This window comes from Chromobacterium violaceum ATCC 12472, assembly GCF_000007705.1.
GTDB classification, from domain to species: domain Bacteria; phylum Pseudomonadota; class Gammaproteobacteria; order Burkholderiales; family Chromobacteriaceae; genus Chromobacterium; species Chromobacterium violaceum.
In genome coordinates this window covers 728624-782737 of record NC_005085.1, presented here as the reverse complement: position 1 = coordinate 782737, position 54114 = coordinate 728624, and the positions used below count along the sequence as shown (strand labels likewise).

The 54114-nt window shown below is 65.7% G+C and carries 64 protein-coding genes and 1 tRNA gene (2 of these 65 only partly in view); 45 read left to right on the top strand and 20 right to left on the bottom strand.

The genetic code is table 11. The features are described from left to right. A protein-coding gene (locus CV_RS03720; RefSeq protein WP_011134317.1) for a carbon starvation CstA family protein crosses the window boundary here: on the bottom strand, nt 1-1051 show its 5' portion. It extends 1016 nt beyond the left edge of the window; only the first 1051 of its 2067 coding nucleotides appear in the window; it begins with the start codon at nt 1049-1051; its stop codon lies off the left edge, out of view. 177 nt (nt 1052-1228) lie between these two features. Here CV_RS03720 and CV_RS03715 point away from each other — a divergent pair, with 177 nt between their 5' ends. The 5 genes from CV_RS03715 to hemF all read left to right on the top strand — a co-directional run bounded on the left by CV_RS03715 (nt 1229) and on the right by hemF (nt 6103). Beyond that, entirely contained in the window at nt 1229-1942 is a 714-nt protein-coding gene (locus tag CV_RS03715; protein WP_011134316.1) for a winged helix-turn-helix domain-containing protein, read from the top strand. A 3-nt stretch (nt 1943-1945) separates the two neighbouring features. Beyond that, nucleotides 1946-3298 carry an ATP-binding protein gene (locus CV_RS03710; RefSeq protein ID WP_011134315.1) on the top strand — a complete coding sequence of 451 codons (1353 nt, stop codon included), beginning with the start codon at nt 1946-1948 and terminating at the stop codon, nt 3296-3298. 95 nt (nt 3299-3393) lie between these two features. Beyond that, a complete protein-coding gene (locus CV_RS03705) occupies nt 3394-4212 on the top strand; it encodes an alpha/beta hydrolase (protein ID WP_011134314.1) in 819 nt (272 codons plus the stop codon). Between the two features lie 218 nt (nt 4213-4430). Then, nucleotides 4431-5081 carry an outer membrane protein gene (locus CV_RS03700; RefSeq protein WP_011134313.1) on the top strand — a complete coding sequence of 217 codons (651 nt, stop codon included), beginning with the start codon at nt 4431-4433 and terminating at the stop codon, nt 5079-5081. Between the two features lie 113 nt (nt 5082-5194). Beyond that, nucleotides 5195-6103: an oxygen-dependent coproporphyrinogen oxidase gene (gene hemF, locus CV_RS03695; RefSeq protein ID WP_011134312.1), complete on the top strand. Its 909-nt coding sequence runs from the start codon at nt 5195-5197 to the stop codon at nt 6101-6103. On the opposite strand, the gene CV_RS03690 is transcribed toward hemF, so the two are convergent. The 4 genes from CV_RS03690 to CV_RS03675 all read right to left on the bottom strand — a co-directional run bounded on the left by CV_RS03690 (nt 6104) and on the right by CV_RS03675 (nt 8892). Next, nucleotides 6104-6439 (bottom strand): hypothetical protein, encoded by a 336-nt coding sequence (locus tag CV_RS03690; protein ID WP_011134311.1) that lies wholly within the window; start codon nt 6437-6439, stop codon nt 6104-6106. Between the two features lie 200 nt (nt 6440-6639). Further along, nucleotides 6640-7491 (bottom strand): hypothetical protein, encoded by an 852-nt coding sequence (locus tag CV_RS03685; RefSeq protein WP_011134310.1) that lies wholly within the window; start codon nt 7489-7491, stop codon nt 6640-6642. A gap of 26 nt (nt 7492-7517) precedes the next feature. After that, nucleotides 7518-8513, bottom strand: coding sequence for a hypothetical protein (locus tag CV_RS03680; RefSeq protein WP_043595424.1), 996 nt, complete (start codon nt 8511-8513; stop codon nt 7518-7520). A 148-nt stretch (nt 8514-8661) separates the two neighbouring features. Beyond that, nucleotides 8662-8892: a hypothetical protein gene (locus CV_RS03675; RefSeq protein ID WP_011134308.1), complete on the bottom strand. Its 231-nt coding sequence runs from the start codon at nt 8890-8892 to the stop codon at nt 8662-8664. 289 nt (nt 8893-9181) lie between these two features. On the opposite strand from CV_RS03675, the gene CV_RS03670 reads away from it, so the two are divergent. From CV_RS03670 to CV_RS03645, 6 genes are all read left to right on the top strand, one after another. Then, nucleotides 9182-10888 (top strand): glycosyltransferase family 39 protein, encoded by a 1707-nt coding sequence (locus CV_RS03670; RefSeq protein ID WP_147296167.1) that lies wholly within the window; start codon nt 9182-9184, stop codon nt 10886-10888. A 50-nt stretch (nt 10889-10938) separates the two neighbouring features. After that, a complete protein-coding gene (locus tag CV_RS03665) occupies nt 10939-11310 on the top strand; it encodes an SMR family transporter (protein WP_011134306.1) in 372 nt (123 codons plus the stop codon). Nucleotides 11311-11442: 132 nt separating this feature from the next. Then, nucleotides 11443-12567 carry a DegT/DnrJ/EryC1/StrS family aminotransferase gene (locus CV_RS03660; protein WP_011134305.1) on the top strand — a complete coding sequence of 375 codons (1125 nt, stop codon included), beginning with the start codon at nt 11443-11445 and terminating at the stop codon, nt 12565-12567. Nucleotides 12568-12572: 5 nt separating this feature from the next. Further along, complete coding sequence (locus tag CV_RS03655; protein ID WP_011134304.1) at nt 12573-13523, top strand: glycosyltransferase; 951 nt, start codon at nt 12573-12575, stop codon at nt 13521-13523. Next, nucleotides 13520-14437 (top strand): formyltransferase, encoded by a 918-nt coding sequence (locus CV_RS03650; protein WP_011134303.1) that lies wholly within the window; start codon nt 13520-13522, stop codon nt 14435-14437. Before CV_RS03655 ends, CV_RS03650 begins: the two co-directional genes overlap by 4 nt. A 49-nt stretch (nt 14438-14486) precedes the next feature. Then, nucleotides 14487-15530, top strand: coding sequence for a bifunctional UDP-4-keto-pentose/UDP-xylose synthase (locus CV_RS03645; protein ID WP_011134302.1), 1044 nt, complete (start codon nt 14487-14489; stop codon nt 15528-15530). 152 nt (nt 15531-15682) lie between these two features. Here CV_RS03645 and CV_RS03640 read toward each other — a convergent pair whose 3' ends face one another. Further along, nucleotides 15683-16225, bottom strand: coding sequence for an NYN domain-containing protein (locus CV_RS03640; RefSeq protein WP_011134301.1), 543 nt, complete (start codon nt 16223-16225; stop codon nt 15683-15685). Nucleotides 16226-16479: 254 nt separating this feature from the next. Between CV_RS03640 and CV_RS03635 the strand changes: the two genes are divergently transcribed. Together CV_RS03635 and CV_RS03630 are read left to right on the top strand one after the other, a co-directional pair. After that, nucleotides 16480-16917 carry a GrpB family protein gene (locus tag CV_RS03635; protein ID WP_227590069.1) on the top strand — a complete coding sequence of 146 codons (438 nt, stop codon included), beginning with the start codon at nt 16480-16482 and terminating at the stop codon, nt 16915-16917. Nucleotides 16918-16956: 39 nt separating this feature from the next. Then, nucleotides 16957-17856: a 4-deoxy-4-formamido-L-arabinose-phosphoundecaprenol deformylase gene (locus CV_RS03630; RefSeq protein WP_011134300.1), complete on the top strand. Its 900-nt coding sequence runs from the start codon at nt 16957-16959 to the stop codon at nt 17854-17856. Nucleotides 17857-17928: 72 nt separating this feature from the next. Here the strand turns inward: CV_RS03630 and CV_RS03625 are convergent, their stop codons facing one another. Beyond that, entirely contained in the window at nt 17929-18285 is a 357-nt protein-coding gene (locus CV_RS03625; RefSeq protein WP_043595420.1) for a DUF805 domain-containing protein, read from the bottom strand. Between the two features lie 154 nt (nt 18286-18439). Here CV_RS03625 and CV_RS03620 point away from each other — a divergent pair, with 154 nt between their 5' ends. Next, the gene (locus tag CV_RS03620) at nt 18440-18685 is read left to right on the top strand and encodes a DUF6868 family protein (RefSeq protein WP_043595418.1); all 246 of its coding nucleotides are present in this window, start codon (nt 18440-18442) and stop codon (nt 18683-18685) included. 54 nt (nt 18686-18739) lie between these two features. On the opposite strand, the gene CV_RS03615 is transcribed toward CV_RS03620, so the two are convergent. Further along, nucleotides 18740-19753 carry a nucleoid-associated protein gene (locus tag CV_RS03615; protein WP_011134297.1) on the bottom strand — a complete coding sequence of 338 codons (1014 nt, stop codon included), beginning with the start codon at nt 19751-19753 and terminating at the stop codon, nt 18740-18742. Between the two features lie 28 nt (nt 19754-19781). Then, nucleotides 19782-20684: a LysR substrate-binding domain-containing protein gene (locus CV_RS03610; RefSeq protein WP_011134296.1), complete on the bottom strand. Its 903-nt coding sequence runs from the start codon at nt 20682-20684 to the stop codon at nt 19782-19784. 124 nt (nt 20685-20808) lie between these two features. On the opposite strand from CV_RS03610, the gene CV_RS03605 reads away from it, so the two are divergent. After that, nucleotides 20809-21936 carry an S-(hydroxymethyl)glutathione dehydrogenase/class III alcohol dehydrogenase gene (locus CV_RS03605; RefSeq protein WP_370448041.1) on the top strand — a complete coding sequence of 376 codons (1128 nt, stop codon included), beginning with the start codon at nt 20809-20811 and terminating at the stop codon, nt 21934-21936. A 5-nt stretch (nt 21937-21941) separates the two neighbouring features. Continuing rightward, the gene (fghA, locus tag CV_RS03600; RefSeq protein ID WP_043597298.1) at nt 21942-22772 is read left to right on the top strand and encodes an S-formylglutathione hydrolase; all 831 of its coding nucleotides are present in this window, start codon (nt 21942-21944) and stop codon (nt 22770-22772) included. Nucleotides 22773-22829: 57 nt separating this feature from the next. Here the strand turns inward: fghA and CV_RS03595 are convergent. Next, nucleotides 22830-22914 (bottom strand) — tRNA-Tyr (locus CV_RS03595). A gap of 152 nt (nt 22915-23066) precedes the next feature. On the opposite strand from CV_RS03595, the gene CV_RS03590 reads away from it, so the two are divergent. From CV_RS03590 to CV_RS03500, 19 genes are all read left to right on the top strand, one after another. Beyond that, a complete protein-coding gene (locus CV_RS03590) occupies nt 23067-23798 on the top strand; it encodes a Crp/Fnr family transcriptional regulator (RefSeq protein WP_045050144.1) in 732 nt (243 codons plus the stop codon). A gap of 111 nt (nt 23799-23909) precedes the next feature. After that, a complete protein-coding gene (locus CV_RS03585; protein ID WP_011134292.1) occupies nt 23910-24536 on the top strand; it encodes an RNA polymerase sigma factor in 627 nt (208 codons plus the stop codon). Next, the gene (locus CV_RS03580; RefSeq protein ID WP_139794093.1) at nt 24533-24742 is read left to right on the top strand and encodes a hypothetical protein; all 210 of its coding nucleotides are present in this window, start codon (nt 24533-24535) and stop codon (nt 24740-24742) included. Before CV_RS03585 ends, CV_RS03580 begins: the two co-directional genes overlap by 4 nt. Continuing rightward, nucleotides 24739-25245, top strand: a complete 507-nt coding sequence (locus CV_RS03575) for a DUF2589 domain-containing protein (protein ID WP_011134291.1) — start codon at nt 24739-24741, stop codon at nt 25243-25245. Before CV_RS03580 ends, CV_RS03575 begins: the two co-directional genes overlap by 4 nt. Before the next feature lie 40 nt (nt 25246-25285). Beyond that, complete coding sequence (locus CV_RS03570; protein ID WP_011134290.1) at nt 25286-25960, top strand: DUF2589 domain-containing protein; 675 nt, start codon at nt 25286-25288, stop codon at nt 25958-25960. Nucleotides 25961-26027: 67 nt separating this feature from the next. Then, on the top strand, nt 26028-26822 hold the full coding sequence (locus CV_RS03565; protein ID WP_011134289.1) for a DUF4239 domain-containing protein: 795 nt from the start codon (nt 26028-26030) through the stop codon (nt 26820-26822). Between the two features lie 105 nt (nt 26823-26927). Beyond that, nucleotides 26928-27167: a RebB family R body protein gene (locus CV_RS03560; RefSeq protein ID WP_011134288.1), complete on the top strand. Its 240-nt coding sequence runs from the start codon at nt 26928-26930 to the stop codon at nt 27165-27167. 28 nt (nt 27168-27195) lie between these two features. Then, nucleotides 27196-27810: a hypothetical protein gene (locus CV_RS03555; protein WP_011134287.1), complete on the top strand. Its 615-nt coding sequence runs from the start codon at nt 27196-27198 to the stop codon at nt 27808-27810. A 74-nt stretch (nt 27811-27884) separates the two neighbouring features. Continuing rightward, the gene (locus CV_RS22680; protein WP_011134286.1) at nt 27885-29318 is read left to right on the top strand and encodes a patatin-like phospholipase family protein; all 1434 of its coding nucleotides are present in this window, start codon (nt 27885-27887) and stop codon (nt 29316-29318) included. 256 nt (nt 29319-29574) lie between these two features. Beyond that, a complete protein-coding gene (locus tag CV_RS03545) occupies nt 29575-29982 on the top strand; it encodes a hypothetical protein (protein ID WP_043595411.1) in 408 nt (135 codons plus the stop codon). Between the two features lie 28 nt (nt 29983-30010). Continuing rightward, nucleotides 30011-31066, top strand: a complete 1056-nt coding sequence (locus tag CV_RS03540) for an extracellular catalytic domain type 2 short-chain-length polyhydroxyalkanoate depolymerase (RefSeq protein ID WP_011134284.1) — start codon at nt 30011-30013, stop codon at nt 31064-31066. 10 nt (nt 31067-31076) lie between these two features. Continuing rightward, nucleotides 31077-31586: a hypothetical protein gene (locus CV_RS03535; protein ID WP_011134283.1), complete on the top strand. Its 510-nt coding sequence runs from the start codon at nt 31077-31079 to the stop codon at nt 31584-31586. A gap of 54 nt (nt 31587-31640) precedes the next feature. Then, a complete protein-coding gene (locus tag CV_RS03530) occupies nt 31641-32081 on the top strand; it encodes a lysozyme (RefSeq protein WP_011134282.1) in 441 nt (146 codons plus the stop codon). An 89-nt stretch (nt 32082-32170) separates the two neighbouring features. After that, on the top strand, nt 32171-32371 hold the full coding sequence (locus CV_RS03525; protein ID WP_011134281.1) for a hypothetical protein: 201 nt from the start codon (nt 32171-32173) through the stop codon (nt 32369-32371). Further along, complete coding sequence (locus tag CV_RS03520; RefSeq protein WP_011134280.1) at nt 32364-32939, top strand: hypothetical protein; 576 nt, start codon at nt 32364-32366, stop codon at nt 32937-32939. The genes CV_RS03525 and CV_RS03520 overlap by 8 nt, the downstream gene beginning before the upstream one ends. Before the next feature lie 78 nt (nt 32940-33017). Further along, nucleotides 33018-33338: a RebB family R body protein gene (locus tag CV_RS03515; protein ID WP_011134279.1), complete on the top strand. Its 321-nt coding sequence runs from the start codon at nt 33018-33020 to the stop codon at nt 33336-33338. Nucleotides 33339-33369: 31 nt separating this feature from the next. Further along, nucleotides 33370-33693: a RebB family R body protein gene (locus CV_RS03510; protein WP_011134278.1), complete on the top strand. Its 324-nt coding sequence runs from the start codon at nt 33370-33372 to the stop codon at nt 33691-33693. Between the two features lie 25 nt (nt 33694-33718). Next, on the top strand, nt 33719-34042 hold the full coding sequence (locus CV_RS03505; RefSeq protein ID WP_011134277.1) for a RebB family R body protein: 324 nt from the start codon (nt 33719-33721) through the stop codon (nt 34040-34042). A gap of 32 nt (nt 34043-34074) precedes the next feature. After that, on the top strand, nt 34075-34401 hold the full coding sequence (locus tag CV_RS03500) for a RebB family R body protein (RefSeq protein ID WP_011134276.1): 327 nt from the start codon (nt 34075-34077) through the stop codon (nt 34399-34401). Between the two features lie 64 nt (nt 34402-34465). On the opposite strand, the gene CV_RS03495 is transcribed toward CV_RS03500, so the two are convergent. After that, on the bottom strand, nt 34466-35332 hold the full coding sequence (locus tag CV_RS03495) for a LysR family transcriptional regulator (protein ID WP_011134275.1): 867 nt from the start codon (nt 35330-35332) through the stop codon (nt 34466-34468). Between the two features lie 116 nt (nt 35333-35448). Here CV_RS03495 and CV_RS03490 point away from each other — a divergent pair, with 116 nt between their 5' ends. The 4 genes from CV_RS03490 to CV_RS03475 all read left to right on the top strand — a co-directional run bounded on the left by CV_RS03490 (nt 35449) and on the right by CV_RS03475 (nt 39918). Beyond that, nucleotides 35449-36834 carry an MFS transporter gene (locus CV_RS03490; protein ID WP_011134274.1) on the top strand — a complete coding sequence of 462 codons (1386 nt, stop codon included), beginning with the start codon at nt 35449-35451 and terminating at the stop codon, nt 36832-36834. Nucleotides 36835-37025: 191 nt separating this feature from the next. Next, complete coding sequence (locus tag CV_RS03485; protein WP_043595407.1) at nt 37026-38111, top strand: extracellular catalytic domain type 2 short-chain-length polyhydroxyalkanoate depolymerase; 1086 nt, start codon at nt 37026-37028, stop codon at nt 38109-38111. Nucleotides 38112-38125: 14 nt separating this feature from the next. Next, nucleotides 38126-38653 carry a hypothetical protein gene (locus CV_RS03480; protein WP_011134272.1) on the top strand — a complete coding sequence of 176 codons (528 nt, stop codon included), beginning with the start codon at nt 38126-38128 and terminating at the stop codon, nt 38651-38653. A 314-nt stretch (nt 38654-38967) separates the two neighbouring features. Beyond that, nucleotides 38968-39918, top strand: coding sequence for a LysR family transcriptional regulator (locus tag CV_RS03475; RefSeq protein WP_043595405.1), 951 nt, complete (start codon nt 38968-38970; stop codon nt 39916-39918). Here the strand turns inward: CV_RS03475 and CV_RS03470 are convergent. Next, on the bottom strand, nt 39888-40796 hold the full coding sequence (locus CV_RS03470) for a LysR family transcriptional regulator (RefSeq protein ID WP_043595404.1): 909 nt from the start codon (nt 40794-40796) through the stop codon (nt 39888-39890). The genes CV_RS03475 and CV_RS03470 overlap by 31 nt on opposite strands. 133 nt (nt 40797-40929) lie before the next feature. Here CV_RS03470 and CV_RS03465 point away from each other — a divergent pair, with 133 nt between their 5' ends. Further along, nucleotides 40930-41568 carry an NAD(P)-dependent oxidoreductase gene (locus tag CV_RS03465; protein WP_011134269.1) on the top strand — a complete coding sequence of 213 codons (639 nt, stop codon included), beginning with the start codon at nt 40930-40932 and terminating at the stop codon, nt 41566-41568. Between the two features lie 63 nt (nt 41569-41631). On the opposite strand, the gene CV_RS03460 is transcribed toward CV_RS03465, so the two are convergent. Further along, nucleotides 41632-43566 carry a methyl-accepting chemotaxis protein gene (locus CV_RS03460; protein ID WP_043595402.1) on the bottom strand — a complete coding sequence of 645 codons (1935 nt, stop codon included), beginning with the start codon at nt 43564-43566 and terminating at the stop codon, nt 41632-41634. 30 nt (nt 43567-43596) lie between these two features. Here CV_RS03460 and CV_RS24205 point away from each other — a divergent pair, with 30 nt between their 5' ends. Continuing rightward, nucleotides 43597-43722 carry a hypothetical protein gene (locus CV_RS24205; protein ID WP_254894269.1) on the top strand — a complete coding sequence of 42 codons (126 nt, stop codon included), beginning with the start codon at nt 43597-43599 and terminating at the stop codon, nt 43720-43722. A gap of 70 nt (nt 43723-43792) precedes the next feature. On the opposite strand, the gene CV_RS03455 is transcribed toward CV_RS24205, so the two are convergent. Both CV_RS03455 and CV_RS03450 read right to left on the bottom strand, forming a co-directional pair. Next, nucleotides 43793-44350, bottom strand: a complete 558-nt coding sequence (locus tag CV_RS03455) for a DinB family protein (RefSeq protein WP_011134267.1) — start codon at nt 44348-44350, stop codon at nt 43793-43795. A gap of 24 nt (nt 44351-44374) precedes the next feature. Continuing rightward, entirely contained in the window at nt 44375-44977 is a 603-nt protein-coding gene (locus CV_RS03450) for a TetR/AcrR family transcriptional regulator (protein ID WP_011134266.1), read from the bottom strand. A 114-nt stretch (nt 44978-45091) separates the two neighbouring features. On the opposite strand from CV_RS03450, the gene CV_RS03445 reads away from it, so the two are divergent. The 4 genes from CV_RS03445 to CV_RS03430 all read left to right on the top strand — a co-directional run bounded on the left by CV_RS03445 (nt 45092) and on the right by CV_RS03430 (nt 51113). Then, nucleotides 45092-46531: an efflux transporter outer membrane subunit gene (locus CV_RS03445; protein ID WP_011134265.1), complete on the top strand. Its 1440-nt coding sequence runs from the start codon at nt 45092-45094 to the stop codon at nt 46529-46531. Between the two features lie 34 nt (nt 46532-46565). Then, complete coding sequence (locus CV_RS03440; RefSeq protein ID WP_011134264.1) at nt 46566-47708, top strand: HlyD family secretion protein; 1143 nt, start codon at nt 46566-46568, stop codon at nt 47706-47708. Between the two features lie 7 nt (nt 47709-47715). Further along, nucleotides 47716-49260 carry a DHA2 family efflux MFS transporter permease subunit gene (locus tag CV_RS03435; RefSeq protein ID WP_011134263.1) on the top strand — a complete coding sequence of 515 codons (1545 nt, stop codon included), beginning with the start codon at nt 47716-47718 and terminating at the stop codon, nt 49258-49260. Between the two features lie 218 nt (nt 49261-49478). Further along, nucleotides 49479-51113, top strand: coding sequence for a hypothetical protein (locus tag CV_RS03430; protein ID WP_011134262.1), 1635 nt, complete (start codon nt 49479-49481; stop codon nt 51111-51113). Nucleotides 51114-51174: 61 nt separating this feature from the next. Here CV_RS03430 and CV_RS03425 read toward each other — a convergent pair whose 3' ends face one another. The 5 genes from CV_RS03425 to CV_RS03405 all read right to left on the bottom strand — a co-directional run. Further along, nucleotides 51175-51807, bottom strand: coding sequence for a hypothetical protein (locus CV_RS03425; RefSeq protein WP_011134261.1), 633 nt, complete (start codon nt 51805-51807; stop codon nt 51175-51177). Continuing rightward, nucleotides 51800-52141 carry an FKBP-type peptidyl-prolyl cis-trans isomerase gene (locus tag CV_RS03420; RefSeq protein WP_011134260.1) on the bottom strand — a complete coding sequence of 114 codons (342 nt, stop codon included), beginning with the start codon at nt 52139-52141 and terminating at the stop codon, nt 51800-51802. Before CV_RS03420 ends, CV_RS03425 begins: the two co-directional genes overlap by 8 nt. Before the next feature lie 57 nt (nt 52142-52198). Next, nucleotides 52199-52510, bottom strand: a complete 312-nt coding sequence (locus CV_RS03415; RefSeq protein ID WP_011134259.1) for an AzlD domain-containing protein — start codon at nt 52508-52510, stop codon at nt 52199-52201. Then, the gene (locus tag CV_RS03410) at nt 52507-53220 is read right to left on the bottom strand and encodes an AzlC family ABC transporter permease (RefSeq protein ID WP_011134258.1); all 714 of its coding nucleotides are present in this window, start codon (nt 53218-53220) and stop codon (nt 52507-52509) included. The genes CV_RS03415 and CV_RS03410 overlap by 4 nt, the downstream gene beginning before the upstream one ends. Before the next feature lie 105 nt (nt 53221-53325). Continuing rightward, a protein-coding gene (locus tag CV_RS03405) for an AraC family transcriptional regulator (protein ID WP_043595398.1) crosses the window boundary here: on the bottom strand, nt 53326-54114 show its 3' portion. Its footprint extends 48 nt past the window's final position; only the last 789 of its 837 coding nucleotides appear in the window; its start codon lies beyond the right edge, outside the window — the gene reads right to left on this strand; the stop codon is at nt 53326-53328.

Below are 54114 nucleotides of genomic sequence, written 5' to 3'. Positions count from 1 at the left end.
GCGTGGTGCCGGAAGCCACCAGCGAGTGGAAGCCGGACACCGCGCCGCAGGCGATGGTGATGAACAGGAAGGGGAACAGGTTGCCGGCGAACACCGGGCCGCTGCCGTCGATGAACTTGGTGACCGACGGCATGTGCAGCGGCGGCGCCACCACCAGGATGCCGATGGCCAGGCCGACGATGGTGCCGATCTTGAGGAAGGTGGACAGGTAGTCGCGCGGCGCCAGCAGCAGCCACACCGGCAGCACCGAGGCGACGAAGCCGTAGCCAATCAGCGTCCAGGCCAGCGTGGTGCCCTTCAGCGTGAACAGCGGCGCCAGCGTCGCGCTCTTGGCGACGTCGCCGCCATAGACGATGGCCAGGATCAAGAGGATGAAGCCCAGCACCGACACCTCGCCGATCTTGCCCGGACGGATGAAGCGGGTGTACACGCCCATGAACAGCGCGATCGGTATCGTGCAGGCGATGGTGAAGGTGCCCCACGGGCTGTCGGCCAGCGCCTTGACCACCACCAGCGCCAGCACCGCCAGCAGGATCACCATGATCATCAGCACGCCTATCGACGCGATCACGCCGGCCACGTCGCCCATCTCCTGGCGTATCATCTCGCCCAGCGACTTGCCGTCGCGACGCATCGACAGGAACAGGGTCAGGAAGTCCTGCACCGCGCCGGCCAGCATCACGCCGACCAGAATCCACAACGTGCCGGGCAGATAGCCCATCTGCGCGGCCAGGACCGGCCCCACCAGCGGACCGGCGCCGGCGATGGCGGCGAAGTGGTGGCCGAACACCACCCATTTGTTGGTGGGCACATAATCGAGCCCGTCGTTGAACTTTTCCGCCGGCGTCAGCCGGCGCGGGTCGAGCTCCAGCACCTTGTCGGCGATGAAACGGCCATAGAAGCGGTAGGCGATCGCGTACACCGACAAGGCGGCCACCACCAGCCACACCGCGTTGATCGTCTCGCCGCGGTTGAGCGCCACCATGGCGAAGGCCGTCGCCCCCGCCAGCGCCACCAGCAGCCAGACCGCGCACTGTTTGATCTGTTGCATAAGGATGTCCCTGTTCTCTCTATTTCTCCCGGCTCCTGCGGCGGCAGCCCATTCTGTCCGCCGCGGTCCGGTGGGGTACCGCTGCTTTGATTCTGTCGGCATAGCAGCCGAAATACAAGCCTGCCAGCCCGAACGGCCCGTGTTACTATTTTTGCTGGGAAATCGGAATATCTCGCAATGGCACAACACATTCTGATCGTCGAAGACGACGCCAGGCTGGCCGAGCTGATCGCCGCCTACCTGACCAAGCATGGCTACCAGGTCAGCCTGCACGGCCGCGGCGACACCGCGCCTGCCTTCATCCTGGAAACCCGCCCGGACCTGGTGGTGCTGGACGTGATGCTGCCGGGCAAGGAGGGTTTCGACGTCTGCCGCGACGTGCGCCCGCACTACGGCGGCCGCATCCTGATGATGACCGCGCGCGACGAGGACGTGGACGAGATCCTGGGCCTGGAGCTGGGCGCCGACGACTACCTGGCCAAACCGGTGGAGCCGCGCCGGCTGCTAGCCCGCATCCGCGCGCTGCTGCGCCGCAGCGGCGGCGCCCGCCAGGAAGGCGGCGGCGTCGCGGTGGAGAACGACGGTATCACCTTCGGCCAGTTCAGTATCAGCCAGGCCACCCGCGAGGCGCTGCTGGGTGACGAGCAGATCGAGCTGACCACCGCCGAGTTCGACCTGCTATGGCTGCTGGCCACCCACGCCGGCCAGGTGCTGTCCCGCGACGACATCATGAGCGAGCTGCGCGGCATCGGCTTCGACGGCCTGGACCGCTCGATCGACGCGCGCATCTCGCGGCTGCGCCGCAAACTGGGCGACAACCCCGATGCGCCGGCGCGGATCAAGACCGTGCGCGGCAAGGGCTATTTGTTCTCGCGCAGCGACTGGGAATAGCCGATGCCGTCCAAGAACCTGCGCGGCTGGCTGCGGCCGTCGCTGGGTACGCTGTTCGCCCGCTACTTCCTGATCACCATGCTGATCCAGCTGTTGATCATCATCGGTTTCGGCTTTCTGGTGACCAAGCTGTACGAAAACAGCGACCAGGCCGGCAAGACCCAGTTCATGCGCGGCACCGTGGCGCTGATCCAGGACAAGCTGAGGGGGCAGCCGCCCCAGCGCTGGGACGCCGAGCTGGCCTCCATCGCCAGCCGCTTCAGCTATCCGATCCGCCTGATCGACCAGCCGCCGGCCGAGCTGGACGGCCAGGCCCAAGCCCTGCTGCGCCGCGGCCAATCCTACCTGGACGCCGACAGCCAGGTGCTTTACGCGCCGATGCCCTCCGGGGGCAGGCTGCTGGCGCTCGGCCCGCTGGACATGCAATCCAGCGACAGCAACTGGATCAGCGAAGACATCGAAGTGCTGCTGATCTGGATGCTGCTGTCCGGCGCCACGCTGGGCACCCTGCTTTATGTCATGCTGCGACCGCTGTGGACCGACCTGCTGGAAGTGCGCCGCACCGCCGAGATGTTCGCCGAGGGCGACTTCAGCGCCCGCGCCCGCTCCGCCAGGAGCCGGCTGTTCGCGCCGCTGCCGCTGGCCTTCAACAGCATGGCCTCGCGGCTGGAGCGCCAGCTGGAAACGCGCCAGGCGTTGTCGCACGCCATCGCCCACGAGATCCGCACGCCCATCGCCCGTCTGCGCTTCGGCCTGACCATGCTGGAGGAGGAAGAGGATCCGATCGAGTGGAAGCGTTATCGCGACGGCATGGAACGTGACATGGTGGAGCTGGAGGAGCTGATCAGCACCAGCATGGAGTTCGCCAAGCTGCGCCGCAGCGAGGTGCCGCTGCACTTGGAGACGGTGGATCTGTTCGACTGGTTTGACGACCTGATCGACCTGGTCACCCCGCTGAAGCCGCCCAACCTGACGTTGACGCTGGAATGCCCGCGCGAGGACGGCGCCTTCGACCGCAAGCTGATGTACATCGCCACCCGCAACCTGCTGCTGAACGCGTTCAAATATGCGCAATCGCAAGTGAGGATGACGGTCTACCATCAGGGCGCCCAGTTGATCATCGAAGTGGATGACGACGGCTGCGGCATCCCGGAGGAAGACCGCGACAAGGTGTTCGAACCCTTTTTGCGGCTGGACCGCAGCCGCGACCGCGCCACCGGCGGCCACGGCCTGGGCCTGTCCTTCGTGCGCCTGATCGCCGAACACCACCACGGCCATGCCAGCGCCGGGGCCAGCACGCTCGGCGGCGCCCGCTTCCGCATGATCATTGCGCAACCTTCCCCTTGCGGGCAATAAGTCACTCATTGTCACAAAGCATCGACAGGAAGCCCACAGACCGCTTGCGCTTGATTCCGGATAATTCCGATTATCGAAAATCAGGAATATGCAGAATGGTTTCCACACGACCGGCGGCGCTGCTGGTACACGGCCTTGGCGGTACCGCTTATGATCTGGGCGCGCTGGGCCGCACGCTGGAAGACGCCGACATCGTTACCCACTCCCCGGTGCTGCCCGGTCACGGCGGCTCGCCGGAAGACCTGCTGGGCGTAGGCTGGGAAGATTGGGTGGAAAGCATTCGCAGCGAATACCGCGCACTGAAGGCCAAGCACAAGGTCGTCCACCTGGCAGGCGTCTGCCTGGGCGGCCTGGTGGCGCTGGAAGTGGCACGCCGCGAGAAGCATCAGGACAAGCTGGCGCTGTACGCGCCGCCGGTGTTCCTCGACGGCTGGAGCCTGCCCAAGCTGACCTGGCTGCGCCACGCGGTGTATCACATCCCCCGGCTGGCCAAGAAAATGCGCGTGCCGGAAGTCTCCCCGTTCGGCATCAAGAACGCGCGCATCCGCAAGGCGATCCAACAGCGCTTCGAGCGCGGCGACCGCTTCCATTACGCCTACATCCCGCTGATGTGCATCCGCGAAGTGGACCGCCTGCGCCGCCAGCTGCTGCCGCGCCTGGCCGAGATCACCTGTCCGACGCTGATCGTCCACGCCGACGAAGACGACATCACCAGCCCGCGCTCCGCCCACCACCTGATGCAGTACCTGGGCGGCCCGGTGGACTTCATGCCGCTGTCCAACAGCTACCACATGGTCATGGTCGACAACGAGCGCGCCGAGGTGCTGCAGCGCAGCTTGAAGTTCTTCAACAGCGCGCCCCAGCCCCAGTTGGTCGAACAGGCCTGCGGCTGGACCGCCTTCGCGGCCGCCTGACGGCCTCCTCGCCCTCAAATCAAAACAGCCCGCAACGACGGGCTGTTTTGCCATCCGGGCATGGTCGGATCAATGCCTCATCCAAAATAATTGATGTAAGAACCATTTTACACATCGTTACACAAAACCTTCACGCCGCCCAAACAACACGTACATACAAGTAGGCCGACTTTTTTCAGAATAGCGCCTGATCCATCAACCCATGCAGTCATGAAGTCATGAAAAAAATCATCGCCGCTTCCGTGCTGAGCTTGGCAGCTCTCTCCGCCCACGCCGCAGAACAAGGCGCTTACCTGTTCGGCAACCTGGGCTACAACTTCGCCAAACCGAAGAAATTGGACACGCAAGGCGTAGAAGGCCTCAGCGCCAGCCATTCCGCGGCCGGCGCCAGCTGGGAACTGGGCGGCGGCTACCGCTTCAACGACCATTTCGCCCTTGAAGCTTCTTATGCCGATTTCGGCAAGGCCAAAACCTCGGTGGCGGCGCGCACCGACGACATCAACGGCAACGTCGGCGTTTCGCTGGAAGCCACCGCTCTGCGCCTGGCCGCGGTCGGCATCCTGCCCGTCACCAGCGAACTGGAACTGTTCGGCAAAGTCACGCTGAACCAGATGTATTTCAACGCGTCGGCCAACGCCAGCGCCAGCATCCCGGCGCTGGGCTTTGAAACCGCAGGCTCCGGCAGCGAAAAACAAAATCGCCTGCGCCCCGGCATCGGCCTCGGCGCCGCATACAAGATCAACAAGCAGCTGTCGCTGCGCGGCGAATACGAATATGTATCGCTGCCGAACTGGACGCTGCCCAACGGCGCCAGCGTGATGCAGAACGGCATGCACATCGTCAAGGCCGGCATCAGCTACCGCTTCTAAGCCCCATCGCCCCGACAGCCCGCCCAGCGGGCTGTTTCGCATGCAGCCGGCCCGGCATCAGGCATGGCCCGCTCTGTTACAATCACAGCCTGTTTCTTCATCAGGACAACGCCATGAGCCACCCGCACAGCAACGCCGTCAAATCCTTTCTGCTGGACCTGCAGGACCGCATTTGCGCGGCGCTGGAGCAGGCTGACGGCAAGGCGCAGTTCGCCGAAGACGCCTGGAGCCGCGAGGCCGGCGGCGGCGGGCGCAGCCGGGTGCTGACCGGCGGCGAGGTGTTCGAGCAGGCCGGCGTCAACTTCTCCCATGTCCACGGCGACGCGCTGCCGCCCTCCGCCAGCGCCCACCGGCCGGAGCTGGCCGGCCGCCGCTTCGAGGCGATGGGCGTGTCGCTGGTGATCCACCCGTCCAATCCGCACGTGCCCACCAGCCACGCCAACGTGCGTTTCTTCATCGCGGAAAAGGACGGCGAGGCGCCGGTATGGTGGTTCGGCGGCGGTTTCGACCTGACGCCGTTCTACCCGCAGGAAGAGGACGCCGTGCACTGGCACACGGTGGCCCGCGACCTGTGCGCGCCGTTCGGCGGCGACGTCTATCCCCGCTACAAGAAATGGTGCGACGAATATTTCCACCTGAAGCACCGCAATGAGGCCCGCGGCATCGGCGGCCTGTTCTTCGACGACCTCAACGAATGGGGCTTCGACAAGAGCTTCGCCTTCACCCGCGCGGTCGGCGACGGCTACCTGGACGCCTATCTGCCCATCGTCGCGCGGCGCAAGGAACAAGCCTGGGGCGACCGCGAGCGCCAGTTCCAGCTGTACCGGCGCGGCCGCTACGTCGAATTCAACCTGGTCTGGGACCGTGGCACGCTGTTCGGCCTGCAGTCAGGCGGCCGCACCGAATCGATACTGATGTCGATGCCGCCGCTGGTGCGCTGGGAATACGGCTACCAGCCGGAACCGGGCAGCCCGGAAGCCAGGCTGTACACCGACTTTCTGCCGCCGCGCGACTGGGTGTGATCAGGCCGGGGGGGCCGGCTGCTTGGGAATCTGCCGCAGCCAGCGCAGCGTCCTGTCCTTCTCCTCGGCCGAGCACGCTCGGCGCGTGCTGGAAATCGTGATGACGCAGCCCTGCTCTGTCCATTGCAGCTCGCTGCGGCGTCCGTTCTCCTCAACGCTCATCGCCAGCCAGGCGCCGGCCCCGAAACGAGGCGCGGCGCCAGTGGCGTCCAGTTTGCCCTGCACCGACAAGCGAACCTGGCGGCCTTCCGCCTGGTAACGGTATTCCTGGCTCGCGGCGCGCTGCTCAGCGGGCACCGGCGGAGGCAACGGCGGGGTATTGCCGATTTCAGCCATCGATTTCTCCTAGTCTCATGGTTAAAAAACACCCAGGCGATCAAAGCCCAGGTTGAATTTGGCGAACAGCACATTGCTGCGGACCGTGCTTTCCGCTCCGCCCACGCCGTTCAGCCCCGCCCCACGCCCGCGTACAGCGAGGAGCGGGGCGCAGGATAAAAGCGACATGAGCATCAGCGCGCGCCATCGCGGGACGCACTTCACCCGCTCTCCCCGACGCCCGAAGCCGCATCCCGCTGTTTATCGCAATACTCGCCCAGCAGAGCGTCGAAGCGCGCCGCATCCCAGGTACTGGATATGAAATGGCTGAATGAGGCGAAGCACGCGCTCTCCCCGTTGATGAAATAGAGGATTTCCCCAAAACAGCCGCCGAACAGGCGCGCGATCGCCACGCTCGCCTCGCCAAGCCAGGAGGGAATGGCCACATCGCCGCCGGGATTGAACAGGACGCCATCGCCCAGCACCGCGCAGGCGACCGGAACACCCTTCGGGCGCTCGACCGAAAACGTATGCCACATGGCGTCCGGCTGGCTATTCGGCTTCCAGCCGCGCAAATCGAACGGGGACTTGTACACCACGGAGGAAAAATCGCCGACCTCGGGATACGCCCGGCCAAACGCATAGTCGTAACGGGGCGTGGCCAGAGGAAACGACAGGCCGCTCGCTCGCTTCCATTGCAGGAACAGCGGCAAATAATCGCCGCACAGCGCATACATGCCGGGACGGGAGGAGCACGCCGCCGTCAAAGACAGCGCCTGCCGGAAATAGGCCTCGATCTCGGTCTGCGCCGCCACCGCGTCGCCAGCCGCCTGTTCGAACAGCTTCTGATTCATGAAAAGCCGGTTGATCAGGAAAACGCCGTCCGGAACGACGGCCCCTGGCCTCGCGCCGCGCAGGAAAGACAATCCCCGATTGTCGACCTCGCACGACACGCCTGCCAGCATGTCCTCCGCAGCCAGCGTTTCCAGCTCCCGCGCGCCCGCCATCCGCGACAAGGATTGGACCACCTCGTCCTGCGCATGCCGCGAGAAAAGAACCGCCATTCTTTTCATACCACTTCCTCTTTCCAAGATTTCATTCAGGCATACGCGGCGCGGACATCGTCAGACATCACCCGGTACAGATCAAACAGCCAGGAGGGGGATGCGCCGCACTCCCGCAGGCAGGCGTCCAGATTCTCCAGGCGAAATCCGCGCGCGCATTTCGCCAGCAGGCTTTCCACCCGGCTCCGGTCAAACTCGGCGCCGGACGGATACAACTTGAGATAAAAATGGAACAACGCGAAGTAAATCAGGATGGCATGCGTGAACGCGTTATAGGGAATGGGATTGCCCGACCAGGGCGAAACCGGCCTCAGCCGAGCAGACTGCTGATAAGCGACGAAAGACCCGTGCTGCAGCTCATACATCGCGAAAAAGTTGTGCAGCGACTCGTGAATCAGGGTATCGACCAGGTCCACCACCGTATAGCGGTCTAGTTGCGGATTCAGGATCCGCAGCTCGCCGATGTCGTTGGGATCAGTTTCCGCCGCCAGGATATCCAGGGAGTGCTTGCGGCAAATGATCGTTCGCGTCGCATTGCGAATCAGGCGGCCGGCCAGCGGCGCCGCGGCGTCGATCATGGCGAGCGCCGTTTGCAGCTTGTCCATGACCCGCTCGCGTTCCTCGCCGCTGAACGCCTCAGCCGGCAAGGACATTGTGCTGCTGCCCGTTTCCATTCTGCGGCAGAGATCGCTATCGAAATCCACCTCGATCGACTCGCCCAGCATCCGCTGCGCGCCATCCCGCCCTTCCGCCTCGGCGATGGCCTGGATCGCCGCCCGGCAACCGCGCTCGTTCAGGCCCGAAACCGCCTCCTTGAGCTGATGGAATACCCAGGGGTTCAACAACGCCCGCTCGCCGGGTTCGACATCGCGAGCCTGCCAGGCATGATCCAGGCCGTTGCACGACGCGAACCAGAAAAGCTCCCTCGCCCATGAGCGCATCTTGTGGAGATGCGCGACCAGCACGTCGTCGACCATAGGCGGCGTGCCCGCCTCCCACTTCAACAGGTAAAACAGCTGCGTAGCGCTCAAGTTCCAACCTCTCCAGCCCAAGAGCCTGTTCACGATTTTTCTTCCGGCACCCAGGCCGCGCGGCCTTGGCCGGAAAAAGATCGTGGACAGGCTCTAAGAAAACAAATGGGCCACGTGATGGCGGCCCACTCCCTGCTGTTTCTCAGCCTTAGGCGTCAAAGCCGCCGCTGCTGACGGATTGCAGCAGCACGCCGCCATCTTCGCCAATCAGCGCCTGCTGTTGCTGCTGTTGCTGCTGCTGTTGCCGGCTCTCCTGGGCGCCGTGATGAACGGCTTGCGCCACCGACTTGACCACCGTGGTCTTCTCGGCGGCTTGCGCCGGGGCCGCGCTCATGACGGATGCGGCAGCCAGCAGGGCGGGAATCAGTGCCTTTTTCATTCATTTCTCCTAGTTGTTCGAATTGTTCACATTCCGCTCCATGACTATGAAGCGCATGAAAATACTAATTTATGACATTTGACTAAGTCAAAGCGTTTTTATCGCCAAGGACAAACGCACCGCAGACAGCTTTCGCCCCACCCTCGAACCGATCACCCCGGGCAGGACAGCACGGCTGCCGGCGGCAAGGATGACGGCCGTACAGCGATCCGCCGCCGAACGGAACAGGCGAAGCCCCGGCGCGGTCACACAGCGCACACTTACAAAGCATGGGGGATGAGGTATCCTATTGGATTGGACACCACCGCAAGCCGACGCCACTCCCTCGTTCAAGATGAGCCAGACCTCCGCTATTCATTCCGGCCCGATTGCCCGCAAGATCGAACCCGCCCTGTGGCTGCTGTTCGCGCTGATATGGTTCGGCAGCCTGGGCTACCGCGGCCTGATCCACGCCGACGAGGGCCGCTATGCGACGATTTCATTGTTCATGCTGCACAGCGGCGACTGGGTCACGCCCCGCCTCAACGGCCTGCTGTATTTCGAGAAACCCATCCTGCAGTACTGGATGGGCGCGCTCAGCTTCGCCGCCTTCGGCGTCAACGAGTTCGCCGCCCGCTTCTGGCCGGGGCTGACCGGCTTCCTCAGCGTGGCCGCGGTGTCGCTGACGGCGCGCCGGCTGTGGGGCACCGAAGCCGGCCGCCACGCCGCGCTGGCCGCCGGCGGCATGGCCTGGATCGTCGCCAACAGCCACTTCCTGTCGCTGGACATGGGCGTCAGCTTCTTCCTCACTGCGGCGCTGTGCGGCTTCCTGCTGGCGCAGCGCGCGGAAGCCAGCCGCGAGGAAACCCGCTGGGCGATGTGGCTGACCTGGGCGGCGATGGCCGGCGCCACGCTCAGCAAGGGCCTGATCGGCCTGTTGATCCCCGGCGCCACGCTGGTGCTGTACAGCCTGGTCAACTGGCAATGGTCGTTCTGGAAACGGATGCACTGGATCAGCGGCCTCGCGCTGTTTCTCGCGCTGACCGCGCCGTGGTTCGTCCTGGTGTCCGAACGCAACCCTGACTTCGCCCGCTTCTTCTTCATCCGCGAGCATTTCGAACGCTTCCTCACCACCGAGCACAAGCGGACCGGCGCGCCGTGGTATTTCGTCCCCTACCTGATCCTGGGCCTGCTGCCGTGGACCACGCTGCTGCCGCGGATCGTCCGCGACGCCTGGGCCGACCGCGCGTCCAGCCTGCGCATCGGCCGCCTGCTGCTGATCTGGTGCGTGTTCATCTTCGCCTTCTTCAGCAAGTCCAGCTCCAAGCTGCCGTCCTACATCCTGCCGATGTTCCCGGCGCTGGCGCTGATGCTGGCGCACAGCCTGCCGCGGATGGCGCCGGGCGAGCTGAAAAAACATATCGTCCTGCCCGCGCTGCTCTGGCTGGCGCTGCTCGCCGCCTGGCCGTTCGCCGGCCGCTTCGCCAATGCCGATTCGCCGCCGGAGGTGATTCTGCCCTTCGCCCGCTTCATCGCCGCCGGCGCGGCCGCATTCCTGATCGCGGCGCTCTTCGCCTGGCGCGCGCTGGGAAGGGGGAAGATGCTGGCGGCGCTGGCGGCGCTGGCCTTCGGCAGCCTGGCCGCAGTGACGCTGGCCGCCAGCGGCCACGACAGCTACGGCCGGCTCAAGGGCAGCAAGGAAATCGTCAGGCAGATCCAGCCCTATCTGGCGCCGGACAGCGAAATCTACTCGGTCCGCTACTACGATCAGACCTTCCCCTACTATGTCGGCCGGCCGGTGACGCTGGTGGACTTCGTCGACGAGTTCGAGTTCGGCGAGGGACAGGAGCCGCAGCGCTGGATGCCGCGCATCGAGCAGTTCGCCGAACGCTGGCGCGCCGCGCCCAAGGCGGTGGCGATGATGAGCGACGACACCTATTCGCTGTTGCGGCGGCAAGGGCTGTCGATGAAAGTAATCTATCAGGACCCGCGGCGCATGGTGGTGGCGAAGCCCTAGCTTCAGCTTCTTCTGAAGGCTGGATCGAGAAGATACTTGGATAAGAATGCATGAAGCTGATTGAATTCGGATTGATACTGTTCGGCGTGCTGCTCAACGCCGCGGCGCAGCTGTGTTTGAAGGCCGGCGTGCGCCAGATCGGCCACTTCGATTTTTCGATGGCCAACGCGCTGCCCATCGGCTGGTCGCTGGCCACCAATCTGCCCATCGTCGGCGGCTTGTCCTGCTACGCGGTCAGCGTGGTGGTGTGGATCATGGCGCTGTCGCGCGTCGAGGTCAGCGTCGCCTATCCGATGCTGTCCATCGGCTACGTGGTCAACGCGCTGCTCGCCTACTGGATGTTCGGCGAGGCGCTGGCCACGCAGAAACTGATAGGCATCGCCGTCATCATCGTCGGCGTGGTGCTGGTCGCTCGCAGCTGAAAAACGATTCATTAGCCACGGAAGCACACGGAATGACACGGAAAGATTCACGGCCCCACACAGCCACGATTTGGCCACACGGCCTTCCGTGTTTTTCCGTTTGCGTCCGTGGCTAATTCTCAGGGTTTGAATATGGATTTTCTGCCGTTTACCCGTCCGTCCATCGACGAGGACACCATCGCCGCCGTCGGCGAAGTGCTGCGCTCCGGCTGGATCACCACCGGCCCGCGCTGCCAGCAGCTGGAGGCCGAATTGTCCGCCTTCTGCGGCGGCCGCCCGGTCCGCTTGGTCTCCTCCGCCACCGCCGCGCTGGAGATGGCGCTGCAGATCGCCGGCGTCGGTCCCGGCGACGAAGTGATCACCTGCCCGCTGAGCTGGATCGCCACCGCCAACGTCATCATGAAGGTGGGCGCGACGCCGGTGTTCGTCGACGCCGATCCGGCCACCCGCAACATCGACCTGGACAAGATCGAAGCCGCGATCACGCCGCGCACCCGCGCCATCATTCCGGTGGACCTGGCCGGCCTGCCGGTGGACCGCGACCGACTGTACGACATCGCGGGCCGCCACCGGCTGCGCGTGGTCGAGGATGCCGCCCAATCCATGGGCGCCAGTTGGAACGGCCAGTCCATCGGCAGCTTCGGCGACCTGGTGTCGTTCAGCTTCCACGCCAACAAGAACATGACCAGCGGCGAAGGCGGCTGCCTGGTGCTGAACGACGCGGAAGAGGCCAGGCTGTTCGAGAAACTGCGCCTGCAAGGCGTCACCCGCTTCCCGGACGGCACCATGGATGTAGACGTGCTGGGCGGCAAGGCCAACCTCACCGACATCGCCGCCGCCATCGGCCTGGGCCAGTTGAAGCGGCTGGACGGCTTCAACGCCCGCCGCCGCGAGCTGGCCCGGCTGTACTTCCAGCATTTCGAGCGCGCGCTCGGCTGCGAACTGCCGCCGGCCGACTTCCAGCACGGCAACTGGCACATGTTCCAGCCGCTGCTGCCGCTGGACCGCATGCGCGTCACCCGCGGCGAATTCATCGCCCGGATGAAGGCGGAGAACATCGGCGTCGGCATCCACTATCCGGCCATGCACCTGTTCACGCTGTTCCGCGACAAAGGCTACGCCGAAGGCCGCTTCCCGGTGGCCGAGGACATCGGCGCGCGCACCGTCACCCTGCCGCTGTTCCCCGGCATGCGCGACGAGGACGTGCTCCGCGTCTGCCAAACCTTCAGCGCCGTCCTGCGCGCCGTTTTACACTGAGATACATGAATACCGACATCAACCTTTCCGTCGTCATCCCGGTCTACAACGAGCAGGACGTGCTGCAGGCGCTGTTCGACCGCCTGTATCCGGCGCTGGACGCGCTGAACCTGCGCTACGAGATCGTGTTCATCAACGACGGCAGCCGCGACAAGAGCGCGGCCATGCTGGCCGACCAGTTCGCCCAGCGCCCCGACGTCACCCGCGTGGTGCTGTTCAACGGCAACTTCGGCCAGCACCGCGCCATCCTGGCCGGTTTCGAGCACAGCCGCGGCGAACGCGTGGTGACGCTGGACGCCGACCTGCAGAACCCGCCGGAAGACATCCGGCTGCTGCTGGCGGAAATGGACAAGGGCCACGATTACGTCGGCTCCATCCGACGCCAGCGCAATGACAGCCTGTGGCGCCACGTCGCCAGCCGGGCGATGAACCGCCTGCGCGAGAAGCTGACCCGGATCAAGATGACCGACCAAGGCTGCATGATGCGCGCCTACAGCCGCCGCATCATCGACACCATCAACCAGTGCAACGAGCTGCACACCTTCATCCCGGCGCTGGCCTACCAGTTCTCGCAGCATCCGACCGAGGTCGTCGTCGGCCACGAGGAGCGCTTCGCCGGCGAGTCCAAATACTCGCTGTACAGCCTGATCCGGCTGAACTTCGACCTGATGACCGGCTTCTCCATCGTGCCGCTGCAATGGTTTTCGCTGATGGGCATGGCGGTGTCGGCCGGCTCCGGCCTCTTGGTGGTCTACCTGCTGCTGCGCCGGCTGATCCTGGGGCCGGAAGTCGGCGGCGTGTTCACGCTGTTCGCCATCGCCTTCTTCCTGATCGGCCTCGCGCTGTTCGGCATCGGCCTGTTGGGCGAATACATCGGCCGCATCTACCAGGAAGTCCGCTCGCGCCCGCGCTACGTGATCCAGACGGTGCTGGAGCAAAAGGGAGGCCAGGCATGAGCCGCGCCGTCGTCTTCGCCTACCACAACGTCGGCGTGCGCTGCCTGAAGGCGCTGATCGGCCGCGGCGTCGACGTCGCGCTGGTCGTCACCCACCAGGACAACCCGAACGAAAACATCTGGTTCCACAGCGTGGCCCAGACGGCGCGCGACTACGGCATCCCCGTCATCACGCCGGACGATCCCAACTCGCCGGAAGTGGTGGCGCAAGTCCAGGCCTGCCAAGCGGACTTCCTGTTTTCGTTCTACTACCGCCACATGCTGAAGGCCCCGCTCTTGGAGGCGGCCAAGCGCGGCGCGTACAATATGCACGGCTCGCTGCTGCCGAAGTACCGCGGCCGGGTGCCGATCAACTGGGCGATCATCCACGGCGAAACCGAAACCGGCGCCACGCTGCACCAGATGAACGTCAAGCCGGACAACGGCCCCGTCGTCGACCAGATGGCGGTGCCCATCCTGCCGGACGACACCGCGGACGAGGTGTTCGCCAAGGTGACGGTGGCCGCCGAGATGGTGCTGTGGCGCAGCCTGCCCGGCCTGATCGCCGGCGACGCGCCGCATGTCCAGCAGGACCTGGGCCAGGGCGGCTACTTCGGCGGCCGCAAGCCGGAAGACGGCCGCATCGACGCGCAGGCCCCGGCCCGGCGACTGCATGATTTCGTCCGCGCGCTGGCCCGCCCCTTCCCCGGCGCCTACGCCGACACCGCGGCCGGCCGCCTGCTGCTGTGGAAGACGCTGCCGGCCGGCCAGGCCGCGCCGGCCGATCGCGCAGAATTGCGCAGCGCCGATGGCCGGCTGTGGCTGCATTGCGCCGACGGCGGCCGCCTGGCGGTGCTGGAGGCGGAACTGGACGGGCAGCCGCTGGCCGCCGACAACTTCGCCGCCCGCGTCGGAAGCGACGCGCTGGCGCTGTGAACCGATTACCGAATTCGATTTTCCGCCTGCGGGCGAGTGAGGACTTGGAATGAAAAAAGTACTGATCCTGGGCGTGAACGGCTTCATCGGCCACCACCTGACCAAACGCATCATCGAGACCACCGACTGGGAAATCTACGGCATGGACATGCATGCCGACCGCGTGGCCGAATGGAAGGATCATCCGCGCTTCCACTTCTTCGAGGGCGACATCACCATCAACAAGGAGTGGATCGAATACCACGTCAAGAAGTGCGACGTGGTGCTGCCGCTGGTGGCCATCGCTACACCGTCCACCTACGTCAACAACCCGCTGCGCGTGTTCGAGCTGGACTTCGAGGCCAATCTGCCCATCGTCCGCCAGTGCGTGAAGTACAAGAAGCACCTGGTGTTCCCGTCCACCTCTGAAGTGTACGGCATGAGCCAGGACGCCGAGTTCGACCCGGAAAACTCCCAGCTGATCTACGGCCCGATCAACAAGCCGCGCTGGATCTACGCCTGCTCCAAGCAGCTGATGGACCGCGTGATCCACGCCTACGCGATGGAAGAGGGCCTGAATTACACGCTGTTCCGCCCGTTCAACTGGATCGGTGGCGGCCTGGACAACATCAACACGCCGAAGGAAGGCTCCAGCCGCGTGATCACCCAGTTCCTGGGCCACATCGTCCGCGGCGAGACCATCAAGCTGGTCGACGGCGGCCACCAGAAGCGCGCCTTCACCTATGTCGACGACGGCATCAGCGCGCTGATGAAGATCATCGAGAACAAGGACGGCAAGGCTTCCGGCCAGATCTACAACATCGGCAACCCGGCCAACAACTACTCGATCCGCGAACTGGCGCAGATGATGCTGGACCTGGCGCGCGTCTATCCGGAATACCAGCTGAACGCCGACAAGGTGCAGGTGGTGGAAACCACCTCCGGCCAGTACTACGGCAAGGGCTACCAGGACGTGCAGAACCGCGTGCCCAAGATCGCCAACACCATGGCCGATCTGGACTGGAAGCCGGGCGTGACCATGGCCGACGCGCTGCGCGGCATCTACGACTACTACCGCGACCAAGTCGCCGCCAGCCGCGATCTGTCTGTGTAATCCCCAAGCCGTAGGGCGGAAGCCCGGCTCTGCCGGGCGTTCCGCCACATACCGTACCCCCATAGTACGGGTTGGCTGCAGGCCATACCCAAGAACCACTAGCCAGAGTGGTCCGAGTAGGGGTGAATGAATCGCTACGATGCTGCGTTACATCAAAAGCGCAAATGTTCAAGGTGTTGGTCGAGAGAAATGAACCGTGTAGCGGCGTCTTTCAACTCCTTGGCCGCATGACTCCAGAAAACGACCTCGACCTGATACCCATCTGCACGTAGCTCATTAAGTGTCGGGACATAGTCCTTATCGCCGGCGACAAGAACGAACAGATCCTCCTCAGGCTTGCCGTGCTTATAGGCGTCCTTCGTCAGAAGTGTGGCGATACCCGTGTCGATCTTCTTTTCTTTGTTGGCCACATTGCGGTCTTCTAGGTGAAGTTCGAAACCCGCCCGCTCAGCGGATTTCCAGATTGAGTCATTGGGCGGTGGACGAGAGCCATACAGAGCGGCACGCTTGATCTTTGTAAGATCCCCTCCCGTCAAGAACTCGTGCAACTTACCAAAGCTGATGGTGTATCCATGGTCAAGAATGCCGTCACGCATCGCCTCGTTGATATTGGTAGCTAGCCGCTGCTGCACTGCGCTGACGCGCCGCCCCTCAATGTAGAGGTTAGAATTGTCGATGTAGATGTAATCAGCCATTTTTTCTCTCGTCGTTTCCGCAATGGCAGTCGACCGACCAAACTTCGATCTAGACGCAATTGATCTTGATTGCTTCGGCACTCATTGAGAGGGCCAGGCACTCAACTACAAAACCATATAAGCATCTTAGCTAATATTTTTAATAAGTGAACTCGGTACGCATATCATGTGCAAATTTATGATTTTCACATATAATGTCCTACCCCATGATGACCATAGCGCTATCGCCCCCGCCCTAGTTGGCCGATCAAGTTGTGATCGAACACATCGGCAGCACCGCCGTGCCCGGCCTCGCCGCCAAGCCGATCATCGACATCATGCTGGGACTGCCCGCTCTCAACAACATAGCGCCATATATCCCGGCTCTGAAATCGGCAGGCTTCCATCTTCAGCCGCAGATGGCCGCCGCCATGCCGGATCGACATGACTTCGCCAAACCAGCAGCCCATCCGCGCGAAGTCCATCTGCACGCGGTGGCGCTGGACAGCGGCTTCTGGCGCGACAAGCTGGCCTTCCGCGACGCGCTGCGCGCCGATGGCCACCTCGCCGAACAATACGCCGATCTGAAGCGGCAACTCGCGCAAAACCACAGCGATGACCGCGCCGCGTACACCGACGCGAAGAGCGCCTTTATCGCCGCCGTACTGGCGGCGGCGGCCGGAAAACCGCACGACAAGCCTCTGTCGCGGTAAACTCGCCAGCGATTCCGAACACTTGAAGCCATCAGAACAATGAAAAAACTTGCCTTGAAGATAGACGTCGACACCTGGCGCGGCACCCGCGAAGGCGTGCCGCGGCTGATGGAGGCGCTGCGGCGGCACGACGCCGGTGCCACCTTCCTGTTCAGCCTGGGCCCGGACCATACCGGCCGCGCGATCAAGCGCGTGTTCCGTCCCGGCTTCCTGTCCAAGGTGTCGCGCACTTCAGTCGTCGAGCACTACGGCATCCGCACCCTGCTGTACGGCACCGTGCTGCCGGGACCGGACATCGGCCGCCGCGAGGCCGATCTGCTGCGCTCGGTCCGCGACGCCGGTTTCGAGGTGGGCATTCATTGCTGGGACCACATCAAGTGGCAGGATTACGTCGCCGGCAAGGACGCGGCCTGGACCCGCGCCGAAATGCACAAGGCGGCCAGGCGCTTCCGCGAGATTTTCGGCGAGGATGCCCGCACCCACGGCGCCGCCGGCTGGCAGATCAACGACGCCGCGCTGGCCTACCAGAAAGAGCTCGGCATGCTGTACGCCTCGGATGGCCGCGGCAGCCACCCGTTCCAGCCGCTGGACGCCGCAGGCCGGCCGTTGGGCGTGCCGCAGCTGCCCACCACCCTGCCGACGCTGGACGAATTGATCGGCCTGGACGGCCTGACCAACGACAACGTCCACGAGCGCCTGCTGCAGCTGACCGAGAGCGAAACCGCCACCGGCCACGTCTACACGCTGCATGCGGAACTGGAAGGCATGCGGCTGATGGAGGTGTTCGAGCGCCTGCTCGCCGGATGGAAGCGGCAGGGCTACCAGCTGGTCAGCTGCATCGACCTGTTCGACAGCCAGGACCTCGCCAACCTGCCCTCCGGCCGGGTGACGATGGGCGAGATCCCGGGCCGCAGCGGCACGCTGGCGCTGCAGGCCTGAGCCGTATCGGCTTCTCAATAAAAAAACCCGCCGAAAACGGCGGGTTTTTCTTTTACCGGGCCCACGCGTCGATCAGAGCGCGGCCTTCGGCGAGGCGCCGAACTGGTTGTCGCCCTGCTGGCTGTCCATCACGGTGAACACGAACAGGATGATGCCGCCCACCAGCGGCACGCAGCTGATCAGCATCCACCAGCCGCTGCGGCCGATATCATGGAGACGGCGCACCAGCACGCCCCAGGCCGGCAGAATGGTGGCCAGCGCATAAATTATGGTCAGGATGGGGAAGGTCTGGCTCAGCGCCACTTGATCGATCACCACCAGCAAGGTGATGGCGATCATCTGGAACAGCTGGAACAGCCAGTATTCGCGGCGGCGCGCGCGGCCGTTGAAATCGAAGTATTTTTTCAGCGCAGTCAGATACCAGTTCATGGCGAGCCTTTTCTATTTTATTCGCAAAATGTTCAATTCAGGCATACAAAAAAAACATCGGCATGAAATTGCCGACGGAGCATGATAATAGACTTATAAGCTGATGTAAATTGTATGACATATTTCTGTTCAAATTGCCATTCAGGAGCCATCCATGACCGAAACCCGGCTGGAACAGTTGCTGCTGTACAGCGTCGCCTTCCACTATCTGGTGCTGATCCTGTGGTTCTGTCTGTTCTGCTTCGCCCACGACGCGCTGTACCGGCTGCATCGCCGCTGGTTCAGGCTGTCCGAAGCCGCCTTCGATCTGCTCAACTACGGCGGCATCGGCCTGTACAAGATCCTGGTGTTCGTCTTCAACCTGGCGCCGCTGCTGGCGCTATGGCTGAGCTCGCGCTGAATGCGAAACGGCGGCGGTCGTCCGACCGCCGCCGTCATTGGAATGGGCAGGAAATCAGTGGTCGCGCTTGTTCAGGAACAGGGTCAGCGTCAGTCCGCCCTCGCCGTCGTTCTGCGACTGGATGTTCTTCAAGGTGATGCCTGACGGCAGCAGCACGCTGATGCCGTGGCCGACGCCGTAGCGCGACAGCGTCTTCTCCAGCTGCTTGGCCACGCCCTTGGCCGGCAGCCTGGCTTCGTCGTCCAGCTCGAAGCCGTACGACTCCGCCGCGCTGCCCAACGCCACTTCCACTTGCTCGCGCGGCACGAAGCGCTCGGCGGCGGCGGTCAGCGCCTTGGCCTGCACCTCTTCCGGCTGGCTTTCCACCAGCGTCAGCAACTCGTCCTTGAAGCGCGCCTGCTCGACCGGATCTTCGATCTCGCCCGACAGCTGCTCCACCACGCTGGCCAGCATCTTGCTGCTGGACGCTTTGTCCGGCACCCGCAGCGCCTTCAGGAAATCGTCCAGCCAGAACTTGGCCTCGCGGCTGAGGCGGTCTACCGCATATACCGTCGGGCCGTGCTCCAGGATCAGCGCGCCCTTGTCGATCAGGCGCGGGTTGATGCCGGAGGCGTGGCTGATGTCGAACACGCCGCCTCCCTCGATGATGGTGAGGAAATCGTCGCGGATCTCGGACTTGAACACACCCAGCGCGCGCACTTCGCGCTCGCCGTCGGACAAGCCCGCGAACTGGATCACCAGCAGGTCGCCGGCGCTGATGTTGGGGTGCTGCGAGCGGCCGTACAGATGCTTGGCGATGCGCTGCGACACCTCAAGGAAATCCACCTCGCCGCGGAAGAACTGGCGGGTGTAGTGGTAGACCTCGTTCAGATTGAGATCGGTCTCGTGGACGAACTGGTGCTTCTTGCGATCGGAGACGATGCCCTTCAGGTAGCCGTCCAGCAGCAGGCCGGACACCGCCTCGTCCACCGCCGTGGTGCGCTCGGACAGCTGCAGCGGCTCGCCGCGCGTCGGGTTGCCCACCCGGTGCACCACCATGCATTCCACTCTAGATTCCGCTATCACCATCGCCGCGCTCCCGCAAAAGAATGCGCGATTATTGTCGCGGACCGCCGCCTTGGCAAGCGCCGCCAGCCAGACTGTCGGCCAGGAAATCCACCAGCAGCCTCACCTTGGGGCTGAGCTGGCGGTTGTGCGGATACAGCGCCCAGATGCCCTCCTCCGGCTCCGCGTAATCGGCCAATACCTCCACCAGCGCCCCGCTCTCCAGGTAGGCCGACACGTAGTAGTCCGGCAACTGCGCCAGGCCCATGCCGCGCACCGCGGCCTCGGCCAGCGGCGCGGCCGTGCTGCAGCGCATCCGCCCCTGCACGCGGACGCTCTGCCGCCTGCCGTTCACCTGCAGATGCCAGCCCTCGTTGCCGATCTGCAGGCACTGGTGCCGCTGCAAGTCCTGCGGCCGCCGCGGTTCGCCGCAGCGGGCCAGGTAGTCCGGCGACGCGCAAACATGATGGCGCCGCTGCGCCAGCTTGCGCGCCATCAGCGAGGAATCGGTCAAGCGGCCTATCCGTATCGCCAGGTCGTAGCCCTCGTGCACCAGATCCTTCACCTGGTTGGACAGGTCCAGGCTCACTTCCAGCAGCGGGTAGCGCTGCATGAAATCCAGCACCAGGGGAGAGATGTGGCTGTGGCCGTAGGCCAGCGGCGCGGTCAGCTTCAGCTGTCCCTGCGGCGCCGCCTGCAGTTGCGACACCGCCTGCTCGGCGTCGGCCAGCGACTCCAGCAGTTGGCGGCAATGCGCCAGATACAACTCTCCGGCCTCGGTCAGGCTGAGCTGGCGGGTGGTGCGGTACAGCAGCCGCGCGCCCAGCCTTTCCTCCAACTGTCCCACCTGGCGGCTGACCTGGGCGATGGAAATCCCCAGCCGGCGGGCCGCCCGGGTAAAGCTGCCGCAGTCGGCCACGGCGGTGAATTCCTGCATCCCTTCCCAACTGGCCATTTTTTCTCCACAGAAAAAATCATTTACCAATTCAGCCGATTATCGATAACCGGCAAAAAAATACAATGGTTGATTACCCTAGAGAACCGTCAATGCGAACAAGGAGTCGCCGATGAGCCATGACATCATCCGCTGCCAGGCTGCCGTAGCCTGGGCCGCCGGCCAACCGTTGAGCATCGAAGAGATCGAGGTGCATCCGCCCAAGGCCGGCGAGGTGCGCGTGAAGATGGTGGCCACCGGCGTCTGCCACACCGACGCCTTCACCCTGTCCGGCGCGGACCCGGAAGGCGTGTTCCCCTGCATCCTGGGCCATGAGGGCGGCGGCGTCGTCGAATCCGTCGGCCCCGGCGTCACCAGCGTGGCGGTGGGCGACCACGTGATCCCGCTATACACGCCGGAATGCCGCGAGTGCAAGTTCTGCCTGTCCGGCAAGACCAATCTGTGCCAGAAAATCCGCGCCACCCAGGGCAAGGGCCTGATGCCGGATGGCACCAGCCGCTTTTCCAAGGACGGCAAACCGATCTACCACTACATGGGCACCTCCACCTTCAGCGAGTACACGGTGCTGCCGGAAATCTCGCTGGCCAAGGTGAACAAGGCCGCGCCGCTGGAAGAAGTGTGCCTGCTGGGCTGCGGCGTCACCACCGGCATGGGCGCGGTGGTCAACACCGCCAAGGTGAAGGCCGGCGACAACGTGGCCGTCTTCGGCCTGGGCGGCATCGGCCTGTCCGCCATCATCGGCGCGCGGATGGCCGGCGCCGGCCGCATCATCGGCATCGACATCAATGAAGGCAAGTTCGAGCTGGCGAAAAAACTGGGCGCCACCGATTGCGTCAATCCGAATGGCTTCGACAAGCCGATCCAGGACGTGATCGTGGAAATGACCGACGGCGGCGTCGATTTCTCCTTCGAGTGCATCGGCAACGTCAAGGTGATGCGCGCGGCGCTGGAATGCTGCCACAAGGGCTGGGGCGAATCGGTGATCATCGGCGTGGCCGGCGCCGGGCAGGAAATCTCCACCCGTCCGTTCCAGCTGGTCACCGGCCGGGTATGGCGCGGCTCCGCCTTCGGCGGCGTGCGCGGCCGCACCGAGCTGCCGGAATACGTGGAGCGCTATCTGAAAGGCGAATTCCGCCTGGACGACTTCATCACCCATACCATGCCGCTGGAGCGCGTCAACGAAGCCTTCGACCTGATGCATGAAGGCAAGAGCATACGCTCCGTCATCCATTACGCGGCGGAGCCGGCATGAACGGGCTGCAGAAAATCGCCGACAGCCTGGCTTTCGGCGGCCGCCAGCAGCAGTGGCTGCACGATTCGGAAACGCTCTGCTGCCGGATGCGCTTCAGCGTGTTCCTGCCGCCAGCGGCCGACCATGGCAAGCTGCCATGGCTGCTGTGGCTGTCCGGGCTCACCTGCACCGACGAGAACTTCAGCCACAAGGCAGGCGCGCAGCGGCTGGCGGCCGAGCTCGGCATCGCGCTGGTGGTGCCGGACACCAGCCCCCGCGGCGAAGGCGTGGCCGACGACGCGGCCTACGACCTGGGCCAGGGGGCCGGCTTCTACCTCAACGCCGAGCGCGAGCCGTGGCGCCGCCACTACCGGATGTACGACTACGTCAGCGAGGAACTGCCGGCGCTGCTGCGACGCCATTTCCCGCTGAACGGCCGCTGCGCGATCGCCGGCCACTCGATGGGCGGCCACGGCGCGCTGATCTGCGCGATCCGTCGCCCGCAGGACTACGTGTCGGCGTCGGCGTTCAGCCCGATCTGCAATCCGAGCCAGGCGCCCTGGGGCCGCAAGGCCTTCGCCGCCTACCTGGGCGGCGACGAGGCCGCCTGGGCCGAGTGGGACGCCAGCCTGCTGCTGGCCGAGCGCGGCTGCCCGCTGCCGCTCAGGGTGGACATCGGCCTGGCCGATACCTTCCTCGCCGAGCAGCTGCGGCCGGACGCGCTGCAGCAGGCGGCGCGCAGCAGCGATGCGCGGCTGGAACTGCACCGCCACGCCGGCTACGACCACGGCTACTATTTCGTCGCCAGCTTCATCGACCAGCACCTGCGTTTCCACGCCCGCCATCTGCGGGCCTGACGCCACGCGCGGAACGCAAAAAAGCCAGGCTCGAGAGCCTGGCTTTTTTGTTGAATCTGGTGGAGGGAGAAGGATTCGAACCTTCGAAGGCAGAGCCGTCAGATTTACAGTCTGATCCCTTTGACCGCTCGGGAATCCCTCCAGAGCGGCGCATGGTATAGGCTTGCTTGCCGGCTGTCAACTTTCCGCGCGCCGATTCCGCCGCGACTTTCCCTGATTCACAAGCCCACCCCGCAGCCGTTTTCCACAGGCGGGCGCGTCCGCGCCATCATTCAACCTGCTTGCGGAAAAACGATGCACCTCCCTATCCATCGCCCTGTCTGCAGTCTGCTTTCCTCCCGCTCCCAAACCGACCTCGCCGCCCTGCCGCTGCTGCGGGACGCGCCCGAGTCGCTGATCCGCCACCTGGCGCGGCACGCCACCCCCGTGGACGGCAGGCAGCGCAAGCTGCTGTTCCTGCGCGGCGACCCTGAAAACTTCGTCGGCCTGGTGCTGCGCGGCGGCGTCTACCACTCGTTGCAGGAGCCGGACGGACATGAAGTGATCATGGACTGCACCCAGCCCGGCGAAATGGTCGGCGAAAGCGCCTTGCTGCAGCCCGGCCGCCGCAGCAGCAACGCGCTGCTCGGCCGCAACAGCCAGTTGCTGCTGCTGCATCAACAGCACTTCGCGCCGCTGCAGGACTGTCCACCGCTGATGAACCGGGTGCAGCAGCAGCTGTGCGCGCGGCTGCAGCGCATCAGCAGCTTCGTCGAAACCGTATGCCTGTACCGGCTGGAGGCCAGGCTGGCCCGCCACCTGCTGGCGGAGATGGAACAGAACGGCCGCCATGGCCCCGGCGGCGTGACGCTGCCGATGCCGGCCAACCAAGGCACGCTGGCCGCCATGCTCAACGCCAGCCGGCCGCGGCTGAACGCCCAGCTGCAGCAATGGCAGCGCGACGGCCTGATCCAGCTCTCCCGCCAGACGCTGCAGATTCTTGATCCCGGCCGGCTATCGCGCATCGCGAGGCAATCCCGGCAATGAATCCAAAAGCATATCTTTAACAGACAAAACATTCATTTGTCACCAAAGAAACAGTGCCGCCTTGCGTGTTACCCCATCCTGCAATCCCAACTGTCATAAAGGATGGCCACCATGCAAAGCTTCTCCATGGTCTGGCGGGAAATACACGCCAAACTGCAACGCCGCGCCCGCCACCTGTGCAAGGGCGACGTCCACCGCGCCGACGAGTTGTTGTCCGATACCGCCTTCAAGGTGCATCTCTACCTGCAGCATTCCCCCGGCCGGGTGCAGAACCTGGCCGGCTTCATGTTCCTGGCGCTCAACCACGCCTTCCTGGACCTGAAGCGCCGCCAGGGCCGGGAAATCAAGGTCATCGATCCCGATTCAGACCCGAGCGGCGACCAGGCCCAGGCCTGCGCCGGCCTGGGCCCCACGCCGGAACAGCAGTTGTCATCGCGGCAGCAGCTGGCCGAACTGGAATGCGCGTTCGCCGCCTTGAAGCCGGACCAGCAGCGGCTGTTCCAGCTGAAGTTCGAACAGGACCTTTCTTACGCCCAGATCGCCGCGCGGCTCGGCATCAACGAGGCGCTGGCCCGCAAGCGGGTGGAGCTGCTGCGCAAGGCGTTGCGCAGGCAGCTGGACCCCGATTTCACGCCCCCCGACAACCGCCGTCCGTGTCAGCAGCAGCGCGGGCGGCTTTCCGCCGCCAACGCCCGACACCACACCGCCTCCGCCGACGACAAGGACAAAGCCGCATGAAACCCTTTCCGCACATGATTCCGCTCCGGCTGGCCCGCTGGCTGCGCCTCCGGCTATCCCGGCCGCAGGCAGCGACGCCACCCGCGCGGAAAGGCCTGCCGGCCGCCGCCCCCTTCGCGGCCGATAAGCGCCGGAGCCGGCTGGACAGGCTGGAACGCCTGCCGCGGCTAGCACTGTCCTCACCCGTCAAGGAGCGCCTGACATGACCGCCAAACTGGGCAATCTGATCGGCGGACTGAAAAGAGCGGTGATCGAGGCGCAACGCTGCGTCTGCCATCAGCACATAGAGGAACTGCAGCAGTTCTTCATTCCCGACCAGGAGCAGGATCCGGCGCAAAACTTCCCCGAGGGCGCCTGGACCGCGCGCATGGTGGGCATGAACGTGCCGCGCGAGGTGAGCCGCAACGGCGTGGTCGCGATGGAGCACCACCAGGTCCAGGTGCCGCTGATCACGCTGCTGCCGCTGAAAAGCTTCGCCATCGAGAAAGTGGAGGTGCTGACCACGCTCAACCTGTCGTTGGCCGAAACCGCCGATGGCGAGCCGGACGCGGACGATGCGACCGCCGCCGAGGTGTTGGTCTCCATGCGCCAGCAGGATGAGCAGACCGCGGAGATCAAGATCGTCATCCAGGGCCTGGAGCCGCCCGCCGGCTACCTGCGCGTGGTGGCCGCCTACGAAAAGCTGCTGAACGCGCAGTTGCCCGCCTGAACGCCGCCTCCTCACCTCTGTTGCCAAGAAAGGAAACACCATGGCCGAGACCTCGGACAACAATCTGTTAAGCATGGCCCAGCAGTTTTCCGGCCTGCCGATGCAATCGCTGATCGGCGGGCCGCTGCAGGCGGCCGCCCAGGCGCAGCAAAGCCTGGCGATGACGCAGACCCAGGCCATCCTGGAAACCGGCTTCATCCGCCTGGTCGACCGCAACGGCAAGCTGACCGGCTACAAGCCGCTGACCGCCGCCATCGAGCTGGCGTCCAGCCGCCCCGGCCCCGCCGGCCAGGCCGCGTCGGCGCTGACGCTCAAGCTGCCGGTGCTCACCCTGATGCACATTCCGTCGCTGGCCATCCGCTCGGTGGACATCGCCTTCGACATGGAGGTGAAGTCCAGCTGCTCCCGGGAAACCGCGGAGCAATCCGCGTCCAAGCTGGACGCCGGCGCCGCCTGGGACGCCCGCGCCGGCTGGGGCGCCTTCGGCGTCGAGCTCAAGGGCTCGGTGTCCTACGACGCCTCCCACTCCCGCGGCGACAAGCAGGGCGCCAGCAAAAGCAACGACGCGCGCTACCACGTGGAGGTGAAGGCCGAGCAGCAGCCGGTGCCGGAAGGCCTGAAGCTGCTGTTGCAGGCCTTCGGCAAGAACATGGACATGGCGCTGGCGCCGCCCGACGCGCCCGCCGTCCCGCCCCCGGCTGGCGCCAACAGTTGATCCCGCCGCGCGGCGCCCGCCCATGCGTCGCCGCGCGTCTCCTCAAGGCCGCCACAGGATGAACACCATGCTGCTCCATTTCATCTCCCTGCCCTCGTCGGCGCAAATCGCCTTGTGGGCCGCGTCCGGCTGCGCCTGCGCCGCGCTGGTCCACCTGCTGCTGCGCAAGCTGGCGCCTGACCACGTCACCCAGAAGCAGAGCGACGAAGTGGGCGTCATCATCGCCGTGGTCGGCATCTTCTACGGCCTGATCATCGCCGCGCTGCTGGTGCGGGCGATCAACCACTTCGACGCCTCCTCCGACATCGTCGAGCGCGAGGCCGAGCTGGCCGGCTCGCTCTACCGGATGAGCGCCCAGGGCCTGCCCTCGGCGCGCCAGCCGGTGAAGGACAATCTGCTGGCCTATCTGGACGCCGTCGTCAGCCGGGAATGGCCGCTGCAGCAAAAGGGGGAAGAGGTGCCGGCCGGCTCGCCCGAACTGGGCCGGCTCAGCCGGGCGCTGGCCGCCGTCCACCCTGCAGACCGGCGCGAGGCGGAATACCTGAGCCTGGCGCAGAACCAGCTCAACGGCCTGTACGCCAGCCGGCATGCGCGGCTGTCCGACCAGGCGATGACCATCCCCCTGGACATCTGGTGGGTCAGCCTGATCGGCGAGGTGCTGCTGATCTTCTTCGCCTGGCTGATGCACGTGCCCAGCAAGGCCGTGCACTTCTTCCTCACCTGCGCGATGGCCGCCTCCATCTCCATCGTGCTCGCCATCATCCTGATCTACGACACCCCGTTCTACGGCGACATCAGCGTGTCGCCGGAACCGTACCGCAAAACGCTGCGCGCCATCCGCGCCGACAGCCTGGACGGCTGAGCCGCGAAAACCCATCGGCCCCGTTCACGCGCCGGCCGCCGCCGCGTCCATAGGGCAAGCGCTCGCCAGCGCCCTCTTCCCCCCATTCGCGATCCAGGAGACATCATGGCAGACAACACCGCAGTCAACGGACAGATCACCGACGCCGTCACCCAAACCAACGTCAAGGTCGTGGCGGAAGCGCCGGCCCAGGCGATGGCCTCGCTGTACCAGCTGGCCAGCCACTCCGCCGGCCTGGCGCTGCAGAACTCGGTCCACAGCCAGCAGGCGCTGAACCAGATCTCCAGCGCGGTGATTTCCAAAGCGGTGTCGATGATCCTGTCCATCGGCGAGAAAAGCAGCTGAGCCGCCATCCTCCACGGAGAGCTAGATCATGCCCTTCCCCAACTTCAAAAACCTGTTCGGCGACAAACCGGCCGCCGGCCAGGACGGCGCCCAGGCCAAGTCGGACCCGCCGGCGGCATCCGCCGCAAAGAACGGCCCGGCCCAGCCCCCCGGACCGCCGCCCGCGCCGCCGTCGTCCAGCCCGCTGAACAGCTTCACCAGCCAGCTGAAAACCGCGCCGGACGGCAACCCGGACACCAGCGCGCTCAACAGCCAGATCGTGCAGGCGGTGCAGCTCAGCAACAGCGAAACCGCCGCCTACGCCGGCAGCCAGATCGCCGTCGCGCCCAACATGATGATCAGCCAGGCCGGCGGCCTGGTGGCGCAGGCCGGCGCCAACTACTTCGACAGCGCGAGCAAGCTGGCGCTGGCCAGCAAGAGCGTGCTGCTGAAGGACATGACCGAGAAATTCGCCAAGCAAGATCTGAAGGGCGCTGCCGAGGACGCGCTGGGGGTGCTGATCACCGACCTATTGGTCGGCACCGCGGCGGCGGTGGCGGCGGCGGCCGGCGCGATGGAGGGCGAGGCCGCGCATTTCGCCTTGGACAAGATTGATCAAAGTTTGACCAAGTACCAAGCCTTACTCAACCAGCAGCATCACTGATCTCCCATTGAGACTCTTCGCATTCACCACCAAGGCCTATCGGATGAACAGGCCATCAAAACCAGGAGGACATCATGAGCGAAATTAATACTTTAGTTCTTGGGGGAGGAGGATCGAAAGGAATTGTCTACCCTCAGGCAATCGAAGTACTTTCCGACCCAAGCAATAAGCTGATCGACCTATATAAAATAAAACACATCATCGGCTCCAGCGCCGGCGCGCTCACTGGCTACATTTTATGCATGGGCGGCACTACGACCGCCTTGAAATATCTATCCCCATCCATGTCGGAAGCCTTACCCTTTGCCAAGAAGGGGACTGAAGGTGCAAGCCTGTTTAGGATATTAGTTGGAGGCGCATTAGGCCACAATTACACCGAAAGCGAACTTGACGGATCAAGCATACCGTCCATTCTGAACATTATTACTCGTGCCGCGCTTGCGAATGCCCTGACCAAGGTCAATACTGAGTTCAATAAGAAAAACATCACAAAGCCCAATACAAATTCATTCATTCGAGGTGAAGAGTGGAGCTATGAAGCTTACGACAGCCGGCTTTTTCTACCATATGAAATCCCAGGCGACCTTGGGGAGCTGGAATTAAAAGAGCTCTATCTAGCGCTCGCTTCCGCATGGAAAGATCTCGACATATCGGGGTGCTACCTGGTCTCAACACACAGATATCTTCTCGCCATCTTTACCGCACTGGGCATTAATAACGGCTGGAAGGAATTAACCGTAACATGCACCCGATTATTTGGCGACCGGATAAATCAAGACTACATCCAATCATTAGAAAGCAACTTTGGCTCGCTAAATTACATTTCGTCAAAAGTAAGCGAATCTGCAAAGCTAAGAAGCACCACGGCATTCAACCAAGACAGAACAACCTGCCTGCTTTCCGCAGCAGTGGCCAGTGGATCCTATCCACTGCTATTCTCGCCTTGCTCCATCTCAGCAAACATCCACGACCGTTCAATTATCTACACCGATGGAGGATGCTTAAGCAATCTTCCTGCCGAGGCCATCCTTCACATTGGGGAAGTTAACAACTCCAAAGACGAGACTATTGCACTTGCAATTGGGCTCAATTCTACGGACGAGATCGGAGAAACGTTGACCTTCATCCCCAAACACATTCTCCGAGCCATCTCAATCCGCTCATCATTCGGAAATAGAATAATCATCCCCAAGTCGAACTCATCATTCTCAATCAAAAAGAAGAAAATCATTCAATCAGAAAGCATCGCCACCGAATCAAAAAATGGGAAATTATTCAAAGCCGAGAATTACAAAATATACTACGCAGCCAAACAACCCATCCATCCCATTAGCTTAACGCTAGAGTACAATGAGGAAAACATTAACAACCCTAAAATATCTGCTTCTATTGAAGACTATTGCACAACCATAAAACATCAATTTGAAGAGCTTCTAAAAGAAGAGCGCCGATTATCCATACTCGGCTCGGAAGATCTCAAACTATGGGCAGATCAAAACGGAATATAAGTAAATCTCCAAGAACAGGCTGACCCGACAAGGCCAGTCTGTTCCGCCAAGCCAGTCAAAAAAATTCCGCTTTCTCTGATGGAAAGCGCACGCACCGCGATTCCATGCAATACATGCATCCGTTTTTGTGAGCCGTTTTCAAGCCCCCCTCCCAAACTCTTCATTACAGCATAAACACCCAGTTTCTGATTTCACGACCACGCCACGCCACCGTCCCCAGCAAGACAGTGCCCACGCCACCCAAACGCCCCACTTCATGGACACACCCGACCAAGACGCCAACGGCGCCGCGCCGCGCGGCGGCATGCTGCGCGGCAGCATCCCGGAACTGAGCAAGAGCCCGGTGCACCTGCTGTCGGCCATCGTCACGCTGGCCGCCGACAAGCTGTGGGACGTGATGCTGCTGGACATGGCCAAGGCCATGCCCCTGCAGGAGAAAACCCGCTTCTTCCTGCTCTCCGGCCTGCTGCTGTTCAGCTTCATCGGGCTCAGCGCCGCGCTGACCCAGCTCTGGGTGGACAAGGACAGTCTGGGCATGGCCTTGGCCAAGGGCGTGGCGATGGGGATTCTGGCCGGCCTGCCGTACTCGTTCGGCTCCACCGAGCTGGGGCTGCTGTTCATCGGCTGGTCCGGCATCAACGAGCTGCAAAAGATGGACAAATAAACCTTCACTCACGCAAGGAGAACCCGCAATGCGCGTCACCCGCATCTCTCGCCGCCGTCTGGCCGCCCTGCTACTCGCCGCCGCCTGCGGCCAGGCGGCCGCCGCCGCTCCGCCGCTGCCCGCGCTGGGCGCCGATCCCAAGCAGAACACCGTCTCCGGACTGTCCTCCGGCGCCTTCATGGCCGCCCAGTTCAGCGTCGCCCACTCGGCCCGCGTGGCCGGCGCCGGCATCGTCGCCGGCGGGCCGTTCTATTGCGCCGGCTTGGGCGGCCTGAACGGACCGGAACGCTTCCTGACCACCGCCACCACCCAGTGCATGCGCCCGTTGGGCGCGGCCCCATCCGGCGCGGCAGCCTGGCAGGCGGCGCAAAAGTTCGCCCAGCAGAAACTGATAGACCCGGTGGACAACATCAAGCGGCAGCGGCTGTACATCTTCACCGGCGCGTCGGACAGCATCGTGCTGCCAAAAGTGGTGGCCCAGACACGGGCCTTCTACCAGAGCGCCGGCGTGCCCGACTCGCAGATCCGCTATATCGACAACGTCAACGCCGGCCACGCGCTGATCACCGCCAACGCCACAGACCTGAAATGCCCAGCCAACGCCGCGCCCAATCTCAACAACTGCGGCTTCGTCCAGTCGCATGACATCCTGCGCCAACTGTACGGGCAGTTGAAGCCGCCCGCGGCCAAACTGTCCGGCCAACTGAAGGATTTCGACCAGACCGAGTTCTCCAAGACAGGGTATACAGGGCTGTCCGACACCGGCCATGTCTACATTCCGGCCGCCTGCGCCAAGGACAGCTGCCGCGTGCACGTGGCCTTCCACGGCTGCACCCAGGAAGACCGCCGCATCGGCAACCGCTTCTACGCCACCACCGGTTACAACGAGATCGCCGACAGCAACCGCATCGTGGTGCTGTATCCGCAGATCCGCACCGATCCCAAGCGCAACCCGCAAGGCTGCTGGGACTTCTGGGGCTACAGCAGCAAGGATCCGGCCAATCCCGACTACTACGCCAAGCACGCGCCGCAGATGTCCGCCATCCGCGCGATGCTCGACCGCCTGAACAGCCACCGCAAATAAGGAGCAAGCCATGGATCCCCAATTCCTGTCCGACTGGTTGCGGAGCCTCGACGACGGCTGGCAACGGCTGGCAGAGGCCGGCCTGCCCGATGAGCGGGCGTGGAAAGGCGCGCTCAAAGCCTGGCTGGACTGCGGCCAGCGCCTGGCGGAACGGCAGCAGGAGACGCAGCGCCAATGGTCCGAGGCCTGGCTGCGGCGCGCGGGCGCGGACTCGCTGTTGGCCTTTTGCCGCCAATGCGACGAGGTCTGCACCGAGTTCGCCCGGCAAAGCCTGCTCTGGCAGCTGGAGTGGAGCGCCGGGCTGCGGCGCCAGGCCGGCGAACTGGCGGGCTCTCTGCTGCAGGCGCGGGGCGAGGGCGACGCGCTGCTGGCCCTCAACGCCGCCGTCCAGAGCGGACGCCAGAGCTGGGACGAACAACTGGAGGCCTTGCAGCAGACGCTGAGCGAGTTGTCGCCGGCGCTGGCGCAGAACCTGCAGCAATGGCTGACGCCGCCGCCCGAGAACCCGCCCGAGACCTGAATCGCCGCCCCGGCGCCGGGGCGGCGCCCACCACCCTGAAATGGAGAACACGCGATGAAAACCAACGCAGCAGGCATCAGCCTGATCAAGCAATTCGAGGGCGTCCGCCTCGCCGCCTACCAGGACATGGTGGGTGTCTGGACCATAGGCTACGGCCACACCGGGCCGGACGTGAAAGCCGGCATGACGATCACCCAGCAACAGGCGGACCAGTTGCTGGCCGCCGATCTGGAGAAATTCGAAACCGGCGTCCGCAAAGCCGTGATCGTGCCGCTGAACGCCAACCAGTTCTCCGCCTTGGTCAGCTTCAGCTACAACCTGGGGCTGGGAAACCTCCGCAGCTCCACGCTGCTGCGCCTGTTGAACAAGGGCGATTACGACGGCGCCGCCGCGCAGTTCCCGCGCTGGAACCGGGCCGGCGGCCAGGCCGTGCCCGGACTGACTCGCCGCCGCAAAGCCGAGCAGGCGCTGTTCCTGACGCCTGCCCCCTGCTGAGCTTCACAAGCCGCCTCTCCCTCCGTCCTGACAACAGTCCGCCGGCTCCGCCGCGGGCTGTTTTCGCACTCAACCTCCGGAGATACGCCATGCACAACGAACTGAACAGTCTGCACGCCCATGTTTCCCAGTTGCTGGGCCAACACCTGAGCGACTGGGCCGGCGAACTGATGAGCGGCGCCGCCGTGCGGGACGACAACCGCCGCCTTGCCGAACAGCAAGCGCTGCTGGCCATGCGCGGCGCGCTGACCCCGCTGCTGGGGCGCGAACAGGACGCCCATCATGGCTGAGTCGCCGCTGAATCCCGCCCTGCGCCAGGTGGCGGAGCAATACCTGGGCCGGCCGTTGCAGCCGCAGGAAGAGCAGGCGCTGGCAGCCTTTCAGCAAAAGCTGCAAACCTCGCCGCAACCGGCGGCCGCTGCCATCCAGCAGGCCAGGCAGCAGACGCAGCAGGCCATCGCCCAAGGGCAAAACCGCGCCGGCGCCAGCGTGCGCGACATCCTGGCCTCCATCCAGGCCAGCTCCAGCCAGGCGCTGCAGGTACAGGAAGCCGAGGAACAAGCGATTCTCAAGCTGTTGGAAGGCACGCAGGACCTCGCCGAGCTGCGCCCCGCCACGCTGCAGCCGGCGATGGCGGGACTGCAGCCCGGCAGCCAGCTGGCGCTCGGCCAGATCGCCGAGCACCTGTCGAACCTGGCGCGCCAGGAAGTGGAGAAATGCTTCAACCAGTACTTCGGCCCGCTGTCCGCGCAATTGCAGGAAGTGGTGCACAAGCTGCAGGCGCAGGAAGCGGCCGCCGAGCCGGCCCCGGCTGAGAGCGGCGTTCACAGCGGCGATGCCCCGCCGTCCAAGCAGTAGCACCGGGACATGGCGTCCGCGCCGGCCGCCATGCCCGACGGTGCGCCTGACCAACACACCGCACTCGAGGAGCCAAGCATGTCCTTCCCGACCTCCGTCAACGACCAGATCACCGACGCCGTCACCCAGGCCAACGTCAAGGTGCTGGCCGAAGCCCCCGCCATGGCGATGGGCTCGATCTACCAGAGCATGGCCCACTCCACCGGCATCCTGTTCCAGAACGCCGTCTCGGCCCAGCAGCAGCAGAACACGCTGGCCCAGGCCGCCGCCAACATGGGCGTGATGCAGATTTACAGCATGGACACCATGGCCGGCGCCGCCGGCACCGAGAAAATGGCGCAGGGCGGCATCGCCGACAATCTGACCAGCCTGCTCACCGTGCTGCAGTCGTTCCGTTGATTCCCGCCTCATCCGCGATAGGAGCTAGAAAATGGCTTACAACACCGCCGTAAACGATCAGATCACCGACGCCGTCACCCAGACCAACGTCAAGGTGCTGGCCGAAGCCCCCGCCATGGCGATGGGCTCGCTGTTCCAGACCGCGTCCCATTCCACCGGCATCCTGTTCGAAAACGCCACCTCGGCCCAACAGCAGCAGAACACGCTGTCCCAGGCCGCCGCCAACATGGGCGTGATGCAGATCTACAGCGTCGACACCATGGCCGACGCCGCCGGCACCGAGAAAGTGTCCCAGGCCGGCATCGCCGACAACCTCAGCAGCCTGATGACCGTGCTGCAATCCTTCCGCCGCTAAGCGCGCGCCGATCGGAGATTAAGACATGGCTAACAACACCGCCGTAAACGATCAGATCACCGACGCCGTCACCCAGGCCAACGTCAAGGTGCTGGCCGAAGCCCCCGCGATGGCGCTGGGCTCGCTGTTCCAGACCATGGCCCACTCCACCGGCATTCTGTTCGAGAACGCCATCTCGGCCCAGCAGCAGCAGAACACGCTGTCGCAGGCCGCCGCCAACACCGGCGTGATGCAGATCTACAGCGTGGACACCATGGCCGACGCCGCCGCCACCGAAAAAGTCAGCCAGGGCGGCATCGCCGACAACCTGACCAGCCTGATGACCGTATTGCAATCGTTCCAGCGCTGATTTTCCCCACTCCATAACACAGGAGGCATTCAATGGCATTCCCCACCTCAGTCAACAACCAGATCACCGACGCCGTCACCCAGGCCAACGTCAAGGTGCTGGCCGAATCGCCCGCGATGGCGATGGGCTCGATCTACCAGAGCCTGGCGCACTCGACCGGCATCCTGTTCCAGAACGCCGTCTCGGCGCAGCAGCAGCAGAACACGCTGGCCCAGGCCGCCGCCAACATGGGCGTGATGCAGATCTACAGCATGAACACCATGGCCGGCGCGGCCGCCACGGAAAAAGTGGCGCAGGGCGGCGTCGCCGACAACCTGACCAGCTTGCTGACGGTATTGCAAAGCTTCCGGAACCGCTAAGCCCGGTTCCGCTCTTCCCCTGCGTTACGCCCCGGCCACGGGGCGCTTTTTTTTTGCCGGCGCCTCAGGCCGGCTTGAACATGGACGCGATCGCCTCCACCGCCGTCCGCACCCGCGCCACTTTCTGCAGGTCGGGGTGCAACACCAGCCACATGTCCACCGGGTCGGTCCGATCCGGCCACACCCGCTCCAAGCCGGCGTCTCGATCGGCGATGAAACAGGACAGCATGGCGATGCCCATGCCGGCCAGCGCCGCCTGCCTGAGCGACAGCTGCGAATTGGCCTGCAGCGCGATGCGCGCCTGGTCCACGCTTTCGCCGCATAGCCGCTGCCAGTGGCGCGGCACGGTGTCGCGCGGGAACATCAGCAGCTCGTGGCCGGCGAAGCCGTCGCCGGGAAGCGGCCGTCCGCGCCGCGCCAGGTAATCCGGCGACGCGTACAGACTCATGTCGATGGCCGCCAGCTTGCGCACCAGCACCTCGCCCTTGTCCGGCCGCAGGCTGCGGATGGCGAAATCCACCTCGCCGGCCGCCACGTCGCGGATCGACAAGCCGGTCAGCAGCGTGAACTCCAGTTCCGGATGCCGCCGCGACAGCTCGGCCAGCGCCGGGATGATGAAGGCCTCGGCCACGGTGTCGGTGGCGGCGATGCGCACCGGCCCGGCCAGCTGGCGGTCGCTGTGCGCGGCCTTGCGGCTGAAGGCGTCGGCGGCGGCTTCCATCCGTTCGGCGTCGGCCAGCAGCATGGCGCCGGATTCGCTCAACTGATAGCCCTGCGGCGTGCGCAGGAACAGCCGGCTGCCGATCTCGGCCTCGAAAGCCTGCAGCCGCCGGCCCACCGTGGCCTGATCCACCCCCAGCTGCTGCGCGGCGGCACGCAACGTGCCCGCGCGGGCGAGGCTGAGAAAGTAACGGGCATTGTCCCAATTCATGCTGCGTCCGCCTGCCTTAAAATGCGAAATTGCATCACCATTTATCATATTTGTCTATTTTTTCGCACCATCATCTCGCCTAGCATGGCTGCGTTTTCCACCTGGGGACGCCATTCATGCCTCACGCCCAATCGGTCCGGACCGGACTGCCCACCCTGCTGGCGCTCAGCGCCGGCATGTTCATGGCGGTGCTCGACACCAATATCGTCAATCTGGCGCTGCCGGCCTTGCTGCGCAGCCTGGACGCCAGCCTCAGCCAACTGACCTGGATCGTGGACGCTTACGCGCTGGGCTTCGCCGGCCTGATGCTCAGCGCCGGCTGGCTGGCCGACCGCTTCGGCCCCCGGCGGATGCTGGCCTGGGGGCTGGCCCTGTTCGTGCTGGCCTCGCTGCTGTGCGGGCTGGCGCCCGGCGCGAGGACGCTGATCCTCTTTCGCTTGCTGCAGGGCATGGCGGCGGCCTTGTTCATTCCCAGCTCGCTCGGCCTGTTGCGCCACGCCTTTCCCCATCCGGCCGAGCGCGCGCGCGCCGTCGGCCTGTACGGCGGCCTGTCCGCCTCGGCCGCCGCGGCCGGCCCGGTGCTGGGCGGCCTGCTGCTGGCGCCGCTGGGCTGGCGCGGCGCCTTCCTGATCAACGTGCCAATCGGTCTGGCCGCGCTGCTGGCCATCCCCTTCGTGGTGCCGCATCGCCAAGCGATGCCGACCCGCGGCGCCGACCTGCCCGGCCAGGCGGCCGGCATGCTGACGCTGCTGCTGGCCAGCTACGCGCTGATCGAAGGCCCGCGCCTGGGCGCGCCCGTCCTGTTCGCCCTGCTGCTGGCGGTCGCCGGCTGCGGCCGCCTGTTCTGGCAGCTGGAAAACGCCAACCCGCAGGCGATGGTGCCGCCCGAGTTGTTCCGCAACCCGGTTTTCGCCGCCGCCAACTGGGTGGGCTTCGCCATCGGCGTCGCCTATTTCGGCACCCTGCTGCTGCTCAGCCTCTACCTGCAGCAAGGCCTGGGCCTGGACGCGCTGCATGCCGGCCTGGCCATGCTGCCGCTGGCCGGATGCCTGATCATCGGCAACGTCGCCGCCGGCCGCCTGCTGCCGCGGTTGGGCGCCCGCCGCCAGATCCGCGGCGGCCTGCTGCTCTCTGCCGCTGGCTATCTGCTGCTGGCCCTCGCCGACGGCCATGCGCTGGCCTGGTCGCTGCTGGCGATGCTGCCGCTGGCGCTGGGCACCGCGCTCGCCATCGCGCCGATGACCGCCACCGTGCTGGAAAGCGCGCCGCCGCATCTGTCCGGCACCGCGTCGGCCGTGCTGAACGCCGTCCGCCAAACCGGCGCCCTGGTCGGCGCCGCAGGCGCGGCTCTCGCCGTCGGCTATGGCGCCGACCTCCGCCATGCCTTGGCCATCGGACTCTCCGTCGCCGCGCTGGCCTCGCTCAGCGGCGCGCTCATCGCAGGCTGGATACCGCGGGCGGGCCAGCAGGCTGCGCCGGAACCGGCGCCGGCCGCGCGCTGACGACGGGCCGGGGCAGCGGCATGGCCTCGCAGGGCGGGCGATAGCGGGCATCCCTGGCCAAAGGGCTAGCCATGGGACCCCGCGCCGGTCTGCCATACTCAGCAGGCCCCGATGCTGTCGCGGGCGCATCGCAGGATGGTCAGGTATCAACGAGTTGCAGCCAGCTTCATCAACGCTCTGGAGAACCCACCATGCATTCCGTCAATCCGCGCGCGCGCCTGTTGCGCGCCGCCCTGCTGTCATGGATGCTCGCGGCCGGCCAGGCGGTGGCCGCTGCCGCGCCGCCGCTGCCCGCGCTGGGCGCCGACCCCATGCAGAACACCGTGTCCGGCCTGTCTTCCGGCGCCTTCATGGCCGCCCAGTACAGCGTCACCTATTCGGCCAGCGTGGCCGGCGCCGGCATCGTCGCCGGCGGACCGTTCTACTGCGCCGGCCTGAACAAGCTGGGCGGCGCCGACCGCTTCATGATGACCGCCAGCAACCAGTGCATGCGGCCCCAGGGCGCAGCGCCATCCGGCGCGGCCGCCTGGAAAGAAGCCCAGCAATTCGCCAGCCAGGGCTTGATCGACCCGGTGGACAACATCAAGCGGCAGCGGCTGTACATCTTCACCGGCGCGTCAGACAGCGTGGTCTATCCCAAGGTGGTGGCGCAGACGCGGGCCTTCTACCAGCACGCTGGCGTGCCCGACTCGCAGATCCGCTATGTCGACAACGTCAACGCCGGCCACGCGCTGCTCACCTCCAATCCCGGCGACGAGGCCTGCCCGGTCAACGTCTCCCCCGCCGCGGGCAGCACCAAGACCAATCTCAACAACTGCGGCTTCATGCAGTCGCAGGACATCCTGCGCCAGCTGTACGGCAACCTGAAGCCGCCCGCCGCCAGGCTGTCCGGCGAGCTGCTGGATTTCGACCAGACCGAGTTCGCCGACGGCCGCTACACCGGCCTGTCCGACATCGGCCACGTCTACATCCCCGCCGATTGCCGCAAGCAAAGCTGCCGCGTGCACGTGGTGTTCCACGGCTGCACTCAGGAAGACAGCCGCATCGGCAACCGCTACTACACCAGCACCGGCTTCAACGAGATGGCGGACCGCAACCGCATCGTGGTGCTGTACCCGCAGATCCGCACCGACCCCAAGCGCAATCCGCAGGGCTGCTGGGATTTCTGGGGCTACAGCAGCAAGAACCCGAGCAATCCCGACTACTACGCCAAGAACGCGCCGCAACTCTCCGCCATCCGCGCGATGGTGGAGCGTCTTGACAGCCCCCGCCCATGAAAAGGAAACCCGAGATGGAACCCCACCCGCTGAATGCCTGGCTGCAGCATGGCGATGCCGGCTTGCAGGCCTGGCAGCCGTTGATGCGCCAATTTTTCTTCGCCGGCCTGCCGGCCCACCATGACTGGAAGTCCGGCCTGCAGGCCGGACTGGAGCGCAAGCAGCGCCTGGACGAATGGCAACGCGGAGAAAGCCACCAGTGGCGGCAGGCGCTGAGGCATCATGTCGACGCCGACGGCTGGCTGGACTACTGCCAGCAATGCCAGGACATCGGCCAGCAGTTCGGCCACCAGCTGTTGAATTGGCAGTTGAAGCTGCTGACGCTGTGGCGGCAGCACGGCTACGAATTGCTGCGCAATCTGCTGGAATCGCGCGGCGGCGCCGACGACCTGCTGGCGTTCAACGCCCTGGGGCAGAGCATCAGGCAAAGCATGGGCGTGCACCAGGAAGACCTGCAGCAATTGCTGACCGGCTTCTCCCCGGCCCTGCAGGACTGCCTGCAGCAATTCCTCGCCGCCAAAACCGAGCGGGTAGTCTCCTAGCGTCCGCCGCCGGCCTCCATCGCCGGGGCCGGCTCTTCTCCCCTCGCGACGCTGCAGGCGGCGATGGCGGCTTCCCCGCCTCCGGACTCGCCCCTCCCGCTCACAGCAGCACCCGCCGCGCCGGCTCCTCCCAGCGGCGGCGCTGGCTAAGATGGCGGCTCGCCGCGATCTCGCGTTGAAACAACCAGGCATAGCAACGGAACAGATGATGCATGACGCACTCCTCGCATGGGATGGCAGATGGGTGATGCGTGCTAGGATAGTCGCCTGATTGTTCCGAAATAAATCCGCAAAATCGGATTGATTGTCCTGATATGAAAACAATGCCGTCGCCGGACAACTTGCTGGCCTTCGATGCGCTGGCGCGCGCCGGCAGCTTCACCGCCGCCGCGGATCTGCTGGATTGCCACAAGAGCCTGGTCAGCGCGCGGGTCAAGGAGCTGGAGCGGGAGATGGGCGCGGCGCTGGTGCTGCGCACCACGCGCAGGGTGGCGCTGACCGAGGCCGGCGAGCGGCTGCGCCCCCACGCCGCCAGACTGCGCGAGACGCTGTCCCAGGCGCGGATGGCGGTGGACGAAACGCAAAGCGACATCGAAGGCCCGCTGACGGTCAGCACCACCTCGTCGCTGGCCCAGCACGTGCTGGGGCCGGCGCTGAGCGAGCTCGCCGCCTTGCATCCCGGCCTGCAGCTGTCGCTGGAAGTGAACAACCGGCTGCAGGACCCGGTGGCCGACGTGCTGGACTTCTGCCTGCGCTCGGCCCGCTCCCACACCGTGCATGACGACAGGCTGGTGGCGCGGCTGGCCGGCTACGCCAGCGAGAACCTGTACGCGTCTCCGGCCTATCTGGCCCGCCACCCGGCCATCCGCCAGCCCGCCGACCTGGCCGCGCATCGGCTGCTGGTGATGGAATCGGAGCAACGCGGCGGACTCAAGCTCGCGCGCGGCGAACAGCTGCTGTCCCAGCCGGTCGGCGCGCTGTTCTATCTGAACGACTACCCGCTGCGGACCCACCTGGCGCTGGCCGGGCACGGCATCACGATGCTGGCCGATTACGCGGTGCAAAGCCATCTGCGCGACGGCGAGCTGGCGCGGGTGCTGCCGGAATGGCATTGCGACTACTGGCCGATCTATCTGGTCCACCCCTTCCGCGCGCCGCTGACGCGCAAGTACCAGACCTTCATCGATTTCGTGCTGCCGCGCGTCGCCGCCGCGCTGCCGGAAAACCAAATGGATCAGACTGGCCGCGCCAACAGCACCCGGTAAAACTCGACAAAGGCGCGCGCCGCCGCCGGCGCGTGGCGGCCGGGCGGGAACACCGCGTAGACGCCGCCCTTGGGCAAGGTCCATTGCGGCAGCAGGTGGATCAGCCGTCCCTGGCGCAGATCCTCCTGCACGCTGAACGAATCCAGCACCGACATCCCCGCCCCGGCCAGCAGCAGCGAGCGCAGCGAGGCGGCGGAATCCACCTTGATCCGCGCGCGCATCCTCACCGTCTCCTCCGCGCCGCCCGCGCCGGCGAAGCGCCAGGTCAGCGGCGTCTTCAGCAGCGTCAGCGCCACCCAGTCGTGCCCGGCCAGCTCGCCGGGATGCGCCGGCATGCCGCGCTCGCGCAGGTAAGCCGGCGACGCCACCAGTTGCTGGGCGAACTCTCCCAGCTTCAGCGCCCTGAGCGAGGAGTCGCGCAGCGTGCCCAGGCGTATCGCCAAGTCCATGCCTTCCGCCACCAGGTCCACCATGCGGTCGATCGCGTGCAGCTCCAGTTGCAGGCCGGGATGCCGGCGGATGAACTGGGTGGCCGCCGGCGCCACCGATTCCGCCATATGGCTGACCGGCGCGGTCAGGCGCAGCGTGCCGGACAGCTCCGCCGCGCCGTGGCCGGCCTGCAGCAGCGCGTCGCGCAGGGCCGCCAGCGCCGGCTGCGCGTCCAGGTACAAGGCCTGGCCGGCCTCGGTCAGCTTCACCCGCCTCGTGGTGCGGGTGAACAGCGTCGCGCCCAGCTGCGCCTCCAGCCGGCCCACCTGCAGGCTGACGTTGGCCTTGGTCATCCCCAGCCGCTCCGCGGCGGCGGTGAAGCCGCCGGCTTCCGCCACCGCCACGAAGATCTGCAGCCCTTCCAGATTGTTCTCTACGCCCCGCGCCATATCAACTGTCAATTTTTCAATAACAATCAATTATGGTTGCAGCCGTTTATCGAATCAATTCAAAAGCGCATCATGCACTCCATCAGCGCTGCGACGCGGCGCCTCAATCCGATATCAAACCAGGAGTCTCACCATGAAAATCGCACTGATCGGCGCCAGCGGCTATGTCGGTTCCGCCCTGTTGAAAGAAGCCCTGTCCCGCGGCCACCACGTCACCGCGCTGGTTTCCCGTCCGGAGCGCATCGCAGCCCAAGCCAATCTGGCCGCCGCCAAGGTGGACGTGCAGGACAGCGCCCAGCTGGCCGAACAGCTGAAGGGCTTCGACGCCGTGCTCAGCGCCTTCAGCGGCCACGCCCAGGCCGAGCAGTTCGACTACTTCGTGAAGGGCATCCGCTCCATCATCGCCGCGGCCAAGGCCGCCCAGGCCCCGCGCCTGTTGGTGGTCGGCGGCGCCGGCAGCCTGGAAGTGGCCCCCGGCGTGCAACTGGTGGACACCCCGGAATTCCCGGAACAATGGAAGGCCTCGGCGCTGGGCGCCCGCGAAGCGCTGAACCTGCTGCGCGCCGAAACCGAGCTGAACTGGACGCTGCTGAGCCCGTCGGCGATGCTGCAGCCGGGCCAGCGCACCGGCCAGTTCCGCCTGGGCAAGGACCAGTTGCTGGTCGACGCCGAAGGCAACAGCCACATCTCGGTGGAAGACTACGCCGTCGCCATGATCGACGAACTGGAAAAAGGCGAACACCAGCGCAGCCGCTTCACTGTCGGCTACTGATCATCCGCCGGCAAAACAAAACCGCTCCCTTCGGAGCGGTTTTTCTTTGCCCAAGCGGGGCGCTTACAGCTTGAAGCGCGACACCAGCCCCTCCAGCGACTGCGACAAGCGCTCCAGGTCCGCCACCACCTGGCCGGCGCGCCCGATCTCGGCGTCCGACTGCAGCGCCTGCGACGACATCTGCTCGGCGGTGCGCGCCATGTCCTCGGTGGCCTTGGACTGCTCGCTGGCGGCGTCGCGGATCTCGGCCGCCTGGCGCACCACCAGCTGCATGCTGGACTGGATCTCGGAAATCTGGCGCTGCGCCTCCTCGGCCAGCTCCACGCCGCCCTGCACCGCGCCGTAGGTCTTCGCCACGCGCTCGCGCGCCTGGCCCGAGCCCTGCTGCATGCCGCCGACCATGTCGTCGATCTCCACCGTGGCCTGGCTGGTGCGCTCGGCCAGCTTCCTCACCTCGTCCGCCACCACGGCGAAGCCGCGGCCCTGCTCGCCGGCGCGGGCGGCCTCGATCGCCGCGTTCAATGCCAGCAGATTGGTCTGGTCGGCGATGTCCTTGATCACCCCGGCGATGCTGCCCACCTGGGCCGAGCGGCGCTCCAGCTCCTCCATCACCGTCTTCACCTCGTCCATAGACTCGGCGACCGAGCCGATCTCCACGCTGACCCGTCCCACCGCTTCCGCGCTTTGCGACGACAGCGCGCCGGCCTGCTGCACCGCCTCGGCGGTGCCGTGGCAATTGCCGGCGATGTGGCTGACGCTGACCGACAGCTGCTCGATGGTGGCGGCCGTGGTTTCGCTGAGATCGGCGTTGTGGCGCGAACCGGCGGACAGGCGCTCGGTCATCCGCGCCAGCTCGCCGGCGCTGCGGTGCAGCTGGCCGCTCTGCTCGCGCACCTGCTGGAACATGCCGCGCAGCTGCTCCATGAACTGGTTGAACGCCGCCGCCACCTGGCCGGTTTCGTCGCGGCTGTCAGCCGGCAAACGCATGGTCAGGTCGCCGTGGCCGGAACTGAGCGCGCGCATCGCGTCGCGCAGCTGCACCAGCGGCCGGCTGATGAAGCCGGACACCCGCCAGATCACCAGCAGCGACAGCAGCAGCACCACCGCGTCCACCGCCGCCACCCACCAGATGGTGCGCGTCACCGCGCCGTACACCTCGTTGGCGTCCATTTCCACCACCACGAACCAGTCGGCGTTGGGCATATAGCTGGAGGCGGCGATGGTCGGGCCGTTGGGGCCGTCGAAATGCGCCAGGTTGAAGCCGGATTTGTTCAGCAGCTGCGGCGCGATCGCCGACAGGCCGGGCAGGTCGGCCAGCAGGGTTTTCTTCTGCATCGCCGCCGGATCGCGGTGCAGCCGCACCTGGCCGGAAGCATCCACCACGTAGACCTGGCCGCGCTCGCCCACCGCCATCTTGCGCACGCGCTCGGCCATCTGGGTGACGTCGAAGCCCAGCGCCGCCACCGCGCGGTGGCCGGCCTGGCCCTTGTTGGCCAGCACGTTGACGAACATCATCACCTGCTGCTTGCCGGTTTCCGAGCCCAGCGTGAACTGGCTGTCGCGGCCGGAGGCCAGGAAGTCGGCCAGCCACTTGTCGTTGCCCTTGGGGTCGGCCTTGACCGTGCCGTGGTCGATGTAGATGTTGAGCGTGGCCTCGGAGGTCCAGGAGATGATGGACGCGCCGGAGGTCTGCATCAGCGCCTTGGCGTAGCGCTGCCAGGGACCGACACCCGACTCCGGCTCGCCGGCGGCGGTCCAGTCCAACAGATAGGTGTTGGCGGCCAGCTGGCGGGTCTGGCTCAGCGGCAGCGCGATGGAGGCGTCCAGCTCGTTGCGTATGCCCTCCACCGTCGCCTTCAATTCATGCTGTTCCAGGCGCTCGGTCAGCGCCGACTGGAACATGCGGGTGGACACCGTGCCGGCGATGGCCAGCGCGATGAGCAGGATCAGCGCGACGCTGACCAGGATTTTCTGTTTGACCGACCAGTTCTTGAACATGCTTGCTGGCTTTCCAGGAAGAGACGAAAAATGTCCGGCACCGCCGGACCCGACATCCGCGCATGCTGCGCCCGCCGGATTGCGGCGGTGCTGAGCCGGATCAAGCGCCGTCTCTATCTGAAAAGCATACCGCCGCAATGGCGGCGGCAATTGTAACAAGGCCTTATGTTTTCGCCATGAAGAATATTTTCAACCATATCTCTTCATGTGGAGTAATTGCCACAGCTCAGCCGGCCGCTCTGCGAGATGGCTCGCTGTCGTGCAGGAAGCGGGTGTAGATATCGCGCGGCGGCTGCAAGCCGCACTCGGCCAGAATGCGCCCCACCGCGCCGCGGTGGTAGCCGCCGTGGGTGATCACCTGCATCAGCATCTCGGCGCGGCTCATCCGGCCATGGCCGCCATCGGTGAAGGTGAAGTCGAGGTCTTCGGCCAGCTCGGCCTCGCTCAGGCCGCTGGCATAGCCGATGTACCAGGCGTCGGTTTCGCGCACCGCCGCCAGCAGCTCGGCCGCTTCCGGCGTGCCCGGCGTATTGGTGCCGGCGTAGCCGTGCGGCCGGCCGGTCAGGTTGCCGGCGAAAATGCGGTCCACCACGTGGATGTGATTGAGGATGCGGATGGCGAGATGGCGCTTGTCCGGATGGGCGTCGCCGTCCAGCGCGGCGGCCAGCGCATGCAGCTCCTCGTCGGCCCAGGCCTTGTAGCGGAACAGGGAAGGAAACAGATCGGGGAGACTCATCTTGCGGCCTTTCGCGCCGGACAGCGCCGGGTGGGACAAGTCTCCCATTGTCTCACAGCGGACTTTCCGATGTCATTGCGCGCCGTAAGCCGCGAGAAACACCCTGACCGCCTCCGCCACCCTGCCCGGCCGCTCCGACGCCGGCGCCAGCTCGTCGATCAGGCCGGTCATCATCGCCGCCTGGCATTCCGACTGCAGCAGGCCGTGGAAATGCATGGCGGCGGTCCACGGCGACGCCTGGCGCAGCCGCCCCGCCTCCATCTCGGCCGCCATGAAATTCGCCAGCCTGGTCCAGCCCGTCTTCGGGCCGTTCTCGTAAAACAGCTTGCCCACCTCGCTGCGGCTGCCGCTGCCCATCACGATCGCGTGCAGCGCGCGCAGCTGGGGGCTGAACAGGCTGTCGAGGAAGGCCACGCCGAAAGCGCGCAGCATTTCCTCCAGGTCGCCGCCCGGCTGCAGCTTGACGTAAGCAGACGACAACTCCGTCGTCAGCGAGCGCATCACGTCCAGGAACAAGGCTTCCTTGGATGGGAAGTAGTTGTACAGCGTGGCCTTGGAGCCGCCGGCCCGGGCCGATATCTCGGACATCGACGCCGCCTCGTAGCCGCGTTCGACGAAGACTTCGGTCGCTGCCGCCACCAAGCCCTGGCGCTTGTTTTCGCTTTTTGTGCGCATATCCATCCTTAAAACTGAACCGTACGGTTCAATTTTTCTTGACAAGAAATCTCGCTCCGCCATATAACTATACCGTACCGTACAGTTAAATCAAAACACTCCCGGACAGAGACGATGAGAACCGCATATTTTCGCTGGCGGCCGCTGCCAGCAGCCGGCCTCTCCGCAGCGCTGACGCTGCTGGGAGGCTGCGCGATGACGCCGGACATGGGGCCGGCGCCGCAGATCAAACCGCTGCAACAATACCAGAATACGCAAAGCCTGCCCGCCTCGGACGGCGTCTGGGCCAATGAACAATGGTGGAAAAAATACGGCGACGCGCAACTGAACGCGCTGATGGACGAGGCGCTGAGCCAGGCGCCCGACCTCGCCGCCGCCCGCGCCCGCGTCGAGCGCGCCGAAGGCCTGGCGCAGCAAGCCGGCGCCGCGCGGCTGCCCGGCGCGGACCTGAACGCCGCGATCGACCGCGACAAGCAGAGCTACAACAACGGCATGCCGGCGCCGGCTGGCTTCAACACCAGCGGCCGCGCCACGCTGGACTTCAGTTACGAACTGGACTTCTGGGGCAAGAACCGCGCCTCGCTGGCCGCCGCGACCTCCGACCTGACCGCCGCCCGCGCCGACGCGGCCCAGGCCAGGCTGATGCTGACCGCCTCGCTGGCCGCCGGCTATGCCGAGCTGGCGCGGCTGTTTTCCGAGCGCGACGCCGCCGCCCAGGCGCTGGAGGTGCGCGCGCACACCGCCAAGCTGATGCTGCAGCGTTGGCAGCAAGGCATGGACACCCGCGGCGTGCTGCGCCAGGCGGAGTCGCGCGAGGCCGCCGCCCGCGCCGACCTGGCCGCCGCCGACGAGAGCATCGCCTTGCAACGCCACAGCCTGGCGGCGCTGATCGGCGCCGGACCAGACCGCGGCCTGGCCATCGCCCGTCCGGCCGCCGGCTTGTTTCGCGAACAGCGGCTCCCGGCCACGCTGGCAGCCGAATTGCTGGGCCGCCGACCGGATCTCGCCGCCGCCCGGCTCCGCGCCGAAGCCGCGGCCAAGCGCATCGACGTCGCCCAGGCCCAGTTTTACCCCAACGTCAACCTCACCGCCTTCGTCGGCGCCCAGTCGCTGGGGTTGGGGCTGTTCGACAAGGCCGGTTCCGGCATAGCCGGCGTCGGCCCGGCGATCCATCTGCCGATATTCCGCGGCGGCCAGTTGCAAGGCCAGTACCGCGCCGCGCGCGGCGACTACGACGCCGCCGTCGCCAGCTACGACGCCACGCTGAGCCAGGCGCTGCGCGAAGTGGCCGACGCCGTCTCCAGCCAGGCCGCGCTGACGCCGCAACTGCAACAGCGCCAGCAGGCGCTGACGGCCGCCGACGAGGCCTACCGCGTCAGCCGGAACCGCTTCGACGGCGGTCTCGCCAATTACCTGGACGTGCTGACCGCCGAAGACAGCGTGATCGCCGCCCGCCGCGGCCTGGCCAGTCTGCAGGCCCGCCGCTTCTCGCTGGATGTGGCGCTTGTCAAGGCGCTGGGCGGCGGCTACCAGGCAGCCGAACCCGCCCGCTGAGGCCGCCGGCAAACCCATACCAGGACAATCCATCATGAGCGAAAACGCACAAGCCCTGCCGGCCGCCGCGGCGCCCGCCGCCGCCGGCCGTCCCCTGCAACGCAAGAAGCTGTTCACGCTGCTGTTCGGCGCCGTCGCCGCCGCGGCCGTCGCCTACGGCGGCTACTGGACGCTGATCGCCTCCCATCGCGTCAGCACCGACAACGCCTATGTCGCCGCCGAGATCGCCCAGGTCACGCCCGAGGTGGCCGGCACCGTCAAGGAAGTGAAGGTGGTCGACACCCAGCCGGTGAAGGCCGGCGAGGTGCTGGTGGTGCTGAACGACAGCGACGCCAGGCTGGCGCTGGCCCAGGCCGAGGCCGACCTCGCCCGCGCCGAGCGCCGGGTGAAGGGCTACTTCGCCAACGACGAGGGCCTGTCGGCCCAAGCCCAGGCGCGCAGCGCCGACCAGGCCCGCTCCGCCGCGCAGCTGGGATCGGCCCGCGCCGACCTGGCGCGCGCCAGGCTCGACCTGCAGCGCCGCCAAGCGCTGGCAAAGAGCGGCTCGGTGTCCGGCGAGGAGCTGAGCAACGCGCAGAACGCCTACTCCACCGCGCAGGCCAGCCTGAAGGCCGCCGAGGCCGCCAGCCGCCAGAGCGAGGCCAACTACCGCGCCGCCGTCGGCAGCCTGAAGGCCAACCAGACGCTGACCGCAAACACCACGGTGGACGACAACCCCGAAGTGACGCTGGCGCGCGCCAAGCGCGACCAGGCCAGGCTGGACCTGGAACGCACGGTGATCCGCGCCCAGGTGGACGGCGTGGTGGCCAAGCGCCAGGCCCAGGTGGGCCAGCGCGTGCAGTCCGGCACGCCGCTGATGTCGGTGGTGCCGCTGCAGAACGCCCACGTCGACGCCAACTTCAAGGAAGTGCAGTTGAACAAGGTACGCGTCGGCCAGCCGGTGGAGCTGACCGCCGACCTCTACGGCAACAAGGTGGTGTACCACGGCAAGGTGGCCGGCCTGTCCGGCGGCTCTGGTTCGGCCTTCGCGATGATTCCGGCGCAGAACGCCACCGGCAACTGGATCAAGGTGGTGCAGCGGCTGCCGGTGCGCATCGCGCTGGACCAGGCGGAGCTGAAAGCCCATCCGCTGCAGGTGGGGCTGTCGATGGAAGCCACGATAGACGTCAGCGAGTGAGGCCATCATGTCTAGCGCGAATCCGGCGGCCGGCGAAATCCAGCGGCCGCTGAGCGGCAATATGCTGTGGCTGGCGGCGCTGGTGCTGGCCGCCGCCAACTTCATGGTGGTGCTGGACACCACCATCGCCAACGTGTCGGTGCCCAATATCGCCGGCGGGCTGGCGGTATCGTCCAGCCAGGGCACTTATGTCATCACCTCCTACGCGGTGGCCGAGGCCATCATCGTGCCGCTGACCGGCTGGCTGGCGGCGCGCTTCGGCACCGTGCGGCTGTTCGTCGGCTCGATGCTGCTGTTCGGCCTGTTCTCCATGCTGTGCGGCCTGGCCGGCTCGCTGGAGACGCTGGTGCTGTTCCGCGTGCTGCAGGGCCTGGCCGGCGGCCCGCTGATGCCGATGTCGCAGACGCTGCTGCTGCAGATCTTCCCCAGGCAGAAGGCCGGCGCGGCGATAGGGCTGTGGAGCATGACCACGCTGGTGGCGCCCATCATGGGCCCCATCCTGGGCGGCACGCTGTGCGACCAGGCCAGCTGGCCGTGGATTTTCTACATCAACGTGCCCATCGCGCTGGGTTGCGGCTTGCTCGGCTGGAGGCTGCTCAAGCGCTACCAGAGCCAAACCGCCAAACTGCGGATAGACGCGGCGGGCCTGGCGCTGCTGGTGCTGTGGGTGGGCGCGCTGCAGCTGATGCTGGACAAGGGCAAGGAGCTGGATTGGTTCGGTTCGCCCCTCATCGTCGGCCTGGCCATCGCCGCGGTGATCGGCTTCGCCGCCTTCCTGATCTGGGAGCTGACCGAGGCGCAGCCCATCGTCGATCTCAGAGTGTTCCGCCACCGCGGCTTCTGGGCCAGCGTGCTGACCATCTCGCTGGCGTTCGGATCGTTCTTCGGCGCCACCGTGCTGACGCCGCAATGGCTGCAGGCCTATATGGGCTACACCGCCACCCAGGCCGGCTACGCCACTGCGATGAGCGGCGTGCTGGCGGTGATGGCGGCGCCGATCGCCGCCCAGCTGTCCTCGCGGCTGGACCCGCGCAAGCTGGTGTTCTGCGGCGTGATGTGGCTGGGCTGCGTCACGCTGTACCGCAGCTTCTCCACCACCGACATGGGCTTCTGGCAGGTGGCGCTGCCGCTGCTGTTCCAGGGCTTGGGCATGCCCTTCTTCTTCGTGCCGCTGACCGGGCTGGCGCTGGCTAGCGTGGAGCCGGCGGAAGTGGCCTCGGCCGCCGGCCTGATGAGCTTCATGCGCACCTTGTCCGGCGCCTTCGCCACATCCTTGGTCACCACCGCCTGGGACGACAAGGCCAGCTACAACCACGCCGAGCTGGCCGGCATGGTGGACGGCGGCGGCGACGCGCTGCGCGCGCTGAGCGCGGGCGGCCTGTCCGACGGCGCGGCCTGGGGCGTGATCGAACAAACGCTGCAGGCGCAGAGCGTCATGCTGTCCACCAACCAGATCTTCTGGCTGGCCGGCCTGTCTTTCGTCGTCGCCGCCTGCGCCATCTGGCTGGCGCCCCGTCCCAGCCGCGTCGCCGACACCAGCCAGGCCCACTGAGTTTCTCGACCCGCGTTTCACCACTTGCCCCGCGCCCTTGTGGCCGGGGCTTTTTTTGCCCTGTCTCGATGGCCAGTCCTTACCTGCGGCCACCATTCGGTAACAGACTTCTACATATACTGCGTGCTATCAATATGCCTTCAAAATAATCAGCCCGGCCCGGCCGGCGGCGCCTCCGCTTTCCATTCAATCTCAACGCAGACAGGAAATCTTCAGCCATGAAGCACTCGATCAATCGGCTGGCGCTCGCCATCGCCGCCGCGCTTGCCAGCCAGGCCGCCGCCACCGCGCCGCTCCAGCCCATCCGCAACCACGCCTTCGCCCAATCCTGCCAGGCGCTGTGGGGCAAGGAAACCGCGCGCAGCCGCTGGGTGAAGGACGACGGCCAGGGCGGCCTCGCCTACGCGCCGCTGAACGGCAACGGCGACCACATCATGGACTTCTCCAGCGCCGGCTATATGGGCGGCGGCGTCGCGCTGCCGACGGCGCCGGTGAAGGCGACGGTCAAGCCCAGCGGCAAGGCGGCAGACGACCTCGCCAACATCCAGGCCGCCATCGCCAAGGTGGCGGCGCTGCCGGCGGTGAACGGCGTACGCGGCGCGGTGCTGCTCGCGCCCGGCGTCTTCCTGCTCGAAGCGCCGATCCAGCTGGCCAGCGACGGCGTGGTGCTGCGCGGCAGCGGGTCCGGCGCCGGCGGCACCGTGCTGAAGGCGCAAGGCGCCGGCCACGCGATGCTGAGCCTGGGCGGCGCCGGCGCCAGCCTGACGCCGATCGGATCCGCCGCCGCCATCGCCGACGGCTATCTGCCGTCCGGCGGCAGCGTCATCCATGTTTCCAACCCGTCCGGCTTCAAGCCCGGCGACGCGGTGATGATCCGCCGCCGCGCCAGCGCCGAGTGGATTCATGTGATGGACATGGACCAGCTGGTCCGCGACGGCAAACCGCAAACCTGGATCAACGCCGGCAACAACAACGAAATTTGGCTGCGCACCGTCGCCGCGGTCAGCGGCAACCAACTGACGCTGGACATCCCGCTGTCCGATTCCTTCGACAGCGGCTATCTGGGGACGAATGGCGGCAGCGTGCAGAAATACGCGGCCAGCGGCATCGCCAGCCAGATCGGCGCCGAGCGCCTGGCGCTGGAAGGCCTGCCCAACGGCAGCGGCGCCGACTACGGCGTGGCCAACCTGGACAATCTGAGCGACGGCTGGCTCAACGACATCCAGGCGCACAACTTCACCAACGGCGTGGTGGTCGGCAAGCAAGGCCGGCGGCTGACGCTGGAACAAGTGGCGCTCAGCCACGACCACAACCATGTCGACTGCTCCGGCGCCAAGGCATTCGAGTTCAGCATCGCCGGCAGCCAGGTGCTGGTGGACCGCAGTTCGTCCATCGGCGGCAAGAAGTCGTTCTACTACGCCACCCAGGCCCAGGCCGGCGGGCCCAACGTACTGCTGAACTTCACCGGCCGCGCCGAAGCCTGCGGCAATATCGAGCCGCACCAGCGCTGGGCCACCGGCCTGCTGGTGGACAACGCCGACATCAGCGGCGCCATCGCGCTGGGCAACCGCGGCGCCGACGGCAGCGGCCACGGCTGGAGCATCGGTTGGGGCGTGGCGTGGAATGCCAAGGCGGATCAACTGGCCATCGCCGCGCCGCCGGGCGCGACCAACTGGGCGATAGGCAGCAGCGGCGCGCTGACGCCCGATGTGCCGGACGCGCAAGGCGTGCCGGTGCCGCCCAAACTGGGAAGCGTCGACTCGGCCAACGTCCGCGTCGGCCCGGACAGCCTGTACCTGATGCAGCTGTGCCAGCGGCTGGGCCCGCAGGCGGTGAAGAACATCGGCTATTGATGGACAGCTGAAACGAAAAGAGGCCCGCAGGGCCTCTTTGGCGATGCGGACGCGCCTTTGCTCAATACAATTCTTCGTTTTCCCACATCGCCCTCAGGCGTTCCGGCCAAAACAGCTTGGGCAGCTGCAACACCGCCTGGGTGGACGGGTGCGTCAGTATCGGATACCAACGCCCGGTGATGCGCTCATTCGGCGCATAGCGGCGGAAAAACATCGCGGTGGACGCCATCACGGCGCTCTCCGACCATTCCGACGGCAATTGCATGCCCAGGCAGCGATCCATTTCATCGGTCACAAACTGCGCCAGCCTCGCCCTCGACTCATCCTCGGGTTCGGTATGCTTGAGCCGGTACAAGTCCTCCGCCAGTTTCGCCAAGGCTTGCGGCTTATCATCAAATTCGGGATCCGCGGAGTGCAGCAGCAGAAGCGGGTGATCGTAACCGCCGACCTCGAACAGCAGGCGGTTGGCCTGCACCAGCGCCGCCCAGCGCACGCTGCCGTGGTTGAACAGCAGCGTCTGTTGCTTGTAGATCTCGTTCAAGCCGTCGTCAGGGCCGATGAAAGTCGGCGGATGGGTATACAGGATGCGGCCGCAGATTGCATGCCACCATCTCGGCCGCTTGGCGAAATTCCGCCGGGTTTCCGCCAGCAGCTCGCCCATCGAGGTATCGACAAAAAAATCCGGCTTATTCATCCCGCGTCAGCACTTCCAGCAACTCGATCTCGAACACTAGGTTGGAGTTGGCCGGAATGCGGTCGCCGATCTGGCGCTCGCCGTAGGCCAGGTGCGCCGGCACCCACAGCCTGCGCTTGCCGCCCACCCTCATGCCCATCATCCCCTGGTCCCAGCCCTTGATCACGCGGCCGGTGCCGATCACGCACTGGAACGGCCGGCCCTTGTCCAGCGAGGAGTCGAACTTGCTGCCATCCTCCAGCCAGCCGGTGTAATGGCTGGTGATCAGCGCGCCGCGCACCGCCTCCTTGCCCTCGCCCACCACCAGGTCCTCGATCTTCAGTTCTTCGCTCATGCTCTTTCATCCGCAAAACGCCCGCGCGGGCAGGAAAACCCTATTGTAACCGCCCGCTCACAGCAGCGCGCACAGCGCGTAGAACGCCGCCAGGCTGGCCAGCACGCTCAGCACCATGTTGCGCACCAGGCAGGCCAGGATCACGCTGGCCAGCGCGCCCCACAGATAGGGATTATCCGGAAACGGGCGCACCGCGCCCTGGTCCAGCAGGATGATGGGGCCGCAGATCGCGGTCAGCAGGCAGGGGGCCGCGTATTGCAGCGCCTGCTCCAGCAGGGCCGGCAGCTTCACCGGCACCCTGGGCTCCAGGAAAACGTAGCGGTTGCAGAACACGATGGCTGCCAGCAGCAAGATCAATCCCCAGCTCATGCTTTCTCTCCTCCCAAACGCGCCGCCAGCACCGCGACCAGCATGCCGGCCGCGCCGGCGATGACGATGCCGCCCTCCACGCCCAGCCAAGCGAGCAGCATCGCCGCCAACAGCGAGAACAAGGCCCCGCACCGCGCGCTGCGCCGCTTCACCATCGGCACCACGATGGCGACGAAGGTGGCGATGATGGAAAAGTCCAGATGCAGCCGGCCCAGGTCCGGCACCGTGTTCGCCATCGCGATGCCGGCGATGCTGCTGAGCAGCCAGCTCAGGTAGAACATCAGTCCCGCGCCCAGCAAGTAGGCCGGGCGCTGCGCGCCTCCCCTGGCGCAGCTGAGCGCGAACAGCTCGTCGGTCAGCAAAAAGCCCAGCGGCAGGCGCAGCCGCGCCGGCCAAGCCGATACCCGGCCGCGCATCGACAGGCCATACAGGAAATGCTGGGCGGTGATGAAGAACACCGTCAGCGCGATCGCCAGCGCGCCCGAGCCGGCCATCGCCATGCCCAGCGACACCAGCTGCGCCGCGCCGGCGAACACCAGCGCCGACATGCCCACGCCTTGCGCCGTGGTCAAGCCAGCCTGCACCGCCATCGAGCCAGCCAGCACGCCCCAGGGCAGTACCGGCAGGCACAGCGGCGCCATCTGCGCGGCCCCGGCGGCGAAGTCGCGCCCGGACCGGTTTTCCAAAACCAAAGATTGCGAATGATCCATACCTTGCCTTCTCTATTGCGTTCGCGGCCGGTCCGGTCTGCACCGGCCGTCGCGAACCAGATTAGGCAAAGGGCGGAGGAAGCGTCTTGAACGAAATTGCGCGGCTCAGCGGCGCGGCAGCCGCTGCGCGAACTGGCCGGGCGTGATGCCCAGCGCGCGCTTGAAATGGCGGTGGAAATGGCTCTGGTCGGAAAAGCCGCAGGCGCTGGCGGCCTCCGGTATCGGACAGCCGGCCAACAACAGCTGGCGCGCCTTGCGCAGCCGCGCCTGCACCAGGTAGGCGTGCGGCGGCACGCCGACGCGCTGCCTGAAACGCCGCAGGAAATGCCAGGGGCTGAGTTCGGCCAGCGCCGCCAGCTCGGCCAGCGAAACATCGCGCTCGGGAAAGCTGTCCATATAGTCCTTGGCGCGCAGGATGAGACGGTCGGCCTCGGCCGGCAAAGCCGGCTCGAAGCGGCTCCGGCCGTGGCGCGCCATCAGCCAGGCCAGCGACGACAGCAGCAGCGTCTCCTTGAGCAGCGCGTTGCCGTCCTCGGCCAGCAGGGTGAAGGCCAGCCGCAGCTGCTCGGCCAGGCCGGGATCGTGGATCATCGCCTCGGGAAACCACGGCACCGAGCCCTGCGGCCGGACCAGGTCGCGCGACAGCGATCGCAGCATGTCCGGCGACGGATAGATGGCGCGGTAGGACCAGCCGCTGGCGACGCCGGCCGAGCCGGCGTGCACCTCGTCGGCGTTGACCAGGAAGATGTCGCCCTTGGGCACCAGGCGGTCGCGGCCATTGAACTGGATGCGCTGCACGCCCTCCTCGATCACGCCTACGCAGAAGTTCTCATGCGCATGGCGGGAAAACCGGTGTCTATGGTATTTCGCGTCCAGCATCTCCAGGCCGTCGAA

Coding starts and splice junctions, on each gene's coding strand:
- CV_RS03715 (WP_011134316.1), top strand. CDS start 1,229: ATGGCACAACACATTCTGATCGTCGAAGACGACGCCAGGCTGGCCGAG.
- CV_RS03710 (WP_011134315.1), top strand. CDS start 1,946: ATGCCGTCCAAGAACCTGCGCGGCTGGCTGCGGCCGTCGCTGGGTACG.
- CV_RS03705 (WP_011134314.1), top strand. CDS start 3,394: ATGGTTTCCACACGACCGGCGGCGCTGCTGGTACACGGCCTTGGCGGT.
- CV_RS03700 (WP_011134313.1), top strand. CDS start 4,431: ATGAAAAAAATCATCGCCGCTTCCGTGCTGAGCTTGGCAGCTCTCTCC.
- hemF (WP_011134312.1), top strand. CDS start 5,195: ATGAGCCACCCGCACAGCAACGCCGTCAAATCCTTTCTGCTGGACCTG.
- CV_RS03690 (WP_011134311.1), bottom strand. CDS start 6,439: ATGGCTGAAATCGGCAATACCCCGCCGTTGCCTCCGCCGGTGCCCGCT.
- CV_RS03685 (WP_011134310.1), bottom strand. CDS start 7,491: ATGAAAAGAATGGCGGTTCTTTTCTCGCGGCATGCGCAGGACGAGGTG.
- CV_RS03675 (WP_011134308.1), bottom strand. CDS start 8,892: ATGAAAAAGGCACTGATTCCCGCCCTGCTGGCTGCCGCATCCGTCATG.
- CV_RS03665 (WP_011134306.1), top strand. CDS start 10,939: ATGAAGCTGATTGAATTCGGATTGATACTGTTCGGCGTGCTGCTCAAC.
- CV_RS03660 (WP_011134305.1), top strand. CDS start 11,443: ATGGATTTTCTGCCGTTTACCCGTCCGTCCATCGACGAGGACACCATC.
- CV_RS03655 (WP_011134304.1), top strand. CDS start 12,573: ATGAATACCGACATCAACCTTTCCGTCGTCATCCCGGTCTACAACGAG.
- CV_RS03650 (WP_011134303.1), top strand. CDS start 13,520: ATGAGCCGCGCCGTCGTCTTCGCCTACCACAACGTCGGCGTGCGCTGC.
- CV_RS03645 (WP_011134302.1), top strand. CDS start 14,487: ATGAAAAAAGTACTGATCCTGGGCGTGAACGGCTTCATCGGCCACCAC.
- CV_RS03640 (WP_011134301.1), bottom strand. CDS start 16,225: ATGGCTGATTACATCTACATCGACAATTCTAACCTCTACATTGAGGGG.
- CV_RS03630 (WP_011134300.1), top strand. CDS start 16,957: ATGAAAAAACTTGCCTTGAAGATAGACGTCGACACCTGGCGCGGCACC.
- CV_RS03625 (WP_043595420.1), bottom strand. CDS start 18,285: ATGAACTGGTATCTGACTGCGCTGAAAAAATACTTCGATTTCAACGGC.
- CV_RS03620 (WP_043595418.1), top strand. CDS start 18,440: ATGACCGAAACCCGGCTGGAACAGTTGCTGCTGTACAGCGTCGCCTTC.
- CV_RS03615 (WP_011134297.1), bottom strand. CDS start 19,753: ATGGTGATAGCGGAATCTAGAGTGGAATGCATGGTGGTGCACCGGGTG.
- CV_RS03610 (WP_011134296.1), bottom strand. CDS start 20,684: ATGGCCAGTTGGGAAGGGATGCAGGAATTCACCGCCGTGGCCGACTGC.
- CV_RS03590 (WP_045050144.1), top strand. CDS start 23,067: ATGCACCTCCCTATCCATCGCCCTGTCTGCAGTCTGCTTTCCTCCCGC.
- CV_RS03585 (WP_011134292.1), top strand. CDS start 23,910: ATGCAAAGCTTCTCCATGGTCTGGCGGGAAATACACGCCAAACTGCAA.
- CV_RS03580 (WP_139794093.1), top strand. CDS start 24,533: ATGAAACCCTTTCCGCACATGATTCCGCTCCGGCTGGCCCGCTGGCTG.
- CV_RS03575 (WP_011134291.1), top strand. CDS start 24,739: ATGACCGCCAAACTGGGCAATCTGATCGGCGGACTGAAAAGAGCGGTG.
- CV_RS03570 (WP_011134290.1), top strand. CDS start 25,286: ATGGCCGAGACCTCGGACAACAATCTGTTAAGCATGGCCCAGCAGTTT.
- CV_RS03565 (WP_011134289.1), top strand. CDS start 26,028: ATGCTGCTCCATTTCATCTCCCTGCCCTCGTCGGCGCAAATCGCCTTG.
- CV_RS03560 (WP_011134288.1), top strand. CDS start 26,928: ATGGCAGACAACACCGCAGTCAACGGACAGATCACCGACGCCGTCACC.
- CV_RS03555 (WP_011134287.1), top strand. CDS start 27,196: ATGCCCTTCCCCAACTTCAAAAACCTGTTCGGCGACAAACCGGCCGCC.
- CV_RS22680 (WP_011134286.1), top strand. CDS start 27,885: ATGAGCGAAATTAATACTTTAGTTCTTGGGGGAGGAGGATCGAAAGGA.
- CV_RS03545 (WP_043595411.1), top strand. CDS start 29,575: ATGGACACACCCGACCAAGACGCCAACGGCGCCGCGCCGCGCGGCGGC.
- CV_RS03540 (WP_011134284.1), top strand. CDS start 30,011: ATGCGCGTCACCCGCATCTCTCGCCGCCGTCTGGCCGCCCTGCTACTC.
- CV_RS03535 (WP_011134283.1), top strand. CDS start 31,077: ATGGATCCCCAATTCCTGTCCGACTGGTTGCGGAGCCTCGACGACGGC.
- CV_RS03530 (WP_011134282.1), top strand. CDS start 31,641: ATGAAAACCAACGCAGCAGGCATCAGCCTGATCAAGCAATTCGAGGGC.
- CV_RS03525 (WP_011134281.1), top strand. CDS start 32,171: ATGCACAACGAACTGAACAGTCTGCACGCCCATGTTTCCCAGTTGCTG.
- CV_RS03520 (WP_011134280.1), top strand. CDS start 32,364: ATGGCTGAGTCGCCGCTGAATCCCGCCCTGCGCCAGGTGGCGGAGCAA.
- CV_RS03515 (WP_011134279.1), top strand. CDS start 33,018: ATGTCCTTCCCGACCTCCGTCAACGACCAGATCACCGACGCCGTCACC.
- CV_RS03510 (WP_011134278.1), top strand. CDS start 33,370: ATGGCTTACAACACCGCCGTAAACGATCAGATCACCGACGCCGTCACC.
- CV_RS03505 (WP_011134277.1), top strand. CDS start 33,719: ATGGCTAACAACACCGCCGTAAACGATCAGATCACCGACGCCGTCACC.
- CV_RS03500 (WP_011134276.1), top strand. CDS start 34,075: ATGGCATTCCCCACCTCAGTCAACAACCAGATCACCGACGCCGTCACC.
- CV_RS03495 (WP_011134275.1), bottom strand. CDS start 35,332: ATGAATTGGGACAATGCCCGTTACTTTCTCAGCCTCGCCCGCGCGGGC.
- CV_RS03490 (WP_011134274.1), top strand. CDS start 35,449: ATGCCTCACGCCCAATCGGTCCGGACCGGACTGCCCACCCTGCTGGCG.
- CV_RS03485 (WP_043595407.1), top strand. CDS start 37,026: ATGCATTCCGTCAATCCGCGCGCGCGCCTGTTGCGCGCCGCCCTGCTG.
- CV_RS03480 (WP_011134272.1), top strand. CDS start 38,126: ATGGAACCCCACCCGCTGAATGCCTGGCTGCAGCATGGCGATGCCGGC.
- CV_RS03475 (WP_043595405.1), top strand. CDS start 38,968: ATGAAAACAATGCCGTCGCCGGACAACTTGCTGGCCTTCGATGCGCTG.
- CV_RS03470 (WP_043595404.1), bottom strand. CDS start 40,796: ATGGCGCGGGGCGTAGAGAACAATCTGGAAGGGCTGCAGATCTTCGTG.
- CV_RS03465 (WP_011134269.1), top strand. CDS start 40,930: ATGAAAATCGCACTGATCGGCGCCAGCGGCTATGTCGGTTCCGCCCTG.
- CV_RS03460 (WP_043595402.1), bottom strand. CDS start 43,566: ATGTTCAAGAACTGGTCGGTCAAACAGAAAATCCTGGTCAGCGTCGCG.
- CV_RS24205 (WP_254894269.1), top strand. CDS start 43,597: ATGTCCGGCACCGCCGGACCCGACATCCGCGCATGCTGCGCCCGCCGG.
- CV_RS03455 (WP_011134267.1), bottom strand. CDS start 44,350: ATGGGAGACTTGTCCCACCCGGCGCTGTCCGGCGCGAAAGGCCGCAAG.
- CV_RS03450 (WP_011134266.1), bottom strand. CDS start 44,977: ATGCGCACAAAAAGCGAAAACAAGCGCCAGGGCTTGGTGGCGGCAGCG.
- CV_RS03445 (WP_011134265.1), top strand. CDS start 45,092: ATGAGAACCGCATATTTTCGCTGGCGGCCGCTGCCAGCAGCCGGCCTC.
- CV_RS03440 (WP_011134264.1), top strand. CDS start 46,566: ATGAGCGAAAACGCACAAGCCCTGCCGGCCGCCGCGGCGCCCGCCGCC.
- CV_RS03435 (WP_011134263.1), top strand. CDS start 47,716: ATGTCTAGCGCGAATCCGGCGGCCGGCGAAATCCAGCGGCCGCTGAGC.
- CV_RS03430 (WP_011134262.1), top strand. CDS start 49,479: ATGAAGCACTCGATCAATCGGCTGGCGCTCGCCATCGCCGCCGCGCTT.
- CV_RS03425 (WP_011134261.1), bottom strand. CDS start 51,807: ATGAATAAGCCGGATTTTTTTGTCGATACCTCGATGGGCGAGCTGCTG.
- CV_RS03420 (WP_011134260.1), bottom strand. CDS start 52,141: ATGAGCGAAGAACTGAAGATCGAGGACCTGGTGGTGGGCGAGGGCAAG.
- CV_RS03415 (WP_011134259.1), bottom strand. CDS start 52,510: ATGAGCTGGGGATTGATCTTGCTGCTGGCAGCCATCGTGTTCTGCAAC.
- CV_RS03410 (WP_011134258.1), bottom strand. CDS start 53,220: ATGGATCATTCGCAATCTTTGGTTTTGGAAAACCGGTCCGGGCGCGAC.